Genomic DNA, 57,671 nt, shown 5'->3' with positions numbered 1-57,671 from the left:
GAGTGTCGCCAAAGACCCAATAGCCGAACTCGAACGCCTGCGTAGCCTGGGTTCGGTTGGTCGGGTTGATTATATGTTAGCCAGTACCACTGTAAGTGAACCTACAAGCACAACAGTACAAGAAGTTACAGCTAAAACTGAAGAAACATTACGCTCAGCAGAACAAAATACCAGTCGCTCCCGTCGTCGCCGTAACCGCCGCAGCGAGAATACCGAAACAGTTACCAACACTCCCAGTCAAATTGAAGAACTACGGCCGCGTTGGGAACCTGTAAACACAAACGACAGTACTCCAGAGTATAGCAATACTGGTGACGAAGAAAACAATCAAGCCGTACCAGTTATTTATAGCTTCTCAGTAGAAAAACCACAAACTAGCTCAGAACTTGGCAAAGAAAAAACCGTAGAATCCAGTTTTGCTGGTAATAAAGAAAACAATCTCCCTCAGCAAGTCGAACGAGTTGCAAATAACTACCTGCCAGAAGAAGCACAGATACTTCAAGAAACACAACCACAGTATCTAGTTGTCGGTTCGTTTGCAAGTGCAACCCTCGTAACTCCGCTCGTTATGCCCCAAATCAACAATAACGGTCGTTCCCAAGAGCAGACAAATACATTACGGTTTGTCGCCCAGTTGAACGAGCCGCTTTACAGCAATACTGGCGAAATAGCCATTCCAGCAGGAACACAGGTAACTATCGCTATGATTTCGGTTGATAGCACATCAGGCGTGCGTGCCGAAGTCACGGCTATTCTCAAAGATGGAACTGAATACCCCATATCACCCGGAACGATATCAGTCCTGGGAAAGGCAGGTTCCCCCCTAGCCGCCAGGCCCTACGACGACAAGGGATCTGAAATTGCCAAGTATGATGCCACTTTGGGGACAATAGCTGGTATTGCCAAGGTAGGGGAAATTATCAACCAGGCGGATGAAGAAGTCACAGAAGATTTGCCTTTAGGTGGGACAAGAACCCGCAGCCGCAATAACAACCGCAACTTGGGAGCTGCCTTCCTTGAAGGTGCCTTTGGCAAACTTGGCGAAACAGTCAGCAAGCGGACAGAACGTGCCACCGACGAAATCAACCGCCGTCCCAATGTCTGGTATGTGCCTAAAGACACCAAAATCACAATCAAAGTCGATAGGTCAATCAAGCTGTGAAACTCAGATATATAGCCGACTTTAGTTTAATTATCCCCTGCGCGATCGCCTTTAGCGGGTGCTTCACCATCACCTCCGTGTTTGCACCAAACCAACTTGTACTAGCAAATACTATCCGTCAAGTTGCAGCGTCCCAGGTGTCAGGGGAAAATGCCCAATTGCAGACAGTTAAGGTCTGGCCTGGACATGGGGTATCAATATCGTTCTACAACACCAGAGAAGTCATCAAGAAAATCTGGCTGGATGACCCATCTAGGTTTGTTTTTGATGTAGACGGATGTCTTGAAGGCTTGGGTAAGTGTTCTAGTAATAGTACGGGTGCTGGACTAATTCATATTCGCCGCATCGAGACAGTCAAAATCCCCGGTTTACCACAAGCTTCTTACGGGGCGCACATGACGGTGATTACTGAATCTGGGTCAACAAGGAAAAGCTATCATTTTCGGATTGTAGCGGGCAGTGGCACACCAGAGTACAGCCAAATTGAAATTATTGGCGATACTCCCAGCAAACCTGAAGAAGTAAAACCAAAGGTCAGTTACACGGCATTATCTGATAGCAGACATATCGCTAAAGGAATGCAAGTTGCCTTAAAAAACCAGTGGGTTACTACAGATAGCAAGCTTTGGAAGCGTCTGAACCAACTTGTGGAGTTGCGATCGCAAGGAGAGGAACTTGTTGTCGCCGCCAGCACCACCGGAGTATCAATGCAGTTGGTTGAAAAACTCATGCTGCTAGGTGGAAAGCGCTTCTTAGAAATACCGCCACAGCGCAATAACCCTCTAATAACACCAAATACAGGTAAAACAAACTTTCTCTTGAATCAATAATTTTTAAATAACCACTGATGTATAACGAAAATTTGACCTCCAACAACCAAATTTTAGATATCACAACCGAGGTAACTGCGATCGTACCAGTGAGAGCTGCAAGTCAGGAAACTACTCACAACAAAACCAACCGAGCGCTTGAGTATCGGATGGAAAAATTTAATAATTTACGCTACCTGATGGTAGCAGGACTTATTGCAGGACTTGCCCTACACGGGTTAATCCGGTTTGGAGGTAGCTACAATATCGGCAGTCTCCTATTCGGTGAGAAAGCAGTAGCTCAAACAGTTCCATCGAAGTATTCAAATTTGAACACTTCGATAGATAAAACAAAACAAACCAAACAGCCACAACCCGTCGCAACTAAATACGTCAACGGCGCACCTACTCCTGACTGGAGTAGTATCACGTTCAAAAATATGAAATTTGGTGGTGCTGGCAGCGTCGAATTTCCTAATATCAAAAACCCTGGTATGAAGGAGACACGCACCTGGAGTACCGGACAAAGCCTTGCTGAAGTCATGGAATTAGGTGATTTTGAAGCAACTGAGTTCAATATTGAAGATTTTACGCTTGAAGATATCGCCAACATCACGGGAATTAACCTCAAAAATCTCAAACTGTCAGATTTTGAAACACTCGATTGGCAAACACTTGAAGACCTCGCCGAAGCAATTCCTAATTTAGAAGATTCAGAAGTCGGAGCCATCCCACCAATTCAAGAACTAGTGACCAAAGTTACAGGCAGCACCGCAAGCTACCAAACTGTTGGTGAGGTGCTGGACAATTATCCCAAACTGGGAGAAGTGGAACTTGGTGAGTATGTCAAACTCGATAAGTATAAACTAACCAGCATCCCCGGTATTCAGGATGCAGAGCTAAAGGACTTTACTAACTGGCAAAACACAACAATTAGTAAGGTTCCGGGATTAGCAGATGTACCGTTTGATCAGTTCCCCAGTGTTCCCATCCCCGATGTTAGCTTTATCGGCAAAGTAGACTTACCCCTCGGTTCGCTTGAAAGCGGACGCTGGAAGTCAATAAGCGGTAGCTATCAAGCTGGGTTTAATGTCCCGTGCGAGAAAAAGTGTGGTCATATCGAAGTTTCAGGCAGTGAGACTATCGTTGGCGCACAATGGATGTCCGGCAAAGACCAAAACGTTAAAGGCGGATTCGGCATCTTGGGCAGCCTCAACGGTGGGAAAGAACCCACAGGTCGTCATCCCTTTGGGAAATCATTTAAACAAGTCATCTGGGACATTAACGAAGCCGACGGCAGTATCACCACCGCGATGTTCTTCCGTATCTGCAAGCGGGGTTGGGTTGATTTGGGCTGCTCGCCCTACTTCATTGGCCCTGTTCCCTTCTTCACCTACCGCGAAATAGACCCAATTATTCTTGGTACACCTCTCACTGTACCGAAGAAGTAAAAAGGCAATCATAGAAGAATTTATCCCCTTGCTTTTAACTTTTGACTTGGAAAATACACCCCACACAACTAATGGAGAAATATGCAACTTCACTTCATCGCATATTTCTTCGATTTCCTCATGCCAAATTAACACAGATTAATATGAATAATTATCTGTTTGCAACTGCTAAAACTAAAACTGTTAGAGAAGTAAAAGCTGCTCATAAAAATAGCAATACTGACTTTAGTAAATATACAGATAAGCTCATGTCACCTCAAGGTTTACTACTTGCAGGGGGAATTGGCTTATTGTTGCTTTTACAGCTTTTTAGTAATGGCAAAAAAGGCAAGCTTGCTACTAGCTATTGGGGTGGAGCAAAGGAAACTGCCCAAGCTAAGAAAAAAGCCTTGAAGCAAATCTTAGCTCCTAAGTGTGATAGTGCAAGTCTGTATATCGGAGTACATAGATATAAGGGTCAAAAATCACCCAAGGGGAGCGGGGGAGTACCAGTTTATGTACCCGATGTCCAACGCGGAACTGCTGTAATTGGCGCACCTGGTAGCGGTAAATCATTCTCGGCTATCAACCCGATGATTTACTCAGCAATTGACCAAGGCTTTGGTATAGTACTATACGATTTTAAGTATGCCAGTCAAGCCAAAATCGCCAGTTATGCCAAATCAAAAGGGTATGACGTACACGTATTTGCACCGGGATTCCCCGAATCGGAGGTATGTAACCCAATCGATTTTTTACGCGACAGTAGCGATGCTGAGACTGCACGGCAGTTAGCTACGGTTATTAACAAGAACTTCCGCCTGTTGGGTAATGCGTCTGAGGATGCATTCTTTGGCCCTGCGGGCGACCAGTTGACGCAGGCTATTTTAATGCTAACTAAAGAGTTTGGCGATCGCGCTGATATTATGACGGCTGCGGCAATACTTTCCAGCGAGAAGATGGTCGAACGCTTGATGGCAGCAGCACTAAACCCCTGGATTAAGATAGCTTTTGGTCAATTATTTAGTTCGGCTGGCTCTGAAAAAACCGTGGCGGGTATCGCTGGTAGCGCTTCATTGATGTTCACCCGGTTCATGGCAAGGGGTACATTGGGATGCTTTGTCGGTAAAACAACCCTCCCCCTGGAGGTAAAACGCAAACAGATGATTATCTTCGGGTTAGACCGCGAACGCCGCGATGCTGTCAGCCCCCTGATGACCAGCATTCTCCACATGGTAGTTTCCCGCAGCATCGCCAAAAAACGCAAGGAAGATGGCCCATTAATAGTATGTCTTGACGAGTTGCCAAGTATCTTCCTTCCAGATTTATTTAAATGGCTTAACGAATCTCGTTCCGAAGGATTCTGCGGTATCCTGGGTTGGCAAAATATGGGTCAGCTTGAAAAGATTTATGGTAGGGAAATCTCTAAAGCCATCCTCGGTGCGTGCGGCACAAAATTTGTTTTTAATCCTGGTGAAGAAGAATCTGCCAGATTATTTTCTGCATATTTAGGTGAAGAGGAAATTAAATATAAACAAAAATCTCGCTCAACTGGAGGGGGTAGGGCTAGCACATCTATCAGCGAACAAGAACGGACTCGGAAGCTATTCGAGCCTGCCCAATTCCTCAAATTACCACCTGGTAAATGTCTACTTATTAACCCTGCTTATAGTAATAAAAATGAGGGTTCAGTACCAATATTAAAAAATATCAAAATCCCGAAATATATTATCGGACTCGAACAAGAAAACGATACTAACTGGGATAAAGTCATTAAGGAGCTTGCTAGGAAAAGTACCCAGAAAAAACCCACACAAGAAGATTTAGATTTGCGAGTCAAGGAAGTAGATCGGAAGTTTCCTATCCCACAAGCACCCGTACAAGCAGGCAATGCACCGTTACCTGTTGATGCGTACAAGAGCTTTTTCTAAAAATGATACAATGTAGCGTCAAAGACGAAAATATCACTCAGACAAAAATAATTAAGCTAATAAATAATTATCACCAACAAGGTCAATTAATTAGTTCACATCAAGTAAATAGCAAGAATGCACATTCAATTATTAGCTCTTTTGAGGAACAGTTTATCCTCCGACCAAGAGTGAAAATTCATGGGCTACATAGACAGATTGTCATCGATAAAATTGAGATAGAAATAAATGCTAACAACTATGGTGAATTAATCAAACATCATGTAAATTTAATTGGTTTTGAACAACAACAATATGTTGCATATCTACTTCCTTATCAAAGAGTAAACATACATATTATTTTCAACCGTGCCACAGGAAGCCAAGGAAACTTAATTGACATTAGTTTCCCTCAATATAGTATGTGGAATTCAGAATATAAAGTTAAACTCTCTTACGAGGCAATTATCAATGAATATTACAGAGCAGAAAAACAACAACTTGAGTATAGAAGAGATATTGAACGGAAAGTTAGACGACTTATTGAATATTCTGAAAAAGTCACAAACTACGACATACAACTCGACAACGCTATTAATAGAATTAACCAAATTCTTAGAAAAATGGCATAAAACTTGTGAGGATATTAATGTACAGCACCAACAAATCAATCAAGAAATATTTATAGCAAAAGAAAAACTAACATCAATGGAAGTTAAAATATCCAGACTAGATGACAAGCTAGAAGCAATGTTAAAAATTATTGCTAACCAAAGCGAACAACTAAGCGAAATAAATCAAAATTTCAAAAATAGCCAAATAGAACTAAGTCAAAACAAACATCAAAATGGAAATTCAACCTCTCTATCACTTGAAGAGTTTAAAAATTTTATTTAATAAAACTACCTCACATTCAGTCAGATTCCATAAAAAATTACCCATTTCAAAGTAAGATATGTTTGACCCCAGACAAACTCAAATTAATGAATCATATTTAAATACATCTGATACTGCAATTAAAACAAGTCGGGAATTAAGTAAAACCCTCATCAATGCACTGACTAAGATAACTAAAGTAATTCTCGAAAAACTCAAAGAAGCTCAAGAAGCAAGTAAAATTGCAGTTGAAGTTGGCAAAGACATTTACAATCTTGTATCTGATGAATCTACCCCTGGTGCATATAAATGGGAAAAGGTAGATTTAACCAGCCAAAGTATAAAAAGCAATCAAGAAACTAATATTGTGTTCATGCCAGATGTATTAATAGAAGGTCAATACACAATAGAAACTGAACCTTTTACAGACTATCAAGCACAAAGAATTGCTGCCAGATTAGTAGAAGATGTACCCAATTTAAATAGTGATTATCAGCAAACAAGTGAGATCGCTCTGAAAATTACAGCTTATCTGGAGTCAGAGGGTTCAGAAAAACAAATCGTTATCTATGAACAAGATAGCGAAGGTAAATGTACAACTAATCTCGTCACTGAAATACTTACCCCAGATGAAATAATAGATGTAGCAAGTGAACCACTGATTAAGCTACTACCTCCATCTGCTGAAATTATTGAAAATTCTGAAAATACAAAAGAGTTATTATCTGATAATGAAAATTTCACTGCTATAGAAGTAAGTCCACTGTTAGATGAGAGTCAGCTGACTATAAATAAGTTACTACAAGATGAAAACAGCGAAAACAGTTCGCCCATAACTCAAGAAATAAACTCATCTGTTGAAATAGAAGCAGATGAGAGTTTTGAAGATGATGTGGTAAATAATCTTCAAGAAGAAATCGCACAGTCCAAAGAAACTCTTAAAATCAGAGAGATAGTTGTTAGTAACTACCAATCTCAAGATAAAACTGAAGGAGAGGTAAACGAAAATGCAACTCGCAATCAGTTTTTTGGACAAGAGCCAGAGGAGCTAGAAACTAATAATCGAAACAAATATGCACCTGAATTTAGCTATCAAGAAGTAGCTAACTCCCAAGGTGTAGAGTCAGCAGCGCAGCAGTGGGCGCGTCAAGTTGAAGTACCTATCTATCAAATTAATAATAAACAAGCGCGGGAGGAACGCTACAACGGGGAAAATAAAGACATTGCTGAAACCGCGATCGCAATGTTAAAAAAATACGGCACTCTTGAACAAGATGGGTCACGTATTTACCGTAGCGATACATTTGTGATTCGCCAAGAGGGAGACACTGTTAGCATTCACCGCCGCAGTGATGAACTATTTGGGTGGGAAAACTCTTTGATGGATTTTAAACTCAACAAAAAAGAGGAACCCAAAATAACGAAAAAACCTACAGAGATGTTACCTATTGAACGTCAGGAGTTTCTCATTGTGGCAGAATACTTAGGCGACAATGGCAAGCTCCCTGACCTCAACAATGCCGATATCCGTGATGTAGCAAATAGCTTGGGAAGTCTTGCACCCGCTGGCACGATTAAAACCTTGGAAGTATTTAAACAAAACGAGATATTGCACACCCTTAATAATGTCCTCATCCAGGCTGATAAGGAAGAACTTACGGTAGGTGAATTTACCATCAAGCGATCGCGCGACCCCGAAAATAATCGAGCCAGCCTGCAATTATTTAAAACTACTGAAGAGAAAGGTACTCAGGAACTTGTCCGGTTTGACCTAACTAAAATCGAAGCTGGGATTACTAAAGAAGTTAGTAAGATGAATATCTCTGACTACGACATCAACCAAGTCAAGTTTATTGCCCAGAACGCCAGCAAACTCAACTTGGAACAAATCTTTGGTAACGAACAATCTACCCCCGCAACCGCAGGCGCACACAAAGAACGAGTCATACAAGCAGCTGGCGATCTGCCTGTCAAAGTTCACCCCTATATCGCTGAGGAATGGGCGAACATGGTCAAGCATGGTAGCCCTGACTGGGGAAAGGCAATGAACCAGGGTAATGAAGAGATTCTTCAACGGATAAATGAGAATGACGGCAAGTTACCAATTGCCGACCAGAGGGAGATGTACTTCAAGATTTTAAACCATAAGACAAATGAAGCTGAAAAGAAAGGAGAAACAGTCGTCGATTTTGTTCCCCTCAAAGACATTATGAGCGACTTACAACAATGGCGAGGGGAAGAAATTCGGCAGAAATATACCCCAACTGAACACATACCCTCCCCTCAACGGCAAACTGTTGCGGCTGCATCTAAAACCAAGTCGGGAGAAGTTGAGTTGTAAACTAGGTATTACCAAGTTGTCTAATACAAAGTTTGCAAAGTCGCATTGAAAATATAAAAACTTGAATTGAGAATTTATCCAAATTTGTACGAGTTATGAAATTTAAAAAGCTTACTTCATAAACTTTTCACTGATTTTGAATGATTAGTCTCTTTACTTAAATCAGTAACGCGATTAAAACAAAAATTACTACGTAAAGCTCACGCAGATACTCAATGTAGTATCTCAAACAAAAAACTAAAAAGTGAGCTTAACATCCGAATTAAAAAATAGAAACTCACCTATCAGGAGATGGTTTGACTCTAGACTCAACAAGACAGTCATCAAGATGATTACTAACCATAACCAGCTATTAGAAAATCAAGAAATTATCAGACCGATTGATGGGGTAGATTTTCCCTTAGTAGGAAGTGCGATCGCCAAAGCACTTGCCAAGTATTTAGGAAGCATCTATGAAGACCAAACATGGTTTACCAATTGTCTTGCTCAGGTTGGAGCAAAAGCCCTCAAAATAGAATATGCCTTCGATTATTCCATTACAAATTCAAATTCACTTGAAGAAGAAGCTCTAAAGTGTATGCTCTTGGGTGCATTAGAAAATTATGCTCGTAGCCGTAATATTCATGAGATTATTCAACCTTTTCTACAAGGAGAAAAATCTCTTCAGCTTGAAGCAGAATACTTCAAAAAATGGCTTCCTAGTATCCAAGATACATCTCAAATCATCGGTATTGTACCCCGTACCTGGCAAACAGTAGCTAATCAAGTAAGTGGGAATATTACCTGCAATGCTTCATACCCTTTAAGTGAATATCTTGGAGGTGCTGATTGCCAGATAATTGCTGGAAATACTCTCATCGATGTACGAACAACTGCCAAAAAGCGTCCCTTCTCTCTAGAAAACTTTTACCAACAAATTAGTTACGTCCTGCTTGATAGCAATGATACCTATAGTATCAATCAACTGGTCTGGTTTTACAGCCGCCAACAGTCGGTATTCTTCTATCCCACTGACAAAATATTCCGCGACTTGCAAGCAACAAGAGAAGAATTTAAGAAAATGATTCTTGATAACTATCACACAAATAGGCTAGCAGAACAAAACAAGTGTTTATATCTTCCCCAGTAAGGATAAAAATATGATTCAAGACTTTCAACTCAATCCTAGCTTCAATATCCACTTCGATGGTATGAAGTATCACGCCAAGATTCACTTTGATGATGCTTTTGAAACTGAAGCAGAAGAAATTGCAGCAAGTGCTATTAGCACTCTTGCTACAAAAGTATCTAACCGTTGGCGGCAGTATCTTCTAAATATTGCAAATAAATACAGACAGTAATCTACTAGTTAGCCCTTTCCAAGCAGAGGGTTAACTTAACGAATGTAAATCAACTTTTGCTCGTTTAAATACTATGAAATTAGGTTTCTATCCAGTATTGGGTAAGAGCGATTTTGTTAGAAGCAAGGGTAAAAAAATCCCAATCTGGCAGTTGCTTGAGTATCAGCCGGTAGGCTGGCTATACTCACTCGCGATCAAAGCAGAAATTGTTCCAGATAGTCCCATTGTTCATGACTGTGGATCATTTAACTACCGTGACCAAGATATCCCCACTCTAAACGGTAAATATGTTGATGCTTACTGGTCTATTCATAGATATAGAGAACGCTCAAAGGTCGGCGATATTATTGTTTGTCCCGACCATTTACTTGTTGGAGAAAATATCAGGGAACGGCAAGAATACAACCTTAAACAAGCAGAAACATTTATCCAGCTTGCTAAAAGTTATCTTCCCAACAGAATACCCCTAGCAGTCATCCACGGGCAGTCTCTCAGTGAACGCCTCGAAGTAGCAAAATATCTTTTGGGACTGGGATACCACCATCTCGGCATCGGTGGGCTTGTTTCCCAGGCGAGAGAGCATTCAACTAACTTACACATTATCAAAACAATCACTGACGTTGTGCGATCGCCGAAGGCGGGCGTTTCGCCATCGCTAATTGACTCGGAACGAGTATTGCCGAAAGCGGATGCGATGGCTACGCCCGCCGCAGCCATCGCACCATTGCACGAGCCAAATGCTCACCTGCACGTTTTTGGATTATGCTCGCCCCAGTATGCCAAAGCTTTTATTCAGATGGGACTATCCTTTGATGGTTCAACTTTTATCCGGGAAGGACTAGGGGGTGGGATGTTCGTCAGCCACGAGGAAAAATTAATTCGGATGCCAACCTACTGTGCGCCAAAATGCAACTGTCATGTTTGCAGGGTTCTCAACCGACATAGGATTGACCCTCGGCTGACAAACAAAGGACGGACGCATACTATGGGAAGAATCGCCCACAACCTCAATCTGGTGATCAGCACCTACAGAAAGTTCACTCCCAAGGAAAAAATCTACCTGGTTGCAGGATGTGGCAAGCAGCTTACCTACCCTGCTGCCGCCAAAGACTTATATTATTCGCAGCACTTTCAAGCGTGCCGTCGCTACGTAGAAGAGCAAGAGTCAAGATGGTATATCCTCTCACCTTTACATCAAGTTATTAACCCAGAAGCAATCATCAAACCCTACGACAAATCCCCCTATTCCTTATCTCATCAGGAACGCATACTATGGGCGCAACAAGTAGCAGAAAGCCTCATACAAGTTGCGTCCCCGGAAATAGAGTTTGTATTCTTGACGGGCAAGCTTTACAGACAGGAGGTAACATCCATTTTACAAGCAAACGGATACGCGACAAAAGTACCAATGCAGCACCTAGCCATTGGACAGCAACTTGCCTGGATAAAGAAGGAACTGGAGCAAGAAAAACAGCTTGTTTTAGATATATAACCCAGCAGTAATAGCACCCAAATGATTTATGGAGACTACAAAACGAGTAATTAATATAAGTGAAAAATTCGGTAGCTGGATTGTACTAAATAAACAAGGAAAGCAAGTATTATGCCAGTGTGATTGTGGAACCCAAAAACTTGTCTACAGTCACACCCTCACCAATGGTCGATCAACTAATTGTGGTTGTAAAAAAAGAAAAGAATCCATCCCAGTTGGGGCAAACTTTGGGAGACTAAAAGTTATATCCGATGTAGAAGTTAAGGGGAAAAGGGGTGAATTACTACTCCTTACTTTATGCAGCTGCGGAACCCAAAAGTATGTCAGTAAAAATAGCTTAAAAAGAGGGCTTACACAAAGTTGCGGGTGCTTGCAGCGCGAAACCCTCAAGAGCGATAAAACTGTCCACGGCCACTGTAAAAGCCACGAGTATAACTCCTGGTTACACATCAAGCGCATCTGCTATAACAAGAACCACCATCAGTACAAGTATCATGGCGGGTGCGGAATTGAAGTTGATGCATCCTGGCGCGATAACTTTACCCAGTTCTTAAAAGATATGGGAGTAGCACCCGAAGGAACAGTCATAGCACGTATTGATCTAGAGAGTGACTTTGCTCCCGGAAATTGTCAATGGATACCCAGAAAAGAGCATTACTGTCAAATACATTTCTTAAAAAGAAAAGAATTCTTCATTTCTCAAACTTTACCCAAACCAGTTGTTACAAATTGTGAGATTAATGTTTCACCAAATATTATTCGCGCAATTGTCAAAGCTCATGCAAATGGTGAAGCCAATATGAATAAACTTGCTACACAATATCAAATTAGCACTCAAGACGCAATAAATATTATCCTTCACCACGCTTAATCATAATTTTTTTTAATAAAAGTGCGTCATCTGATTATAATAGCGCACTTTTTATTTTCAATAATTTATTTAATATTTTAAATAAAAATTAATCTGTTCATAGATTAATCACCACAGTTATTACACACCTTGTAAAGGTAGTTATTAGGAGTAATTCAGCAATCAATAAAATCCAAAATATTTTACCTGAGCATGAAGTTGACTGCACATGGCTAATAATGGCGAGTTTTAACTAAGTGTTCATACAAATACGAAATTATTCTCTAGCTAGAAAAATTAGCTAGATTTTCTCCCATAGACGAAATTATCAACTAGCTAGGCAAGCAAAACCTCAAGTCAAAATCATAAAAATTGTACATGATAATACACAACGGCTCTTACATCTGGTTTCACGCAGGACAAACTGCAAGATGGGGAACTATAAATGCGATTAAAGCATTGCCATACCTAATGATTGCATACCAAATCGACGGACAGTGGTACAGTGACCCCGATTTTTTACCACCCAAAAATCTAGAAGTAAAACCAACAATCCCTATAAGTTCAGCAATTATTCACATACCAAAAACAACAGTTGAGCTACAACCAATTGTTCAATTATGTGCGGGATTTAGAAACAGAAAAGTTCACAGTCTTTGGGTAGTTAATGCTCCAGAGCAAGTATTGAAACATATCTTAGAGTGCAAGCAATGGGACAGTATATCACCCAAGCAACTATTAGAAACTCTGTATGAATTAATTCTTTATGGCTACGAAGTCAAAATACTTCCCGCCAAAAAGGAAACCATATCCCCAATCGAATGGATGGAATAGTAATGACTAATAGCAATCAACAACTCACACTTTACTATCCTTGTGTAGTTCAAATTTTAGATCGATTTGTACAAACAATATCAGTTGAGTTTTGGATACAGAATCCAATAAACGACAAATGGAATTTGGTAGTCTTGAAAGATGGTGATAGCAGCAGCATATCGGGTTATACATATGCGACGGCACCACGTAAAATGGCATACCTCAATGAAGAATATCTATCAATAGAAGCCTTTTTGCAAGCCAAAAAAGAAGAAGGTGTAGACTATCCCATTCGACATAAAAGAACTTATCTGACAGTTAAGGGTGCTGCATCTCACAAACTATTCTGGACATGGACAAATCCTCAGACCAATAAAATTGAACGCATCCATTGGCATCCTTTAGCTATAAAAGCAAAGGCAAGTGAAGATGACCGAACTGATTACTCAAATATAACTCCAGTCAAGATTGTAAATGGCAAATTAATTACACTTGAAAAGGAGAATTTACCATCAAATAGAGCAGCTTTTTCGGAGTTTCTTGCAGACAGGGAAGAAAACCTCCGCCTTGCACTCGAAGCCCTAAAATCACCCAATCCTGATGCCGCACTCGAACTGCTAGCCATCATGGAAGAAATATCCAAAGACTGCTTCTATGCCAGTTGGATTATGGGCAATGGATACAATTTAGAATCAATTCTTAAATCATGGGATGGCACTAGCAACGTCAGCTACGGCGGTGGGGAAATCACACAGCAACAGTTAGCACTAATGCGCGTTCTTTCTGAACTATCCCAAGGTTGGTGGTTTTGGGATGAAAATCAGGACACTGGGGTAATTTTCCAAAGTTAAACTTACAGGGGAATCGCCTGATTATTTGGGCTGGGAGTATTGCGATCGCTGTACAAGATCGGGAATGCGCTACTGTTAATCGTAAGCGCATTTTTTACACCCAGTATATCGAAGGTTAATTTTGAGTATGGGAAAGATGGCGATATTTGAGAAAAGCCTCTAAGACACTTACTTCGAGCTAAGAGTAAGTGTCTAACCCTGTGTAGCAACTGGTTAATCTCTATTTTCAGTCGTTTTAGAAAATAACGATCTCATATCCACTACAGATTATTATTTAGTAGTGGGTTATACTTACAACTCCATATCGCAATTCCGAGTTGGAGAAAATTGATATTGTTTTTGTCTTGCAGCCGCTATTTCAAAAGAGGTATCAAATTCGGTAGCCTTTGTTCCAAGTTTTAATTCCTCGTATAAAGGCACACCATCGCCGTCATTATCACTCTTGAGAATCTTAGTCATGATATGAGCCGGGGCAACTTGCGCGAGGCGATTTACTACATTAGCAACAAACTCGTTAGATGCGTCGCAGCCATCAAGGTATTTAATCAAAGCATCAGCAGTAGCCTCAGTCATCTTGGATGGGTTTTTTACCCCCGCTTCCAGAATAAAGTCATCGTAAATAGCTTTCTCGCTATCAGTAAAATTTTCCTTGCAAGCTTGTTGGATAATTAATTCAGCCTGCTGTTGTTGATTTAAAATTGTCATAGTGGTTTTTAAATATTGTTAAAGGAGTAACAGATATGACACATTATGTTTGCGATTTGTATGGCAATACAAACTGGAAGATTCCAGTAGAAGAAGTCGCCGCTAGAACATTCAATACAGAACAAGAAGCACAACAATGGTTCCAAGAGAAGTGTTCTGATAACAGTATTGAATTTAGTGGCTTCCATGACACTGAACGCTATGTCACTAACTGGGTTTCCTGCAACGGTCAAGAAGTTGGTGAAATCACCAAACGCCCTACCTAATTCCAACAAATCCTATTAGAAATTCAGAAAATTGTTTGTACCAGACAATTTTCTTCATCAAATTTAACGCCATATTAAATGACGCTCATAGACGGACAGTTAATACGAGAACACGTAAAGCAAGAATGTCAAAAATACAAATCCATATTTCAAGCATCTCAAAAAGAAGTAGCAATCATCAGATTTGAGTCTTCAGAAAATGCCAGCAATGAATTAAGAGCTAGATATGAAGCAGCCAGAATCTCAGCAGAACAAAAAGTAGCTATTTTCAACGCTATTGGCATTACTCCCAATTATATTGTGCTATCACCTAATATCGCAGTAGAGCAATTTGACGGCATTGTTCAATCCATTAACGAAAACACCCAAGTCACTGCTGCTATTGTTCAATATCCAATTCCAGCTAAGTTTACAAGCTCAATTGGGCTATTAGAGCCACAAAAAGATATAGATATCGTCCGCAGACAAAGCAACAATTTCTTTGAAAGTTGTGCTACTGCTGAAGGAATCGCCAGAATTGTTGAATCCTACGCACAAAGAGATTCCAATGTTGCAGTTGTCGGCGGAGGTGGCTTTGTGGGCAATGGTGTCATCAAATATTTAGAAGCAAGTAGAATCAGCTGTTTCTGTTTGGAAGACGGCGATGACCTGACTAGAACTCAAGAAGCTGACATTGTAGTATCAGTCACCGGAAGACGAGGAATTTTCACGGACTATGTACTCCCCTCTCATCGCTTGGTTGTCGATGGTGGCTTTACACCTACTGCTTCTGGTGCTGCTGGCGATGTAGACCGCAGTGCTTACAGCATCCCCCAGAACATTACGCCCGTCCCTGGAGGTATTGGCCCAATAGAAATGGCAATTTTAGCAGAACGTTTGGTAAAAATGGATTTGGGCATAGAACTTGGGAAATGGGACTATCAGCAATTACAGCAAGAACAGATGCAACGCGCTACTATAATTGCCCCCATAGCTAGAGTGTTCTTCGCACAGCAAGCAACTGCCTATCCTCAATCCATTCGCACAGAAAAAGAAAACCTATTTGTCTTGGAAGGCAGTAACTACCAGATCAGCTTCAATAGCACCACGCAAAGTTTAACTGTTGCCAGAACCAATGAAAAGCTAACGCTGATTCGGCTAACTCTTGCAAGTAATCAAATTGAAACCGCCAGGGGTATAACAAACGAGGACGTAGCAAGATGGCAGCAAATTCAAACTGCGATCGATTCAACAATAACGCAATCAACTGATAGAGGTATAGAGTTTTGAAACTATCAATCATCACTGCAACCTACAATAGACCTATGCAGCTTGCATCTACTGCACTGCCAAGCATTCAAAGTCAAACTAACCGCAATTTCGAGTGGATCGTCATCAATGATGGCGCTAATCCTGATACCAAAGATATCATCTCTAGCATTAAGGCAAGAGCTGATTTTCCCATCAGTTACATTGAAATGGAACACCCTGAACCGAGCAGTGGCTTTGGCTTGTGCTACGCTCGAAACCTGGGACTAGATGCAGCTGGTGGTGACATTGTTTCATACCTGGACGATGACAACAGCATAGCTCCTGAATTTGTTGCCTCAATGCGGCAGTACTTTGAACAACATCCCAATGTCCGATACAGCATGGCAAGACAGCAGCGCCGCCGCGATGTCATCCGCAATGGTAGTGTTATTCGCCAAGGAAAACCGTTTGTTTCGCCTAGCAATTGCTGCTCCTTACAGCAGCTTCTATGGCAACAAGAGATATTCGACAGCAATGGTTTCGTCCACTACCGAAGCAATGCTCCTAGATGGAACCCCCAGTTTAAAGTATTCGCAGACTATGAGTATTTGCTGCAATGTGCTTGCATCTGGGGTGAAGGTGGCTTTGGTCTCAATAACAGCATTCTTGTTAACTATATTCAGTCTTCTATTGGTATTATTGGTAGTTCCAACTATGAGCAATGGGCAACTGAGCTATCGCTGATTGTCAGTAACCAAGCAAACTATTTCATCCTTCAGGACAATGCTGTTGAACCCTTAGAGCAGCTTGTAAACACTTATATTACTAAAGGAAAAATCTCATTAATGCCAAAAGCTTTTGCCCTTCTTTAAATCTAAAGAAGCTTGTCAACAGCGCTGAATCTAGCCTGAAGTAGAGAGTCAGGAGGCATCTTTATTCTGGCTTCTGACTCCTCAAAACTTTAAAAGTGAAACTTAAATGGCTATTGGCTTAATAACTAGTTATTGAACAAATCCAAATCTGTCACAGCACCAACACTGCTAGAAGATACCAATTTGGCATATTTCGCCAACACGCCTTTAGTGTAACGTGGTGCAGGAGGTTGCCAATTAGCACGACGATGAGCTAATTCTTCTTCAGATATATTCAACTGCAAGAGTCGTGCAGGTGCATCAATAGTAATACTATCGCCTTCTTCTACAAGCGCGATCGCCCCACCAACGGCTGCTTCTGGTGCCACATGACCAACTACCATGCCGTAAGTACCGCCAGAAAAGCGTCCGTCGGTAATTAATCCCACAGCATCACCCAAACCAGCACCGATAATTGCTGAGGTGGGAGCCAACATTTCGCGCATCCCAGGACCGCCCTTAGGCCCTTCGTAGCGGATGACTAGAATATCACCAGCTTGAATCTTCCCCGCCAAAATTGCATCTAAAGAGGCTTCTTCTGATTCAAATACCCGTGCTGGTCCGGTAATTACTGGTTTTTTCACGCCGGTAATTTTGGCGACAGATCCTTCTGTTGCCAGATTACCTCTGAGGATGGCTAAATGTCCTTGGGGATACATCGGGTTATTCCAAGTCCGAATCACATCTTGATTCGTGGATGGTTCTTCTGGTATGTCTGCTAATATCTCTGCAATTGTTTGGCCGCTGATGGTGAGGCTATCGGCGTGTAATAAATTATGCACAAGTAGCATCTTCATTACTTGCGGAATGCCACCAGCTTTGTGCAAATCTGTAGCAACATATTTACCACTTGGTTTTAAATCACACAAAACGGGAACACGGGCGCGGATAGTTTCAAAGTCATCCAGCGTTAACTCTACATCAGCAGCGCGGGCGATCGCTAAAAAGTGCAGTACTGCATTGGTCGAACCACCGACTGCCATAATCACAGATATGGCATTCTCTATAGATTTGCGGGTGATAATTTGACGAGGCAAGATTTGTTTACGAATGGCTTCGACTAACACATAAGCCGATTTTTCCGCACTATCTGCTTTTTCGGCATCTTCGGCTGCCATTGTGGAAGAATAGGGTAAACTCATCCCCATCGCTTCAAATGCTGAAGACATGGTGTTAGCCGTAAACATTCCCCCACAGGAACCAGCACCAGGACAAGCCCGACCTTCAACTTCTAATAATTCTTTTTCGTCAATTTTTCCAGCGCTGTATTGACCAACAGCTTCAAAAGAACTGACAACAGTTAAATCGCGTCCGTTGTAGTGACCAGGTTTAATTGTACCGCCATAAACAAAGATAGCCGGGATATTGATCCGGGCGATCGCTAACATTGCCCCTGGCATATTTTTATCACAACCGCCAATGGCTAGCACACCATCCATACTTTGTCCAGTACAGGCGGTTTCAATGGAATCGGCAATGACTTCGCGCGACACTAGGGAATATTTCATCCCTTCGGTTCCCATCGAAATCCCATCGCTGATGGTAATTGTGCCGAACATTTGCGGCATCGCCCCGGCGGTTTTAATCCCAGCCTCTGCTATGAGTGCTAGTTGATTTATCCCCATATTACAGGGAGTGATCGTGCTGTAACCGTTGGCTATACCGACAATGGCTTTATTAAAATCTTCATCTTTAAAACCAACTGCCCGCAGCATAGCTCGATTTGGCGATCGCTGTACCCCTTGCGTTACAACTTGGCTTCTTAAGTTCTCCGACATAGTTACATCATCCTCTGACTTCCATGTATGAGTATCATAGATAGCAATTTTTGATATGTCCAATATATATTTATAAGTATTTGAGACTTATAAAATATCAAAACTATGGAACTGCGACACCTGCGCTACTTCATTGCTGTAGCTGAAGAACTGCACTTTAGTAAAGCCGCAGAGCGACTTCACATCGCTCAACCGCCCTTAAGCCAGCAAATTCAGCAGCTAGAAGCAGAATTAGGGGTAGAACTTTTTCAACGCAAAACTAAACGACAGGTGCAGCTAACGGAAGCTGGACAAGTATTTTTGCAAGAAGCTTATCAATTGTTCGCTCAACTGTCCAAGGCAATTGATCTGACTCAACGGACAGGTAGGGGTGAGAAAGGACAACTACGAATAGGTTTCACCACCTTGGTAACTTACGATTTGCTGCCTGTAATTTTGCGGCGGTTTCGAGAACAGTTTCTAGAGGTGGAGTTAGTATTGCAGGAATTAACGACAACTCAGCAAGAACAAGCGCTATTCAATCGCCGCATCCATGTAGGTTTTGCCCATCCACCTTTAGAAGACAACACTCTCAATCAAGAATGCATTCAGCAAGAAGGACTAATTGTAGCTTTGCTAGAAACTCATTTCTTAGCTAGACAAGAAAATATTTCAGTGCGCGAGCTAAAAGACGAAAATTTTATTATGTTCCCCCGCCATTTCGGCCCCGGACTTTACGATCAAATCCTGAGTCTTTGCCAGCAAGGAAATTTTAGCCCAAAAGTGACTCAAGAAGCAATCCAAATGCAAACAATTATTGGGCTAGTGTCAGCAGGAATGGGGATTGCGATCGTACCGTCTTCTTTGCAAAATCTTCAAAGGGCTGGTGTAGTTTATCGCACTTTAGAAGAAAAAACACCATTAGTAGAAACGGCTGTAGTGTGGCGACAAGAGGATATGACACCTGTTTTACGGGAGTTTCTACAAATTGTCAGAAGTATCTGTGGTTAATTAGTCAGTTATGGCAATAACAAAAACCACTACTTTTGACTAACGCCTACTTGCTAAAACAGCAAGTAGGTAACTTTTTATGACCCAGCTTGAATGGTTACAAGCAAATAAACAGGTTTATTCTAAAGAACATGGTGTTATCCATATCGCTGCTATCATCGAGAAAAATCTTTACTTCAAAAAGGGAAGTGTAAATCAAATTATTTTTGACTGGGAGCATGAGGTAAATTGCGGTAATTTATTACCTCTTAACCAAGCACCAACAGGTAAAAGTATTCTCTACCAAGAGATAGCAGCTATCCTTGATGGGTCAGGAAAACTACAAAATTGTGATGTAATTCCTGCTCAAGAAGCTAAACTTTGTCCCATACCAGATGATATTCACCCTCTAGTTAAACTTGCCTTAAATAAGTCAGGAATTACACAACTATATTCTCATCAAGTCGAAGCATGGGAGGCTTACAAAAAAGGGGAAGATATCATTCTCCAAACTCCTACCAGTAGTGGTAAAAGTATCTCCTTTTTAATTCCAATCGTTCACGAGTGCCTAAAAGGTAAATCAGCTTTAGTATTCTTTAACTTAAAAGCACTTGCATTTGACCAGGTAGAGAAAATCCGCTCGTTTGTTAGTCACCTAGATGAAGAAATTCGCCCTAAAATTCTCAATATAAATGGTGATATTCCTCCCCAGGAGCGCAAACAACTTTACAGCCATCAACCCTCAATTTTATGCGTTACACCTGATGTATGGAACCACGAACTAAACAACTATCAGTTTGACTCAAACTGGGGATTTAAAGAAACAATCAGAAAAATTTCAATCATAGTCTGTGATGAAGCACATTTCTATCAAGGCATATTCGGTTCACACTTTGCCCTACTTAATCGACGAACTCAATTAATGATAGAATCTGCTGGCAATAATAGTTCTAAATTACAGTACATATTCGCTTCTGCAACAATTAGTAACAGCAGTGAAATTGCCCAGAAGATATCCAATCGAGTAGAACAAAGCAACCTTGCTATTATCGACCAAAGTGGGGCAAAACGCTCAGAGATTACTTTCCTTAGCCTCAAAGCACGAAACAATACTCTTTACCAAACTGCCCAAGTTGCAGCGATGCTCGTAAGTAAAGGAATAGTCGGGATTTGTTTCTGCGATAGTAGAGAACTGGTAAAGGTTTTAACTAATGCCATTCGTAAAGCTTTAGTGGGGATGCAACTGCCTCACTTGGGAGAAAGCATCTCAGCATTTTATGGCAGCATGAAGGCAAATCAGCGTAACAAAATTATTGCAGATATACAGGGCGGGAAGGTCAAGTTCATTATATCCACGAGTGCTTTAGAAGCGGGTCTGGATATCGGGTCTATTGATGCAACTATCGTACATAGTTACCCAGGCTCAATTCTTGCCTTTCGCCAAAGGGCGGGGCGTGCAGGCAGACAGGAAGCAGGGCTATTGGTATTTATCCCGTCGAAAAGGTCGATTATGGACTCTTACTACGCCAATCACCCGGAACGCCTCTTATCTGACCCTCCAGAAATTATCAACTTTAACCACAATTATGAAATAACTTTGGAGCAGCACATTCTCGCCTGTTGCAAAGAAAGTAAACCGACACAAGCTCAAATTGCGCGGCATTTTGGTAGTTCTGGCGATACGATCGCACGACAGCTAATCGGTAATAATCAACTGATTTTCAGTTATAACCAAAGACTGACAACTAATCGAAACCTTGGTTATGTCCACTCAAAAATTAAATTCAGAGGCAACACTGACCAAAACATCAGTTATATCAATCAAGATAGTGCAGAAGAGTTTGAGGAAAGTTCGGCATCATCTGCACTACGAGAAGTTTACCCTGGTGCCATATATCTTGCTCAAGACTTTGACGGCAACCCCGTACAGTATAAATCACAAGAGCTAAATTTAACCGAAGGGAAAGCAATTCTCAAGCCAATTGAGGCAACCAACCTATTTAGTCGTCCCGAAGGAAACCTAAATTTCGAGGAAATCAAAATTGCAGGGGAAGCCAAAATTATCAATCTTTCCCAAGGGGCAGCTAGATTTACACCTGTTTCAGCCAAAATCAAAGAAGAAATTTACGGGTACAACTTGTACAGCCTGGAACAAAAATGGACTTGCACTAATAACAGATGTCGCAACTTCAATTTAAATTTACCCGGACACATACAAACTTGTCCTGCTTGCAATACCCAACTTATTGAACGAGAATTTGTCGAACTATTGGAGGAAAATAAATACAAGGAAGCATTTGCTCTTAACTACAATACATTCTGCGTTAGGGTTGAAATTAATGCTAATGCAAGAAAATATTTTTCAGCCATCGTCAAAAATCTCCGAAAAGAGATACTCAACAAACAGAAATATATTTCCAATGAAGAGAAACAACTATTTGAAAGCAATGAAACTCAGATTTGCGTTCATACTCTCGCACACCAACTCATGCTCAGTTTACCACTTGTCGAACATGGGGCAAACAGTCGAGATATCGATTTCATGTTAATCGAAGTACCATCAAATCATAACATAGTAGGCTATTTCTTCGATACATGCGAACACGGTACAGGTATGTGCGATACTCTCATCAAGTATTTAGAAACCGCTTTTCTTAAGGCAAAGTTTCTAGGAGATAATTGCCCTTGCAAATACGGCTGCTCATCTTGTACAACAATTCAACGCTGCCCTGATGATAACAAAGCACTGTTTAAATCAGTTGGGCTATCTCTACTGGAGGAAATAATCAATCCGACACAAACAAGAACCATTAATCAATAATTAAGATAGTCCTACCCAAGATGGGTAGGATTATTTTTTCAGTAATTAAACCACATACATCGCTTACGCACAAGATTTATGAAAGTTTGTCAGAATAAGCAATGTACATCGAACTATTAGCGGATTCTAGTCAAAATCCTAAACGGTTTAAAATTCTCCATGCACCAACATATCTCCTCCTAGAAACAGATTTTAAGTTAGGAGATTTTGTTGAGTCTAATAGCATCGATTTTATTATCAATCATGCTGTCAATCTAGGATATGAAGTAAAAATCTCCCATCCCAAAGAGCAAGAAAATGATAAATATCCTCTTCCCAAAATCAGTGAAGAGCTTGCTGATTTGATGATTAATTATCCATCAGACTTAAAATTACGAACTAATGGGATGGTTTTTGAACAAAGGGCATATTTAATGTCTAAAGTTTACGATGAAGTATGCCAAAATCTAGAATCAAAAGCTCTCTTAAAAGAAGCAGAGTATTGGCTAATAAATTACGCACGAGAGGTAATTGCCAAACAATGCCATTACTTACCAGATATCCTGATGAAATTAGATAACCCGGTTGTTAGAGCAATGGCAATAGATACACTCATGCTCTGGCAGCCAGACTGGAAAAAAGCTATCTCCCAATATACAGGAAGCAGATTTGAAGCTGGTAATAATGAGTTTGAGGTTATCAGCTACTACCACAATCAAGAAAAGAAGGGTAGGGAAGGGATAATGGTACTATGCAAAGTAACAAAAACTATGAATAATTATCTTGAATTTCCTACGTTTCCCTTCAATATAAACTGTACTCTTGGGACTTATCAAGTCGAAAATGCACTTAACCAAAGGTTGGCTTAAAACATAATCACCATCTGAAATATTAATCTCATAAAAAATCAATTACTACCAGTAAGTTACTGGTAGTAATAAAAAAGCAATTTATATACTAATGCTACGCATATCCCTTTAATCATATTTAACAATTAAAGTCAATGCAAGCAAAAATTAAAAACTGGTTTTCAAATTTTGAGTTGCTAGCAGAACCTATCACAGCCGATGGTATCAAATACTGGTCAGTTGAAAATTTTTTCCAAGCCCAAAAGACAACCAACCCAGAAGAACAAAAATATATTGCATCCCTTAATCCAGCTCAAGCAAAACTTGCTGGCAAAAAGATATCTCTGCGTTGCGGCTGGGAACATATCAAAATTGCCGTCATGCTCAAAGGACTAGTCATAAAATTTCATCCTTCTGGCACATGGTATAAGGAACTAATGCTAACATACGGTGAATCACTTGTTGAGTGGAATTCCTGGGGAGATTTATTCTGGGGTGCTCCGGCTGTCGTTACCAAAGATGGTAAAGCTATTCCCACAGGAGACACTGGAGAAAACTATTTAGGCAGGCTGTTAATGTTCGTTCGCAACTACTACAAAATGGCTGAAACATTAGTCTCACCAATCAACGAGCTAGTCAGCCCAGAATTCCTTGCTAATCTTCAGAAGTGGCTGCTATCATCCCATCACTTTCCTGCTAACTATAAAGCAAAAACTTACCTGGAGAAATACAAAAACCGAGTTATCAATAACCAAACTCTTCCGTCACAACGTATCCAAATTTATATATTCGGTGACAGAGATACATCCATTACTAAACTTCCAACAGATGCGATCGCACGCCTTAACACTATTATTAATCTGGGGGCAGAAATCCACATCAGCGATGCCAGAGGTATAGACAGATTAGTGCAAGAATATCTCAAACAACAGTGCTATGAGCGCGTAACAGTTTGGCACATAAACACGGCAAAAATTCAGAATAATTTGGGGTTTAGAACCAAATCGTTTAAAGGCTCTTACATTGACATGGATAAAGAACTTTGCGATATGTGCCATTACGGACTGGCAATTGGGGGTAATTTCTACGTCAAGAGAAATATAAAACAAATGATGGGTAGAGTTCGCATCATTCAAGTAGAACCAGAGCCAACAGAAATGAAAACCACTACATAAACTAACGCAATAAGGATGCAGGAGTCATTTAATAAAAAGCTTTATGAACTCATGCACGCCCAAATCCGTCATTTGGTATCTTCGCTTGACAACTTACCCGAAGAGTGGCGAATCGTCCCTACCTTTGGTAAACGTCCTCTAGGGAAAGAATGGGAAAAAAATACTTACTCTCCCAGAGAACTACAAGCCGAACTCGTCCGCCGCCGCCTAAAAGTTTGGACAAATAACAGATTTATCACCCCCACTGGCGTAGCTTTGGTATGCGGTTCCAATCATCCTCAAGGGTACTTAGTAGCTATTGACTGCGACGGGGAAACCTCTTGGCGACAAATTATCCAAATTAACGAACATACAGAACCAGAAGAACTCAACCAGATAATACCCGCCGAAGCAACCGATGTTCCTATGGAGTCGTTACACGATCGCGCTCAAAAATACCTTCCTCCCACAATTGCATTTACTTCTGGAAGGAAATATCGGAGCCAGCGCTTATACCTCATCCCAAATTCAAAAGCTTGGGAAGTAAAATCTCGCAAAATCAAAACTGGGAAGGATGAACACTTGGAGTTTCGAGGCAAAAATCTAGCCTCAATCCTTCCCCCCTCCTTTCACCCAGAGGGCAGAAATTACAGATGGCTTCCTGGCTGTAGTCCATCTGAGCGCCAAATAGAAATAGCCCCCGACTGGGTAATTGCTCAGATGCTTGCCAAACAGGAAAAAACAAGGAAGTTTAACCTACCCCAAGAAAAATATAACCGCAGATATGGGGTAGACAGATACGCTCATTTAATTCCCTCAATCGAGACAAATATCCAGACTGCACTTGTACTACTCGAAGTTATCCACCCTCGATTTGCAGATGATTACCACTCGTGGATTCAAGTTGGGATGGCACTTCATAGTGTTAGTCCCATTTTATTTAAAGTATGGGACATCTGGAGCCAACTTTCTCCTAAGTACAAATCAGGCGAATGCGCCTACAAATGGCAGTCTTTTAACAAGACAGGTATTACTATCCGCACCTTATTTAGATTAGCCAATCTCTCTTAATCATGAGCAGTCAAATATCACCTGACGAGAATGTAACTAACCTTGAAGACAGTTATAGCAGTAGAGATTTTAATCCTGATATTCAGGAGAATAGCGATTTAGAAGAAACATTAGATGAATTAGTAAACACTGAAGTTATAAACCAAGATTCATCTACCGAGATAGATTTAGGCAATTCTGACACAAAAACCACCCTAATAACTATTCAAATAATACCAAATTCTGAAACAGTAATTGTCTCAATTGGAATCAAAGGCGCACCTCCAATTATCAAGATAATGAACCTTGCTGAGATAACATCTCATCCTGTCATCAATAACCTGCTACAGGATTTAGAAAAATCTCTCCCAGAGATGTTAGATATCTGCAAGCAAAGGATGGAAAAGCAGACTATACATCAGAATAGACAGGAACAATCAAGACAAGTACAAAAGCGTAAACTGTCTGAAGATAAAGAGAAAACACCTACGCCTAACAACCAACTGTCACTATTTTAATTACCATGAAGTACATTGCGATTATCGAAGGACAAGAAATTTCTCTTGATGAGGCGATCGCCCAAGATGACAATACCCTCAAAACAGCCATTAGCGTCTACTTTCCAGAATATGCTAATGCCGAAATTGAACGACAAACAACTGATGATACGGTTTCAATTCGTTTAGTAAAAAAAGCAGGTACTAAGGGGAGTCAATTCAGAGAATTTAAAAATAGTTCTGAAGAAATAAATCCTGCACTAAAGTTAGGGTGGCAGATAAAGCTTCTGGAGATAAAAAATCAAATTAGTCTCGAAAATTTAATTACCCTACAACCTGAGATAGAAAAAGCTATCAAGCTCGGTCAAAATTGGGAAACCTACATCGAAAAAGTAACTCTAAGCCTTAAGCATCAACCTGCTGCCACGAGTAAATATCCCGTACTGTAATAACAAATTTATAGCCGCTATGAGTTATGGCGGCTGATTAATTATGCTTGCAAACATACAATCATTCAAAATACCCATTACTTGTTTAACAGCAATTATCTATCTAGAAAATCTCTCCGAACGAGTAAATCTCTTAAGCCTGTATCAAAAAATATTCCCAGAACAATGGCTAGAATCAACCATTCATATTGATAAACAATCACATCCAGCAAGCGCCTATATGGATAGAGAAATTGAATTTATTCAACTGGTGAATGATCATCTCTTCCCGATAGAATATATCGATGAGATTGAGTTTAGTCCTGAACATAATAGTATTCCTGTATCACCACAAAAAGTTGAATGGTGGCATGAAGATTTCGAGGAACTAGAATACTCAGAAAAGTTCCTACTGTCGTTGATGGGGCAAGGGTACAATATAAGCCAATGGGAACTAAATTTTGGTTTTACTCCTGATTACATTGCTCTAGCAGAAGAAATTTACTTCAATAAACTTGTCAATTTATGCCGTCGTTACAAAAGTCATCTTCAATATTTAGATATAGCCATACGAATTATAGATTACTCGACTGAAAATATCTGGCTAGATGTTACGTGTGAAACAAGCGATTGGCTGGAATGGACTTATAAAAATATCATGTTTCTCAGTCAAAAGTGGAAAGAAGCCGTCTCGATGATGGAAAAATCAAATAAGCTTACTCACTTGCTAGAAACATCTCTCGCTGCTCGGAAAGCAGCAGTCAAAATTTGGAATCAAGCATCAAAAGCATGAATGTAGATACAAATATATTACCAATAATTAACTTAGAAAGTATATCGCAAATTTTGCTTGGAAATATTCCCCAAGATGATTTACTAGCGCAGTTAGTTATCCTCAAAGGACAGTTTATTTTAGTCGAACACGAAGGCAAAAAATCTAAGTACAAATTTCTTTCCCCTGAAGCAGTAGAGAAAGCCTTCACAAGTAAAACTGCTACATCTGGATGGCTTTCTAGCAACACGATTTGGTGGGGTAAAAATCCAGAGGGAGAGGCAATTATTCAGTTTTACTCTCCCCAAAAATATCAAATTCAAATTATGGGACAGGAAACAAAAGTAATTACTGTCCCCATGCCTGCATTCCTCTTTGCTGGATGCAGTAGTAAATATTACCTCTGGGCAGTTAAAGGGAGGGTATTTAAACCAGACGCGCAACTGTACAAGCCACCTCTACCTAACGTTTGGGACGACTCTGGTATTTGCTTTGGGGGAAATTCTCCCGGTATGTGCAGTGCTGCAACTATAAGCCAAACTTGGGATCTATTCTGGAAATCACCCTTTAACAAAGACTTGTCCCAAGGCAAGTCAAAAACTCATCCCGACAATATCTGCAACCAGCTAATCAAATTGCACGAGTCTAAACCCAAATCCTACCCTTCAAGTGACCTTGTTTCCGTTCATAGCTGGAAAGTCACAACCCCAGAAGACATTATCAATCATTTGTTCAATTAGCCATGAATGCCTTTATCAGTTACCACTTCGCTACAAGTAATAATTTTCCTCCCTACAGCCAAAAACTTCAGGAATACTGGCTGGCAGCAAATGGGCTTTTCTTGCGATCGCACCGCCGTGAGTTAGAGGTTTGCTTGCAAGTGACTCAAACTCAAGTTGCTGGACTCCAACCCCTTGAACCCTACTTTCGTCTGAAAGTCCCAAAAGTCCCAAGCCTTGTAATCACCGATATTATCAATACTGCCAGTATCAACCCCCAACAGGAAATCCTATTCTACTTGGGAGTGACAAACTACCAATGGTGGTGTCACACGCCACTGCAAACTGCGTCCTCTACTCACGTCCTATCTTTAGAAAGCGCACTCCATAAAAGCTATACAGATGGGCTATTGGAAATACACAGTCATGGAACTCTAGCTGCTTACCCTTCAAGTGCGGACAATCTAGAAGAAAAAGGTAAATTTCGAGTGTTCGCGATCATCGGCACACTGAATACCATTCCCACAATATACACCCGCATCGGGATATACAATCACTTTTTCGACATCAACCCCAATCACATATTTGAACTTCCGCCACAGGTAAAATGCTCGAATTAACTACTTACCAACAAGCTTTACCCGTCTTACCTCGCAATCATACCCGTATTAACTTCGTCTTAGTAGGAGTAGGAGGAACAGGCGGGTTTCTTGCAGAAGATTTATGTCGAATTATTCTGCAACTCCAGCGCACGAGGAAAGAAATTAATTTTACGATCATTGATGGCGATACTGTCGAACTTAAGAATATCAGCCGCCAAAATTATCAACAAGCTGAAATTGGACTACCAAAGGTACAAACACTGGCTGCAAGATGCAGCGCCAAGTATGGAATTGAGATTACAGCCATTTGCGACTGGTTTGAAGAAGATATGATTCGCACCACCAATTCATGGAACACCCTAACAGTAATTATTGGTTGTGTGGATAACAGCGCCGCCAGGAGCAAAGTTCACTCAGTTCTCGAACTGAACAGTGCAAATGAGCCAGCATCGCTATTTTGGCTGGATTGTGGAAACAGCGACCACTCTGGCCAAGTAGTAGTTGGAACGCACTCTAATTTTGATATAGTTCAAGCTGCCAATAACCCAGACAAACCTAAATTCTGGTTGCATCTTCCCTCCCCGGCGCTAGTTCACCCGGAATTGTTAGTTCCTCAACTGGAAGAACTCACCGACAATAACCTCTCATGTGCGGAAATTCAAGCACGAAATTATCAGTCGCTATTTGTCAATAAAATGACGAGTGCGATCGCAGCCCAGTACTTACTAGAATTAACCCTTACGGGGGGGTTGAAAAAGTTCGCCAGTTATTTTGACCTCAAAGCAATGTCAACTCGAAGTTTATACGCAAGTATCGACAATCTGAAAAAATACTATATACCGTAGAAAAATCACCACAAATAGCTCACGCATATTTATCCCAAAAAACCAATTTGGGATAGATTTTTATGAATCGATTCAATCACAAAACACTTGAGTTAGCCGAACATCATCCAGAGTGTTTATCGACAAAAAATTATTCTAATCTCACTCTAAAAAGTGAATCCGAAGTTGCTGGAGGTCAGTTTCATCTCGTCATGCAACAAATTGGGTTAGGGCTACCAGTCGAACCTTTCTTAAAGGAATACCCCCAAATTAATAACTGGGTCGATAAGGTAAAACCTTTTCTAAACATCCCTGGAAACAAACAATGGAGCGCCCAAATTCAATATTTATATCACGATATCCTTCTCTATAGCGAGTGCGACCTTATTATCTATGGTGAAAATCAAGTAGTTGGGTTTGACTGGACAATTCAAAAACCTCCTAAATTTGAAATTCTTGAGAGCAAGTGGCAAACCCAATTGAGATTATTTCTCCTTCACGAAAGGACTGGAATGCCATTAGAACAAATTAGCCTAGTTTACTTGTTCATAAATACTGATAGTATCTACCAGTTTACTTACTCTGAAAATAAACATTTTGCTTTCAAAGAACGGCTAGAAGAAACAATCGCTCCTTTTATAGGAGACAACAATGAAAAGAAACATTTAGCCGATAAAATAACTCCTCAAGAAGCACATGATAAATGGCTGGCAAGAGAAATATCAACTACGGAATATTTAGCAGCAATTCCTGAAGTGGAATTATGAATCCAACAGAATTAAATATCACTAAAATCGAACTCACTTCTAACGGTGGTTGGACGCTCAATATTCTCTCACGTCGGGTAGCAACTATTACTGATCCCTTGGGAAACCGAAAAACCAGCTATTTCGGGTTCGATACCAAAGAACAAGCCGAAAAGTTTAGAGATTGGCTTGTAAGAAAAAACAAATGTAGTAGTGCAGTGATCCGTCACTCAGAAAGATTAGCTACTGAATGGGAGGTAAAAACTTGGAATGTGCCAACCTCCCTAATTCTTAAATGCGCCGTTAAAGATTTAAAGGAATCTAGCAATGCAACTATCTCTACTGAATCTGTCCTGCAATGAGGATAACTCATCACTAGATATTTTCAATATTCCTAACTTAGACAAAGCAGAAGCTCTCCGCAATCTAGCCGCTTCCATGCAGCCAACTATTGACCAAAAGAAAAATCCTGCTATTGGGAGTCAAAGGGCAACAAAGCGCCGTAAAACCATAGCTCAAGGGATAATCCAAGAAGGAATTGAGCTTGAGATTATTCAGTCTTGGCTATTTGCGATCGCACAAATGTGGGAAGTAGGAAATATCCCACCAATACTACGCGGTATATCTCGTAAATCACAGGTGGAAGTGCTATTTAGGATTTCTCAAAGTGGAGAAATTAGCCAGAAAGTCCAAGAAATACTAGAAGGCGAATATTACCAAGACTGGGTAAAATCTCTCAGTCGCGCGGGGTTAAATACATCAGGCGAAATCATATCAGCAATAACAGAAATTCAACAGGTAGTAAAACCTGAAGCAATTGATACTACCAAGCAACAACTTAATAAGCTTGAGTTAGAAATCATTGGCATGAAATCTGGAGATTTCTTTCCTACTCCCAAACCAGTCTGTCAACGACTTGTTCAACTGGCAGATATTGAACCAAATTGGCGAATTTTAGAGCCTAGCGCTGGTAGCGGAAATATTGCTGAGTATATCACTCAAACTTACCCAAATGTTCAATTAGAGGTAGTTGAAGTGAATTACAATCTAAGACAAATTCTAGAACTCAAAAGATTTAATCTCGTAGGGAAAAACTTTCTGGAGTTTAACCCCAGTCATTTATACAATGCCTGTATCATGAATCCTCCATTTTGCGAACTTGTCGAGCATATCTATCAAGCTTGGAAGTTAATTAGATCAGGTGGTGTATTAGTTTCAGTCGTACCTGAGTCGGTTTTCTTCAACCGGAAGTATCAAAGTTTAAAAGAGTGGCTACAGAGCAATAAGAGCTATGTCGAGTTGGTAGATAAAGATGCCTTTTTGAGTTCAAACAACCCTACAAATGTAGCTACTAGAATCGTCAAAATAATTAAACCATAGTGTACTACAAGCGCATGGCGTACTGCCAAATTGATGAAGCAATGTAGCATATATCGCGGTTCCCAACCTAGTGAGATACGTTTTCAAAGCTACTAACCTTGGTAAACAAGATTTGGGTGTACCTCAGTAGACTAGAAAACGCCATAACACTTAAATTCACATAACTAATTATTCGCGATCACCTTTTGGGGAAAATTTTTGATTTACTGACCCTAGTAGGTGATCAAAATTTTCGTGCAGATTTAAGCTCAAGGTAAATACTATGTTTTGAAGCATATCATGGTTCTTGTCAGATTTTGGTGATGATGAAAGGTTACGCGCTTTAAGGCAGAAGGCAGGAGGCAGAGGGCAGAAGGGTTTAAAACGTTTTCTTATCCAGGCGTGGGATTTGTGACTTCACTCTTGCGATCGCTTACGGCTTTCAAGTGATGCAGATGTTCTATAATCCTTGCTATGCTTCAATTGTGGGAATTTTTCCTTCCTCTTCCTTCTGCCGTCTGCCGTCTGCCTTCTGCCTTCCCCCAACCAAGATCACCAAAAGTTGCCAAGAACCCATATCATGAACTAAAATTTAATTTTTTAGTACAAGTCACACTAATCTAAATTTTCTTCGTCTGTCTCAACACTTTTATGACTACGAATTTCATCTGAAGTGCGGGAAGACCAGGCAAGGACGAGCAGCAGTATCCCTAAAGCTAGTAAGAAGATACCGAACGCAATGATTTTACCCGTGGTAAATTCGACCAAACCTCGAACAATAACTTCTCGTAAGATCGAAACAATTGCTACCTCTACTGCCACTCCAACAGAAATCTGATGCTCTTGAAAATAAATTACTAAAAGCCGGAATAATTCCACCAAAATCAATAAAACTAAAGTGTCAGATGTAACCTGTTGGGGATTGTGAGCGCGTATCAAGGCAAGAAACATATCTCCCAACTGAACTACCATTGCACCAAAAAGGGCAACGCACAAAGATAGAACAATCAAGTCTTGAAAAAAAACGAGATTGTGAACAATACGAGTGCGCTTAAACCACCTCAACCTATACTTACGCATTCTAATCTTCTCTGATGTGGCTTTCCAACTTAAGGTTTTGGATAATTCATTTTTTGGAACACTCTAAAAACAGCACAACACTGGAAAACTCCTGTAAATCTAAAGCTTCAAAATTGATAGTCAAATTTTTAGCAATTGCCAGAGGTGACTTCCTTCAAGGATGAGTGTGACAGCCCATACAAAGATACTGATGCCAGCCGCCGCCGCTGCAATATCCTTAATCACGCCAATTCGGTTATCCTCTCGTTCCTCCACAAAATCACATAAGATTTCGATCGCACTGTTAAATAATTCGGCAACCAGCATCATCCCCGTTGCCAGTAAAATCAGAGTGACATCGACCCATTGCCGAAAGATAAATGAGAAGGCGAGAACTGGAACTGATAAAACAACTTTGTAAGCAACGCTAAAGTCAGAGATCACGGCGACATAAAGACCTGCCAGAACAATCTTGAGCTTTTGGATGGGATGATAACTCAATATATGGTCTCTTTTATATTTTTTGCGATCGCTCGCAGCTTTGTGACGGGAAAACATATAGTTTACCTTCAAACTCTTGTGTTAGAAATCAGACATTGACGGTCAAATGGACTCCTTGGTGTGGTGATACTTGCCAAATAACCGTTTTATAAGAATCTGTCGTAAAAATTATTATTTTTACCTAGTGTTTATGAAAATTGGACGTTCCTAAATCATGGGATGATTTAGTCCAATATAGATTGCAGTTTAGATAGTTACAGCTACCAATTCATCCCTCAAAGGAAGCAACGTCTAAAATTGTTTTCTCGTACATCACAAATTAGTCAAATGCCCGTCCTATATTACCTTTTTTTCGCCGCCAAATTTTCAGTCCTTCAAACCACAAAATACTGAAAATCCCAGAGGTGAGACTAACTACTAAATCATCAAAATGCAGAAAAGAAAAACGGAATAAATGCCGCAATACAGGAACATAAAGCACGAGTCCCATAAAAACTACTGCACCACCCAGCACCCACCACAGTGCTTTATTCGGAGTGCGTAACATCTCTGGAATGGTACGCGACCAAGAACGATTGCTCAGAATCATACTCAAATTCGATACAATTAGGGTGGTAAAAGCAAGAGCGCGGGCATCAAATTCTCCATGTCCAGAATAATAAGACACAGCAAATACAGCCACTAACACTACTAATACACTCAATCCTTGCAGCAATGCTAATTTCAAAGTGCGACGGCTAAATAATGGCTCCTTTGGGTTGCGGGGTGGACGCTTCATCACATTACTTTCTTCTGGCTCTGCCTCAAACACCACCGTACAAGCTGGGTCAATAATTAGGTGTAGGAAGGCAATGTGGATAGGTAATAACACTAAAGGCCAGTGAAAGATTACAGGAATCAACGACATCCCAGCAATGGGGATATGAACCGCTAAGGTATAAGCCATACCTTTTTTCAGGTTGTCAAATACTCGTCGCCCCAGCCTGACGGACTGGACAATGGAAGAAAAATCATCATCTAGCAATACCAAGTCCGCAGATTCCCGCGCCACATCTGTACCCCGTTCGCCCATCGCAATGCCAATATGCGCCGCTTTTAAGGCTGGGGCATCGTTTACCCCATCTCCAGTCATCGCAACAATTTCGCCTGACCGTTTCAGGGCATTAACAATCAATAATTTTTGCTCCGGGACAACCCGCGCAAAGATATTCACAGTTTGAATCCGAGAAAGCAACTCGCCTTCTGGCATCTTTTCTAATTCTGTTCCTGTGATCACTTCTGTAGCGGGTATGAGTCCGATTTGACGGGCAATATTTTGGGCTGTTGCTGGATAATCACCTGTAATCATCACAACCCGAATCCCGGCAGAATAACACTCAGTAATAGCTGGCGCTACAGTCGGGCGCACTGGGTCAGCCATACCTACTAGTCCCAAAAATGCAAATACAAAGTCATGTTGTTTTTCAGGAAGAGTGTTTGGTTTATTCTCCGTTTGATGTCGCCCGATCGCTTTTGCTATACCCAAAACCCGCAAACCATCAGCAGCCATTGTATTGATCTGCTGCTCTAAGTCTCGCATTTGTTGGGCATTAAAGTGACACAAATCAGCGATCGCTTCTGGCGCACCTTTAGTAGCAATTACCAGTCTATTTTCTGGCGATTTCCAAACACAAGACATCGCCAACAATTCACCAGACAGGGGATATTCACGCAATATCTCCCAATCTTGATGTAAATGTTCAGTTCTGGCTAAATAGTCATCACCCACTTGTTGGAGGGCTTTTTCCATCGGATCGAAGGGGTCTTTGCGACTGGCTAAAATCCCAAATTCGATTAACTCATGGTAAGTTTCTGGGAGTGCTTCTCGTTCGTGCAGAGCAACATCATAAAAATTGGGAGATACGAATAATTGCTGAACTGACATCCGGTTAAAAGTCAGTGTCCCAGTTTTATCGACACAAAGAACGGTAGTAGAACCCAGTGTTTCCACCACAGGGACACGACGAGTCAACACCCTAGCGAGAGAAAATCTCCAAGCACCCAACGCCAAGAAAATCGCCAATACCACAGGAATTTCATTAGGCAAAATTGCCATCGCCAGCGCCAACCCTGCGAGAACTCCTTGTAGCCAATTGCCAGTAGATGCACCGTAAATCACGACCACAGCAACGCAGATAGCGATCGCCACAAAGGTCAACTTACTCACAATCCGCCGAGTTTCCCTTTCCAGAACCGTCTCTTCCGGTTCCACAGTCTGCAAGGCTTTACCAATCTTGCCCATTTCTGTCTGCATACCAGTGGCATACACTTGAGCAATACCCTGACCTTGGACTATCAGCGTTCCCGAATAGACAAAGGGGAAATCGTCACCACCAGGACGGTGCTGGGTTGCAGTTCTTATGGTGTTTTCTAAATCTCTACTGTCCTTGACTGATTGCTTGCGTACAGGCAAAGATTCACCAGTTAACAGAGATTCATCAACACTCAAATTAGTAGACCACACCACCACAGCATCCGCAGGAACTCTATCACCCTCTGACAAAACAATCACATCTTCACGCACCACCTCCCGTCCCGCAATCCTTTGGCGTTCTCCATTACGGATAACTAATGCACGAGGACTGGAGAGGTCACGTAGTGCTTCCAGTGATTTTTCAGTCTTCTGTTCTTGGTATAAATTAATGGCAACAATAAAGAAAATAAACCCTAATAGGATTAACGCTTCCTGAACATCACCCAGAAACAAGTAAATGACACCACAACCTAACAAAAGTAGGAAAATAGGCTCTTTGAAGATTTCCAGAGCAATTCCCCAGATGTTGCGATGTTGGGTAGATGGTAGCTCATTGTATCCTTCTTGTTTCAGGCGATCGCCTACGGCTGATGCAGATAATCCCGTGATAGATTCGAGTTCAATTTTATGAGCCATTTTTCCTCTGCGACTCTGCGTAAATTTTTCATGCTGTCAATCAGCAACGCTGTTTTTTTGAATTACGAATTACACAACTTTTGTTTTTACCAACACATTCCCACCTTCCAACTTAGCTGTGTAAGTTTGTAATGCTTCCGTTGCGGGGCCTCCTAGTACCTTACCGTCTGGTGCAAATTTCGAGTCGTGACAAGGACAAACAAAAGATTTCTGGTCTTGTTCCCAATTCACGGTACAACCTGCATGGGTACAGTTAGGATTGACAGCTATCAGACTATTTTTGTCTGTGGGATTACGTATGATAATTACATTCTGATTGAGAATATGACCTTTTTGCTCTAACTCTGCTACAGTCCCTATAGCTTTAAAACCATCAGGACGTGATGGAGCATTAGTTAACTTAGAAGGTGTAGATTGAGAAGAACAGGCGGCCATGGCCACAGGTAAGGAAGTTGCGATCGCGCCCAAACCCACCCATCCGAAAAATTCACGTCGATTCATATCTATATATCTGCTACCAAATCGCCAATTTCAACTAAGTAAATAAACAGATTTAATTTTCGTAAATTTAGTAAAAATTATACCTGCATTAACTCAATATCTTGAAAAATCAAACATCTAAAACCTAATTAAATTGATTTCTCAAAAGGCTGGGAGCAATTTTTGCTATTTGCCTCAAGTGTTGTATAACCAGAGACAGGGCAGACATATAAAGGACGATTAGCCTGTTTCCAAGAAGCGAGATTATTCTTAGCTGTGGTGTAGAGTTTGGCGTGTCCCGTTTCTGCTTCTAAAGCGTAGTTAAAAGTTTGTACAGCAGCTTGATTACCAGACTGTTTCGCCTCTTTAATAAAGTCGGGATACATAGTATCGCGTTCGTAGGACTCACCTTTAATAGCCTGTGTCAAATTTTCAGCAGTAGAGTTGACTATAGGTGTAGCAATATTATTTTTAGGTGTGCCGCCCATTGCCTGAATCACCTTAGCATGATTATCGCGGTGAATCGCTTCTGCTCGTGCGGCGGCGCGGAAGAGACTACCAACTTCCTTGTAACCTTCCCCATCAGCTTTTTGTGCAAAAGCCAAATACATTATATTGGCGTTAGATTCGCCATTGTAAGCAGAGATGAGATTTTTGACTGTGGTAGACTCCGGCTTAGTATTAACTTGGGTAGCCACCGTAGGCACAGATGGTTCAACGATCGCAACTGGAGTTTGTGGAATGCAACCATTTAAACCTAGAATAGTGAGGGACGTTGCTCCAAATACAGCAACAGTTTTGAGATTAAAAAATGGTACTTTCTTGGTAAAATCCATAATATAACTCTCCTAAATATATGCAAAAGTAAAATTAGGTGTGTAGAGGTATTTATTTAGGCGATGCTTGCGATCGCCATAACTAACAACAGAGTTAGATATACTGAGTTATTAGGGAAAATCGATTTACCTCTCCACAACTCACAGAGTAAAACAAAGAAAGTAAGGAACTAGTAAAGAAATTACGGTTATTACTCAACTATCGGTAAATTCACCCGAAAACAGCTACCCACACCGACTTTACTCGTCACAGAAATCTCACCACCATGACTATGAGTAATAGCTTGGACAATAGCTAAACCTAAACCCGAACCACCTTGACGACGAGAACGGGCTTTTTCGGCTCGCCAAAAGCGATTAAAAACTAAGGATAAATGTTCAGGTGCAATCCCAATACCAGTATCCGTTACTTCAATCACTACAAAATCATCCCTTTTAACGATTTTTACCCTAATTAAACCGCCATTAGACGTATATTGCAGGGCATTTTCTAGCAAATTCCCAAAGAGTCGTTGTAATTGATGTGCATCCCCCTTTACCCATATTGCATCAATCAAATCAGCCTCTAAAGTAACTTCTTTAGATTCTGCCTCCGACTGTAAAGTATCAATTAAATCAAATAAAATTTCATCTACAGGTATGAGAATCGCAGTTGTAGGCAAACTTACAGGCGTAGAATCGCTTCTGGCTAACAACAGTAAATCCTCCACCAAGTGAGTCATCTGCTGTGTTGCTCCCTCTATTATCGTGATTTTTTTGACATCACTGGGATGGATACGTTCTGGATGACTTTGCAGCACATCTACAGTTGTTTTAATCGCTGTTAAAGGACTGCGTAATTCATGAGATGCATCCGCCGTAAACTGTTGTAATTGCTGGAAACTCTGCTCAATCGGTTGCAAGGCTTTACTCGTTAACCACCAACCTGTACCACTAATTAAAACCATCCCCAAAACACCACCAATACCTAAACCCATCAACAGTCTTTCCAGTTCTTTTTGTACTTCCACTGTTGATGCACTTACACGCACATAACCTAAAAGTTGTTGATTTTTTCCCGAAGAATAAACCGGAATAGTTAATGTCCTGATGCCATTTTGCTGCCACGACTGAAAATTAGTAAGAAATGGTATTTCGGGAAATTGTTTTCCTGCTTTTCCTAATAATTGCTTCCCCGCATCAAACCATTCCACACTCTGACGATATAAACGTAAATCTTGCCAAGGAATATCTAAATCTCCATCATTATCTAAAATTCGCGGCATCTTGCGATTTACAGCTGTTTTATCCACATGAATAGCCGATAAATTATGAGCGGCTGCATCTGCCAACGTCAACAACTGCCTATCTAATTGCTGACTGAGACTATAAGCAAAAAAGTGATACACTACCACCGATGACAGTCCCATAACTACCATCATTGCCATTAAATAAGATAAGAGTAGTCGCCAACCGGTAGCACGAAACTGGGGGTTAGTTAAGATATCTACCCGCCGCCAGGGTACGATAAATTTTCTATCTGCAAACCTACTTTTGTTACTATAAGTTTTGTTTAAGCCGATACCCAAGCCCGTAAACAGTTTCGATAAAATCATTTTTGGCTCCTGCGGCTTTGAGTTTTTGACGTATTCCTCGAATATGTACCTTGACTGTATCTTGTCCAGGTTGGTCAATAGATGACCATAGGTGATCAAGAATTTGATGACGACTAAGAACGTGTCCATTATTACGGAGAAATAGTTCTAGTAATTGGTATTCTTTAGGTGTCATCGACAATAATTGATCTTTGTAAGTAACAGTACAATTAGCTGGGTCAAGCAGCAGTCCACCCCACTCCAAAAAAGTGGATAATGTCGTATTTCCACGTCGCAGCAAAGCCCGAATCCGCGCTAGTAATTCTTTTAAATCAAAAGGTTTGATGACGTAATCATCTGCACCTGCATCCAAACCTAATACTTTATCAGTACTGCTATCTCTCGCAGTCAACATCAGCACTGGCAGCCCATAACCACGCTGACGTAATCTTTGACACAATTCTATACCATTCAATTTCGGTAGCATCACATCCAGAAGGATTAAATCATAAGTGAATGCCGTTATGAAGTCCCATCCTTCCTCGCCGTCACCAGCTACATCAATCGCGTAATTATTGTCAGTTAAGGCTTCTGTAAGAGATGCAGCAATCCGTTCGTCATCTTCAACTAATAAAAACTTCATTGCATAATCACTATTATAGTATTTCTTATTAATTGTTTCTAAACATTATACAGGTAATCAAGTCAAACCTAAAATCAGACATGAATGAAGTATATGAGGATTTTCACCTTGGTGGTACATCTTTCCAAGTTCTTTACTTTTGCTGTCTTATGCTCAAAGTTAGTTTGAGGTTAAGTAACACATTTATAATAGATCGGATAAGTATTGTTAAACCTCTAACCTCAGCAACGTTGTATTCATTCAAGAGGTTCTAATGGTTAAGATCAATCAGTCTCGTGAATTTCGTAAGCTCCATCGTAACATTGCACCAATTTTATTCATTCCTCTACTGCTGAGTGCCTTAACTGGTATTGCTTATCGTCTGGGAAGAAGTTGGTTTGGGATGCCTAAAGACATTGGCGAGATTTTCCTTGCAATTCACCAGGGTACTTTTTTGGGTAAACCACTAGAACCAGTTTATGTATCCTTGGTAGGGCTGGGACTAGTGGGATTGGTGATTACCGGATTTGGTATGATTCGTAAATCCCAGCAATCTCGCTCAAATAAAGCACAATCTAAACTGACTGTCCGAACCATTCACAGTATTGTTGCACCTATTATTTTTCTCCCCTTGTTAGCTAGTGCTATTACGGGTATTGCTTACCGAGTGGGCGAAAGCTGGCTGGGATTACCAGAAGAACAAATTGAATTATTAATGACAATTCATCAAGGTAGCTATTTCGGGAGTTTTGGCAAACCTATTTATGTTTTTCTTGTTGGTTTAGGACTGATTGCTATGCTATTTACAGGCATCAGTATGACAGGAATTTTTCGCAAGCGTCGTTCTCCAGTTCCAGAAAGTGAATAAATAAATGATTAAGAATTTACAACTTTCTGATTTTTAAGTTATTTAAGTGAATATATTTGCCGATACTAGAAGTATATTCACTTCGGTTGAAGATAATAAATATCTACAAATGTTAAGAGTAAAAAAACCGGAGATGTTTTTAAGTCTGAAGATTGATGCCGTGAAAGTATTACTGTGTCAAGTTTATGATTTGGAAGAAACAAAGTTTAAATGATGAAAAACTTGTCTAAATAAAAAACATCAAACAATCTTTCAAGTCGTCTTTATAACAGACGACTTTTATTTTTTACAACGGCTTTTTGCTTGACGCATTAAAGATTGATTTCAATTAATTAAAATTATGGCAAGAAATCAAACAAAGCCTACTACTGAAGAAAGCACAGTCTCAGAGCCTGAAATCCCTCAACAAAACGTTCAGAATGGGGCAAACATACAAAAGCGTAAATCAGCTATTTCTAAATTTGCCAATCCTGAGTACAATGCGCCGATTAGCAATATCTGCATCTGCCAAGTCATCAACCACATGGAAGCAGAAAAAGTTGGGTTGTTTATAAAAGATAAGTATTTAGCAGCAATTAACTGGCAAGGACAAGAACCAACACACAAGCACACCTTCTCCAGTGGCACGCCAGAAATGGGAGTGTTGTTGCAATCGCCCAGAATGCACATTCTTGATGTTTCTCCCAGATATATTGAACAGCGCGATGACGGCAAAATTGTCGGGGTGTACGAATCACCTGATGGGTACGAAATGTACCAAGCACTCGGCAAAGATGCCGCAGTATTGAGACGATTCTACTTGTTGCAACTTGTTGATGAAAATAATAACAACCTGCACTCAGTACCAATTGTCTTGTCAATCAAAGGCGTTGCATCATCAAAATTTGGCGAGGCTTACAAGCAATTCCAACGCGAACTAGAGGTTGCATTTGCCCGATTTACTGATACAACTGTCGCTGAAAAACGTGCAGAGTTTCATCGCCTTGCTGCATTTCAACCCACCTTCACACCATCCCTTGAACCGAAAGAAGCAGTTAACCAAAGAGATAAATCCTGGGTAGCAGTTGTCACTTCCTACAAATCACCAAACCCCGATGGCAGCGATTTTCTCGAATTCTTCTCAGAGGGCAAAGAAATCGATATCCAAACAACGATGCAGGCAAATCCCGAATTCTCTCACCGCATCGGTAAAACATCAACCGTTGTAGCAGAACATAACCGCTTGATAGGTGCAGGCGATATGCCAATAGCAGCACTTCCTCCTAGTACAGCAGGTCATGACTATACAGCATACAGTACTGAGATGGAAAAACTGCCTTACTAAAACAAACTACCTCATCTAAGCGAAAAGGGTGCTAGAAATAGCGCCCGTTAAGAAATTATCCACTAAAAACCAAGTAACAAATGAAACTAACCATTGAACAATCTAAACTCGCAGAAATTCTAGAAACTGCTTACCTCGCAATCAGTCCTAAACCCACTGACCCAATTTTAGGAAATATCTTACTGATTGCAGATGAAGACGGGATAGTATCAGCAACAGGCACAAACCTTAACCTCACAATTCATACTACAACCACCGCTAACGTCGAAACTTCAGGTCAGGTAGCACTTCCTGCCAAACTACTAACCGATACTGTTAGTAATGTTAAAGGCGAAATTACTCTAGAAGTAGAAAACCAAGCCTGCATAATTACTCACAATAGCGGTAAGTGCCGACTAATTGGCGGAAAATCTGACGAGTTCCCAACACTTCCCAAGGGGGAAAATCCGACAGAGATAAATTTAAGTGCCAAGAAACTCCAAGCCGCACTTGAAGGGACACTCTATTGCGCCAGCAGCGACGAGACAAAGTTGGTTTTAACTGGTGTCAACTTCAAAATTGATACCAACAAGTGGCAAGCTGCTAGTACAAATAGTCACAAATTAGCGCTAGTAACAGGAACACTCGATAGCGAATATTCTGACCCAATCAACTTCACTGTTCCAGGTAAGTCACTTGGCGAGTTAAACAAAATTCTCTCTCAAAGCGCCGATACGAGCGTGTGCAATATTCTTCTATCAGATAGAACTATCGAGTTTAGCCTTCCCAATACAAAGCTCATTTCCCGGCTTCTGGAGGGAGAATATCCCAAAATCAATAGCTTGATTCCCCGGTCGTTTGAGTATGAATTTACATTAGAGCGCAAGGGATTTGAGAGCGCACTCAAGCGGGTAAGTTATCTAGCCGAACGCAAGCAAAAGGTTGTCAAAATCCTCTGGGAATTGGAAGCTACACAGGCAACACTATACACTGAAGCTACTGATATTGGGGATGCAGTTGACTCGGTACTGATGAAATCAGTAACTAGTAATTCAGAAAACATCAGTATTGGATTAAACATCGACTACCTTATCGAAGGATTAAAGCATATCAGTACCGATGAAATCGTGGTGCGGTGCAACAAACCCACGCAACCAGTCATTGTCTGCCCGATGGGAGGGCTGCTCAATCAGTTGTATCTGGTAATGCCTGTAGAAATCAAGCAGGGGTTTGGAAAGGTAAATAGCCAAAGTACAAAGGCAAAAGTCAGCACTCAAAGTGAGCCTAGTACTCAAGAAGTAACAGAAGTTAGCACTCAAACTGAGTGTAGTACTGAAGAAGTAGCAAATGTGGCACAGGCAACAGACGATAGTGAAACTCCTCAAATAGAAACGCCATCCGTGGTAGCGAAAGATACTACCAAAGGTAAGTTAACCTCACGATCGCCACGAACGAAAAAAGAAGCGGCGACTGCCTAAAAAATCAAACTTCCTACCAACCACACTGGTAGGGAGTAAATAAAACACCCGTTTATCATCAAAATTATGTACCAACCACTACATCTCAAATACCGTCCCCAGACCCTTAATGAAGTAATCGGGCAGGAACATATCGTCCGTACTCTCATAAATGCGATACTCCCAGGGGGGAGTCACTCCGCGATCGCGCAACGCCCGCCTTCTCCTAAAGGAGACGCGCAAGGGACGGCGATCGCACTCCAGAAGATTGCACCCGCCTATCTATTCAACGGCCCCAAAGGCACGGGCAAAACCAGTACCGCCCGCATCATCGCCAAATCCCTCAACTGTCAGTCAACCCAAGAGCCGACAACCAAGCCCTGCGGAGAATGCAATTCATGTAAGGGAATTACAGCCTCTTCTTCCCTGGATGTAACTGAGTTAGATGCTGCCAGCAATAGCGGGGTAGAAACAATCCGCGAGTTAATTTCCACTACCCAGTTTGCACCAGTTGAGGGAAGGTACAAAATTTTCATTATTGATGAATGTCATGCCCTGACCAGTCAATCGTGGCAGGCGCTTCTCAAGACAATTGAAAATCCACCCCGTCATGTAGTTTTCATCTTCTGCACAACTGAAATACACAAGGTTCCTGAAACTATCATCTCGCGCTGTCAAAAGTTTGATTTTAGAAGAGTAGGGCTAGAAACACTTGTTCAGTATTTATCAAAAGTTGCCCAGAATGAAAACATCAACATTAACGCACCTGGTATTTGGGCGATCGTCAAGTCTTGTGGAGGTTTTATTCGCAACTGTCTTGTATTGCTTGATCAATTGAGCAATCTGGGAGTAGATGAAATCACACCAAACTGGGTTTGGGAATTATCAGGTGTCGTTCCCGAACACGACCTACTTACCCTAACCGAAAACCTTGCTAAAGGAGACGTAACAGCTAACTTACAAATCCTCCAAGACTTAATCGAGTATGGCAAAAACCCATTCGTCATATACTCAAGTTTAACTGGCTTTATCAAAGACCTACTAGTGGCTAAAACTGCTCCTGATAATAGACAAATTACTCAACTGGAGGAAGAAACTTGGCAGGAACTCGTTACTATTTCTCAGATGTGGGAACTAACCCAGATTCAGGCAAGTATTGCCCTCTTAATGTCAAGACAACAGTTAATGCGTGACTCGGAGGCAGCTAAACTTTGGTTGGAAGCGACACTCATTGAGTTAACCAATATCAAAGAAGAAAAACAACCTTGGACTAATTGGAAAACAATCCAAGATGCTATCAATTGGGGTAAGGAACAACTCCCACATTTATCTCAATCTGAACTCGAAAGGCATTGGAACAATCTTACTCCCATTAAAGGTAAAAAAGCACCTGCATGGGTACAACTGGTACAAGAGCTTCAGATGAAGTCTCAATTACAAACTGCCTAATTCAGATGTTCGTCACTTTGTAAAAACACTTACTTTCCCCAATAAAAACTTTGGGGAAAGATTTTTTCAGGCTTATTCAAAAATTACATTAAATATAATACACTTGCATCTACAGCAATATCTACCTTGTGCAGTAACCCTTAATATTAATAAAGACTGCCCTGACTGGGAAGCAAAAAATTAAGATATCAAGTAATACCACAACAAAATTTAACAACTGGCATTCTGGAAGTATCTGATTCAAATTATGCCAGTTGCAGCAATTAGCCTTCGTACAGGACTTGAATTACCAGCAGCGATCGCAGATTTTGATACGTATATTGACGAATTACCGCGATGCTCCAAATGTTTTGGCGAATTATGCCTTGCCAAAGGTGAAAAAATGCCACCTTACTGGAGGCATTTTCCAGGCGTAGGAAATGAATGTCCCGATAAATCAGAAATTAGCGGAGTTATATATTCCCATCCTAAAACCTTAGATCGGAAACAAACCCTTGCACTATTTAAAAAACGTTTTCTCGAAATTTTAGATATAGCCATTAATGGCACACTTACTATCGATGGACTATTCGCCACCAGACAGCTATCAGAACAGATCAAGGGAAGTTCAGTTCAATGCAGTAATGGAATAGCGCATTTTAACGACTGCCTGCTAGAGATTGACAGACTTAGAAAAAACCTTGACTGTATTTTAGCGGTTGCCTCTAGCTGTGCCAAAAATTTATACAGCAATGACTCAATTAACGAATGGAAAGTACCAGAAGCAGAAAAAATCCAAATGCTAGAAATAACAATTGCTTACAAACAAACTCATGAGCGATGTGTAGATGAAGCGTGCAAATATATATACAGCAATGGTAGGCAAGACCTTCTCAAAGAATTAGTAGCATTTGCATGGCTGGAATACAATTCAAAGCTTAAAAACACTTACAACCAATTAAAAGTACGCGAATTTCCAGTATGGCTGCTTACAGCAACAACATCAATATTAGCAGCAGTACCCTGGTACAGAATTATGACCGCACTATTAGAAGAAAAAGAACCACATACGCAGCCGCTTTCAATATTCGCACTTCCTAATAATCTAGACATAATTTTGGAGGTATTTTTATCGCCCAAAAAACCACCAACTAAACCACAAGGATTCATGCCAAAAAAGAGTAATTAATTTTGGATATTATGAATTATAACCACCGAGATTTTATTACCAAATCTGGTAATAAAATTATCGTTGATGAGGAAAGACTCAACATATTCTGGTCAGATACTACCCCAATACCTGAGTGGCATCCCACAGTAAGTATTCCGACCTACAGAACGCTCAAAACTCTGGTAGTCGATATTGAGACGGCAGGGATAAACCCAAGAGAAAATCGTATCTATGCAATTGGCTGTATGAGGGAGATAGGAGAGATTGCCATCTTTATGGATCAAGCCGAAAGCAAAATCCTCCTGGAGTTTTTCAAACACCTAGAAGCAAGCAAACCAGAAGTAATTTACACCTACAATGGAACAGAATTTGACCTACCGTTTCTCATCACCCGCTGCGAGTTACATGGCATTTCTCATCCATTTGGAATTGCATCTAAGAAGCGCACTATCCGAACTGCCCAAGTACGCGGCGAACCACTGGAAATTCGAGAGGTATTCATCCGCAACTGCCTGCACGTAGATATCTTTATCTGCGTTCTCAGGTGGGATTTTGTCGCCAAGGAACTTACTAACGGGCGATCGCTTAAACAGGTGGTACTAGAAATGGGATTGCGTAAGCAAGCGCGACTGGTTCTCCCCTATGAAGAAATTCTCGCCTGCTGGAAAGCCGGTTCTGGTAGTAGGGGATGGCAGAAAATCAAGGATTACCTTATTTACGACTTGGAAGATACGCAACTCATAGCTAACAGACTTGTACCCTCATACCACTATGAAGCACTGGTTGTACCGGGAATGAACCTCCAGCAATTAGCCCTCGCTGGTAACGGCACCAAGTGGAAGCAAATATTCTCGCATCACTACCCAGGATACAAACCCAAACCCGACCGTAAGTATAAATTTCAAGGGGGGATAGCCTACTCTATTCCAGGACTATATAAAAAGGTTGGATACATCGATATCAGTTCCATGTACCCCAAAACCATATTGTCGAAAGGGATTGTCTCTCGTAAAGATACAAAGCGAATCGGCTTGAGCATCTTGCAATATTTGGTAAATGAGAAATCAAGGTTGGAACAAGTTGCCAGCACCGGAGACATTGTTGCCAAGGAAAAAAGAGAATCCACCAAAGTTTTAGCTAATTCTCAGTTTGGGTTCTTCGGAACATCGGAACTCGCCTTCAACGATATGGAAGCAGCCGCCTTGGTAACAGCTTACGGTCGGCGCATCCTACAATTCATGATTGAGATAATCAATCATGCTGGCGCAACCCCTGTAGAAGTTGATACTGACGGTGTGTTCTTTACTCACCCCAACCCAGAAAAAGTGTATGCCACACTTCAGTCTGAATTACCCAAAGGAATAACCGTCAAATTAGAGTTTATTGCCAATGCAATGTTTATTCCGCAAAGGGGAACTAAGAACTATTTGTTATGGCTGAAAGATAACTGGATTATCCGCAAAGGTAGTTGGAGAAACCGTTCTCGCTCAAGGCTAGAGAAAGAATTCCCTGTTGAATATCTAACCTACTTAATCCAAAACCAATCTACGGCAGAGGAATATTTCAGAGAAGTAAAATCGCAGATTTTATCAGGAAAATACCCGATAGAAAAACTCTGTATTACTCGCAAAATTCGTGTTGGGGAAAAAGAACTTCTTAAATTAGGAAAGCCTGGTGATGTAGTAATTTACTATTACGGAATCAGAGGTATTACTAATACCAGCACAAATGAGAGCTATTCACGTCAATACTATCTTGACATTATAGAAAAAAGACGAGAAGAAATCCTCAAAATAGCCGCTCCTGAAATACTAGAAGGTAATAAACGTCAGTTATCTCTTTTCTAGATGAATAAACTTGATATTTAACCTAAGCACTGAAAATAATAAATATCAAGTCCTTTTTCAATTCATGAATTCTCAATTGCTTGTAAATTATGAAAAGTATTTACAAATAAATCAGGCTTTATAGAAAGTGATTTTGATGCGCTCACATAAACCAAAAAGATGCCGTAAAAATTCAGATTAGCAAACCGAATATCAGTCCTAAATTCATTGATAAACTGATTATTTAATTTAATTGATGGATTGATGGATTGATGGAGATATCATTCTTCAATTATAAAGGGAACTAAATGAAAAGTAAATCCTCATATCGTAAGCCCAGGCTTAATAAAAAGCAAAGGGCTTGGGTGAACTCATTCCTTTTATCTCATCCTAATGCCAGAGTTAGAACTATCTACGAATTAGATGGCGATCGCGTTGTTGAAATTGAGTGGTGGGAAAATACAAACCGAATAATATTAGACCCAAAAACCTACATTCAAGGAATTATCAGCTACAAAATGCGGGTAAAACTAAGGAAATTTGGCGATACGAGAAAAACAGCCGAGTTCTCGTACCGAATCACCCCGCCAGAAAAACGAAGTGCATCATGGCACTTAACAGGTCAACTCTCTCTAGAACTTCCCCAGTGTTACGAAGTTGCAGAACCAAACAACCCAGTTATCATTAAACCAAAAAGGAGGAATACTAAAACCAAGAAAGTTAAAAAATTTATTCAGCATACTCTTCCTCTATCAGGAATTAGTGCCCAGCTTCATACTATGAATATCGAAGATGGTGGTGTTCCTTTATCAGAACAAGAACTATTACTAGAAAGCGTATCGCACCTAAATCTAGATACTGGTAAAGAGAATAAACTTCCAGGAGCTATAGTCAAAATTCTTTCCAAGAAAAAAGCTAGCTTAAAAGAGTGGGAAACAGCTATTGCGCTATATGAGGTAACTGGTTCTAGTGGAGTAATAGAGTATCTCCAACAATTGGATTCTTGGCGTAAATATTTGGGTACTCAACCAGTAGAAAACACTGCTGAGAAAGTCTCAAATCATAAGTCAGTACAGTCAGCACAAAATTAAGTATTTACTGAGTGCTATATTTTGCTAGCGACTATATAACAAATACTAAGGATATGGAAAGAGTTAATACTAACTCTTATTTTTTTAAACCACCGCTTACGACTAACGCCTGATAAATAAATGTTTATCTAATCTATCATGACTGTATATCTATACTACGGCGAAGATAGCTACTCACTCAATCAAAAAATTGATTATTTAGTGAATCAAAATGTTCATGCGGAATGGAAAGCTTTCAATTACGTCAAGCTATCTGGAAATGAGAGAAATATTGCTGCCAAGGTCTTTACCGAGGTTATGACTTTGCCCTTTGGAGAAGGTAACAAAATTATTCATACAGACAGCGACTCTCTAATTGGAAGTTTATCAAATGAAGATAATAACCAAGAACTTGAAAATCACCTTTCCCGAATACCTTCAAGCAACATTCTACTAATTACTGGTAACAAAAAGCCAGATTCGCGCAGAACAGTAGTAAAAACTATCCTAAAATATGCCCAACAAGAAGAGTTTCCCCTCGTCCCTAGTTGGGATAAAAAAGGGATAGTTAACTTGATAGGAAAATATGCAGCCATCCATCAAGTTAAACTCACGCCAGATGTTACAGATTACCTAGCTGAAGCAATTGGCAATAACACTGCGCGAGCCGATAGCGAATTCGCTAAACTTGCTGTTTATGCAATTGGAAAAATAATCTCTATTGAGGAAGTAAAATATCTCGTTGGCAATCAGAATACTGACTACCTAAAGCTTACTATTGCTATGCTAAGAAACCATTCAATTTTAGCAATAGTGCAGGTATCTAAACTACTAGATAATAATGAACACCCGCTCAAAATAGTAGCAACACTTACCTCTATTTTCCGCACTTGGTTAATAACCAAAGCTGGGATAGAAACTAATTTATCTGATACTAAGATTGCAGAAATAGCCGAACTGAAAAACCCCAAAAGATTGTATTACCTCAAAGAGGAAGTCAAGTTTGTAGGCGTTCAAAAGCTTAAACACAGCCTTATTTTACTTGTACAACTCGAAGCCGAACTCAAAAGCGGAGTTGACAACCTAACCAGTCGAATTGCTGAAATTTCTACGATATGAAAAACAACCCATTTACAGAAATCACCGGACAGCATACCGCCAAACTTCTGCTGACTGAAGCAATCGAACAGAATAAAATTGCTCCTGCATACCTATTTAGCAGTCAAGTTGAGGGAGTAGGTAAAGGAAAAACTGCTCTGGCGATCGCAAATGCGATACTCGCAAGAGGGGGTCGCTCCGCGATCGCAGGAGAAAATAACTATCTAGACATCTTACAAATCAAACCAACCCATTCCGAAAACACCCCCCAGCAGAAAGGTATACCTGCTATTCGAGTAGAACAGGTGCGCGAGGTAATCGAATTTCTTTCAACTAGTGCAGTCAAGGCCAAGCAAAAGGTGGTGATTATCCACGAAGCAGATATGCTCAACCCTACCGCCGCCAACAAACTTCTCAAGACGCTGGAAGAACCGAAAACTGGAACATTTATCCTGATCTCGTCCTATCCTCAAAAGCTATTACCCACTATCAAGAGTAGGTGTCAAATCATACCTTTCCAAAGGTTAACTGATGAGGAGGTTATCTCTGTCCTCAAAGACCAACAAATCGAGGTAACAGAAAAAATACTAGCTATCAGTTCAGGCAGTCCTGGTCAAGCGATCGCCAACATCACAATGTTAGCTTCCATCTCAAAAGAAATCACAAGTCAACTGGAAGTGCCTCCTGACGATATTCTCAACGCACTCAGTTTGAGTAACTCCATCTCAAGCTGGAATCACGAGACACAATTATGGCTGCTTACCTACCTGCAACACAACTGGTGGCAGAAATTAAAAAGCACTCAATTGCTAGCTAAATTCACTCAAGCAAGGAAGCAATTGCTGCATCACGTTACTCCTAGAAGCGTTTGGGATAACCTACTTCTGCCATAGCAAAACCCATCCATTATCAAAAAGCACTGCCAGTTAGAAGCATTTCTAGCTGGCAGTATTTATTTACACATAAGGAATATGAACCAGCAGCAAAGCTTATTCGATGTCGAAGAAACCATCCGTAACAGCAAAAGCCAAAAAGCTAGCGAAATTCTTACTCCTAGCACTAGAAAGATACTTCAGTTACTAACCAGCCAAGGAATTAACAAAGTTGTAACAGCCAGTCTACTCGATCTAGCAGGAGCAAGTCATGAAATTGTTCAATACATCGTCGGGCCAATTGGAATGGCACTAAGAAAAGCTATAAACCTTGCTGCATAAGCATTACAAATATTAATGCGTTAATAGCAGTGGGCGCTTGGCTGCGATCGCTATTTTTTGTAGAGACTGTGGAATGGAAGCGATAACGGTGGAGGGTTGCCCAAAAAGTTTTTGAAGGTAGAAAAAGCTTACTCGTCTGTGAAATACTTTTTTTGAGACGAGCAAGCGAATACGATAATTACTACTGTGACACTACGAGTACAAATCCTCAAGGATAAATTTAATCAAAGTTTAGGTTTACCTTTTAAAGAACTATTGCCGGAATCTGCAATAAAACTTGCACTCTCTGAAGTGAAAATTAAATATAAAAAGCGATTATTTGACCCATTTATTACTTTGTGGGCATTTTTGTCGCAAGTTTTGGATAGTGATAAGACTTGTCATAATGCTGTGAGTAAAATAATTGCTCATTTAGCAGGTTCAGATGTAGAAATCCCTTCATCTGATACGAGTGCTTACTGTCAAGCTAGGGCAAGATTGCCAGAAAAATTATTAGAGAAGCTTTTCAATTATTCAGCACAAAAACTGGAAGAAAAAGTAACCCAAGAGCATTTATGGTGTGGTCGAAATATTTTAGTGATAGACGGCTCGACGGTATCTATGCCAGACACTGTAGAAAACCAAAAAGAATACCCGCTAACCGTGCACTCAAAAAGATGGATGTGGCTTTCCAATAGCCAAAATTGGTGTGATATTCAGTTTAGTTACGGGGGCTGCTGTTGCTTTGTGCATCGATGTATTGAACACTCATGATATTAAATTAGCAAGGAGGCTCTATGGTTTTCTCAAACCCAATGATGTACTTTTAGGGGATAGAGCTTTTTGCGCTTATGCCGATATGGTTACGATTACTAAACTCGGTTGTGATGTTATATTTCGGAAGCATCAATCTCGCACAACAACCATGCGAAAAGGCAAAATTGTTGGAAATTGCGACAAATCAGTTACTTGGTCTAAGCCTAAAAGTTGTCCAAAAGGATTGAATAAAGATGAATTTGATGCTCTACCTCCTTCCATAACTGTACGGGAAGTTTACTATTACATTGTTATTCCTGGTTTTCGCACTCAACAAGTCAGCTTAATTACTACTCTTTTAGATAAATCTTCTTATTCTACTCTTGAAATTGTTGGGCTTTACGGTAAACGTTGGGATGTTGAGCTAGATTTAAGACATATAAAAACTACCTTGGGTATGGATGTTCTCCGATGTAAAACGCCCCCAATGATACGCAAAGAAATTCATGTTTTTTTGGTAGCTTATAATTTACTTCGTAGTTTAATGTGGTCGGCTGGAACTACTTGTAGTACTCCTCCAAATCGCCTATCACTCCAAGGTACTCGCCACCATTTAATTAACTTTATTCCCAAATTATTAGACGCAACTTCAACAAAACGTCTCCAAATTTATCGCACTTTACTTAAAATTATTGCTCAGAAGGCTGTTCCAGAACGCCCAGGTCGTAGTGAACCACGAGTCCGTAAACGTCGCCCAAAAGCTTACCCCTTGATGACGAAACCCCGGCATGAATTACGAAAACAATTGCAAAGTGCTTAACCCGCAAGTGTTTCGGCTTTTCTTAGTGCCATTCGGGCCAATTGTAACTCAGCAAAACGGCTGGCAACAGTCAATTCCATCCTGGGTAGGAAAAGCGATCGCAGTCGATAGATTAGATGCAGCGCTAGAAGAGATAGACAAGGGAGAAGTAGGTAAACTCGCCTCTAGCAGCGAAGTTGTTGCACTTATGATGCCAATTGCTTTTGAAGTGCCGCTTTCATCTGAATGGACAGATGTTTACCTCTGGGCAAGTTATGATGCCCTCATCAGGCACAGACCTTTTGAGAATTTCAAATACGATAAACTGTGGGAGAAGATTGGTACAACCCCAGTTCAGTATGAAAAAATCCGCTCTGATTATGAAACCCTAGCTGCTGATATCCGCTCTCGTGTAGTCAAACACGCGGCGAAAGAAGGGTGGGGTAACAGGTCGTCAAATAAGAACAAACACCCTGTTAAAGCAACTACAACTGAAAATAATATTCAGATGGAGCAATTATCACTGTTCTCATAACTAATTTTCAGTATTTTTTTCAACACTCTTTTCAAAGTCCTTCCTCTCCTTTTCTGTGAGAGGAGGTAGTTCTTCTTTATAGTAAAAATTACCTAATTTCTGACACTGATTGACATAAATTCGTCTGGCTGAATCACTCGCCCTCAAGTCCTGACGTAAAAGTAATTTAAACGATTTTTCACGCTCTTTCAATTCCTTTACTGCCACAAGCATTTCTTGCGATATGGCAGGATTTTCATAAGTAGAAGAAAGTTCGTCACTTGATGAATAAACCTTTAGTTTATTTCCAGCAGGTTGAGTTAGAAGTCGCTGAGTGTTATACGAACGCCACAGACCCAACTTCTCGCGTCGTAGTGACTCAATTTCAACCTCACCAACTCGGTCTGGAGTACTGCGCCGCACGTAGACAAAACAAGCTTTATCAGCCGCTACAGTCAAACTCACTTTCACACCATTACCATCAAAATAGAACGAGTCAATTAAATCGTTTTCTGCACTAACTTCTCCAAGCTTCTCTTTATTTGATAAATCAGGCAACGCTTCTGGATTTAGCGACGGCGTAGCATTATTAACATTAGCTGAGGAGAATGATGGCGTAGGTGAAGAATTTGATTCGACAGCCGAGACTTTATCTTCTTTTTCTGGAGATGAACATCCAACGAGTAAGAGTAACAATCCTATAAATAAGTATTTTTTCATAAATATAAATTTGTATTTGTAAACTAACAATAAAATATTAATTATTGCTTCCCACTCAACCGACCTGTTTGATAAAAATCACACAGGCTAGGGAAAGCTTTTTCTAAAAGCCAGTTCCGCCCAACTTCTGATTCAGGAATATTTGAAGCAGCCATATAATAACCACTTCTGTAAGTAGCTACACCCAAACAAGCTTGCAGACTAAATATTGACCGCGAAGAAGCGGGAATAGCCATCAAATCTTCCAAATGACTGGGATGATAATTTTGCCCTACTAGCAAAAAATAAACCAAAGTATGAACCAACCGTGATAAAACAACTGTTCGGTCTTGCCAACGTTCTAAATGAGACTCGATACAGAAGTAATCAGGTAAATCAGCCACCTGAGATTTATTATCAAGGAATAAATCGCTCTGGCTTTCGATAAAACTGGAATCCAGACCTATAAACTGTTTGAGAAAAACAAGCGTTTTCCCCCAACGTTCGTGTCCCTCAGTTTCAGCAGAAAACGCACCTTCTGAATACTGCGAACCATACTTCTGTTGCAGTTGGGCAACAGCCTCTTGATTGATATCACCCTGCCAATCAGATTCAGTAAAAAACTCTTTTAAAATCTCTTGTAAATAGATGGGTGAAAACTCACTAATCTCTGGAGATTGATCATCAAAATCGTCTTCATAAGTATCAACAATAAATTTCTCTAGCTCGATTTCTAGCTCTTGCTTTCTATTAGCTGGTAGTAACGACTTAGCATCTTCTAACGATAGAGGAAAATCTAAATAAGGATGACCTTTGGCTAAGTAAGAATCACCTAAATATGCTAAACTTTCAAGCGCGATAGTCCGGGCAAAATACTCATCTTGTGGATGCACGCATACTCGGTCTAGTTCCTTATCTACTAGCATCATGGTAATTGCCAGTAGAGCAAACCATGACGCATCGTGCAAACAAGTCGGTAAATCAGCAATTAAATCTACTAACTTTAGTTCTAGGATTTCTCCCCAAATGCCTATCCTAGTTGTATTGGAAACATCACAAAAATGCTCTACATCTTCTCCAACAGATGTTTCTCCTAACCAGGTAAGATTTTCTACCCACAAAGAAGATGAGTAGTCAGAAGTCAGCTGGTTTTGGCTATCCTCATCCGACTGTATCCACATCAAAGCCAAAAGCATCAGCTTACAAATACTTACTCGCTTCAGGAGAAGATATTCAAGCATAAGTCATTATTTATAATTTTTAGATGCATACCACGCTAATTGCGATACCACCATAGCACAGAGTAACTTGTCGTTCCCTAGTAAAAACCACAACTTTACGAGAAACAAGGACAAAAAATAACTCATGAGTATGAATAAAAAAGAATGTGGTTTAAATAAAAAAACTCGTCAAAATAATAAATCCTGAAAGAACTAATGCTGACGCAGCAATAAGAGAAATATATAAATCCTCGCGTTATGAACTATATCAACAAAGTCATGCTGGTTGGCAGATGCGGACAAGAACCAGAACTCAAATATTTCGAGTCTGGCGCAGTTAAGGCTTCAATCTCTATTGCAGTCAGACCACCCTACAGAAGTGAACAAGCCCTTTGGTTTGATTTAGTCGCCTGGGGAAATCAAGCAGAAGTGATTGGAAATTACGTTCGTAAAGGAACCCAAATTGCAATTACTGGCGAGTTTGGATTTGATCGTTGGGCAGATAAAAATTCTGGCACTATGCGGCAAAAACCCGTAATTACAATCAACGCTATTGAATTGTTAGGTTCACCCCGTAAGGAAGAATCTACATCCACTTCTGCACCAAATGAAACACAGACTGTAGCTAACGCAAATTTCTAGGAAATTACAAATCGCCTATGCACTATAAATCGTAGGCGATAAACCATCTAATCAATCTACAAATAAAACGAACATGATTCATAATACTGCAACTATCAATCTTAAGTCAGTGAACACTACCCACGACAAAGAAGGTTCCTTGATTGCCTTTGGGATCGCCGAATTCTACTACCGTTCCAAGGAGGGAGTAGTTGCTGACGAGATGCCATTCCGTTCCAAGGGCGCACCCGCCGTCGTTATTAACGAACAAGGGGAAGGCGTACACGGCACAGCAGAAGGATATCTCGATTTGCTAGTTGATAACAGGGGTGATTACAAAGAAAAGATTGCCACATTCGTAATCAGAAACTTTATGTCAGCACAACCCATCAACGAACTCACCCAGGTTAGTAAAACCCCTCACTCGCCTGAAACTCCCGATTTTGCCAAAGAACTACTCGAAGATAACGTTACTTCGACAGATGAAGACCTAGATCAAGAACCTCCGTTCTAGACCCAATTAACTAAATAATGCTAGTACATACAGGGTTACTTGTTAGTACTGGCATTATTTTTTTATAGAAATCCAGAATAAAAATCTACTGTTTGGTAAAATCGCTGACATCAACTCATCTTATATAGTACATAAATACTGAAATACTTACACAAGAGCTAAATTTAAAGCTTTTTTAACATAATTACCCCACGAGTTGGGAATTACCGTTGCCAACTTCATCTGACGGTTATAATTCAAAATCGAGAATGAATGTTTCGCCATCAGGCTCTTCTAGTTTTTGGTCTGTAGATGGCTGGGGAATTGGCTGCTGGAGTCTGTTTTCGTTAGTAGTAAGCGGCGTGAAAGCTACTTGTTGTGTGGCTAATCCAGCCTTTATGAAAACAAAATAGCAATCAATAATAAAATAAAGCGTCTCCAGATAACTTTTACCTAGTTGTTGGGATTCTGCAAATATGCGTTCTCGGTAGTTTTCTTTGAGCCGAATTTTTACCGGAGCTAAGTCTTGTTTATTTGTCATTGTTTGTTATAACTTCACTTTCCAGATGTGTTTGGTTAATTCTTGCTCGTAATGGTTTTTGCCATTTCTAGAAGCCCAAAGACGTTAGCTTCTACCGGGTTGTCCAGTATTTTGAACCCGTTTTTCTCTAATAGTTTCTTGAATCCAGGTAAGAGGCAGCCTCCACCTATCGCCCAGATTTCATCCCCTTGGTGCTTGGCATCAAGTGTTAGATTCACCACTTTTTTTAAGTATTTTTCATACCAATCTTTCAAACAAGTGCTGTATATATCTTTGATATCGATGTCACGGCTGTACTTGGTATGTCCCATTTCCAGACAAAATCGAATCTTGGATGCATCCCCGATTTTTCCCCCATTTAGATGTTTCATTTTTTGGGAAATATCATCAATGAGAACTTCTACACCAATGGGGTAGGCGGTGTGAACTTCTCGTTTTCCCTGGTTGTAACGAGAATACAGAGTCGTGCCATTGCCAAAATCTAAAATGGTTAATTTTTTGGGTAGTTGATGCCCAAACAATGCACCCATCCCCTCTAGTACTATTTTCAGCACTTCTACTTTCACCTCTGATTGTTTACCAGCAAGTATTGGCTGATATTCTCCACTGAGTACTTTTTGCAATTCGTCAGCCAGACCAACATCATGTAAGCTGACGACTAATTTTAAGTGCCAAGCCTTACGGTGTGGCAGATGTGCCAATGCACCGAATAATGTCAGCAATGCATTATTGACTTTGTTTTCATTGTTATCCGTGTTCCGGTCAAAATAATTTCCTGTACGGAAAGCTGATTCCCCGACAGTGTAAGCAGTACCGTTAAAAACTACTCGTCCGGGTACATCTTCCATGTCGGCTGTGGAAATATAGCTTGGTACACGAACTACTTCAAAACCATCGACTAAAAGTTTTAGGCTTCCATAACCGTTATCAAAGCCAGCAGGAAAAATTTTTGGTTCTTCAGTACATAGTATGCTTAACTAATAGTTAAAATGCCAATTCAATAAGCATCTAACTCGGAAATTGTCAAAGTTTCTAAATCCATAACCGGAACGTTTAATCAACTTGATCTTGTTATTAA

Annotated in this window: 58 protein-coding genes (1 of these 58 running past the window's edge); 44 read left to right on the top strand and 14 right to left on the bottom strand. The window is 40.5% G+C overall.

Going from position 1 to position 57,671, the window contains the following annotated elements:
* From CDG76_RS26505 to CDG76_RS26445, 12 genes are all read left to right on the top strand, one after another.
* Window positions 1-1,162 carry the 3' portion of a TrbI/VirB10 family protein gene (locus CDG76_RS26505; RefSeq protein WP_094351875.1) on the top strand. 683 nt of this gene lie to the left of the window's left edge, so 1,162 of the gene's 1,845 nt are visible here — the last part of the coding sequence; its start codon lies beyond the left edge, outside the window; it ends in the stop codon at window positions 1,160-1,162.
* A complete protein-coding gene (locus CDG76_RS26500; protein ID WP_094351874.1) occupies window positions 1,159-1,992 on the top strand; it encodes a hypothetical protein in 834 nt (277 codons plus the stop codon). The genes CDG76_RS26505 and CDG76_RS26500 overlap by 4 nt, the downstream gene beginning before the upstream one ends.
* A 17-nt stretch (window positions 1,993-2,009) precedes the next feature.
* Window positions 2,010-3,422 carry a hypothetical protein gene (locus tag CDG76_RS26495; RefSeq protein WP_094351873.1) on the top strand — a complete coding sequence of 471 codons (1,413 nt, stop codon included), beginning with the start codon at window positions 2,010-2,012 and terminating at the stop codon, window positions 3,420-3,422.
* Between the two features lie 143 nt (window positions 3,423-3,565).
* Window positions 3,566-5,332, top strand: coding sequence for a type IV secretory system conjugative DNA transfer family protein (locus CDG76_RS26490; protein WP_094352090.1), 1,767 nt, complete (start codon window positions 3,566-3,568; stop codon window positions 5,330-5,332).
* A 450-nt stretch (window positions 5,333-5,782) separates the two neighbouring features.
* The gene (locus CDG76_RS38630; protein WP_143854179.1) at window positions 5,783-6,208 is read left to right on the top strand and encodes a hypothetical protein; all 426 of its coding nucleotides are present in this window, start codon (window positions 5,783-5,785) and stop codon (window positions 6,206-6,208) included.
* A 58-nt stretch (window positions 6,209-6,266) separates the two neighbouring features.
* Window positions 6,267-8,528 carry a hypothetical protein gene (locus CDG76_RS26475; RefSeq protein WP_094351871.1) on the top strand — a complete coding sequence of 754 codons (2,262 nt, stop codon included), beginning with the start codon at window positions 6,267-6,269 and terminating at the stop codon, window positions 8,526-8,528.
* 328 nt (window positions 8,529-8,856) lie between these two features.
* Entirely contained in the window at window positions 8,857-9,657 is an 801-nt protein-coding gene (locus tag CDG76_RS26470; protein ID WP_094351870.1) for a hypothetical protein, read from the top strand.
* A gap of 10 nt (window positions 9,658-9,667) precedes the next feature.
* Complete coding sequence (locus CDG76_RS26465) at window positions 9,668-9,868, top strand: hypothetical protein (RefSeq protein ID WP_094351869.1); 201 nt, start codon at window positions 9,668-9,670, stop codon at window positions 9,866-9,868.
* A 73-nt stretch (window positions 9,869-9,941) separates the two neighbouring features.
* Complete coding sequence (locus tag CDG76_RS26460; protein ID WP_094351868.1) at window positions 9,942-11,360, top strand: DUF6884 domain-containing protein; 1,419 nt, start codon at window positions 9,942-9,944, stop codon at window positions 11,358-11,360.
* 28 nt (window positions 11,361-11,388) lie between these two features.
* Window positions 11,389-12,231, top strand: coding sequence for a hypothetical protein (locus CDG76_RS26455; protein WP_094351867.1), 843 nt, complete (start codon window positions 11,389-11,391; stop codon window positions 12,229-12,231).
* A 357-nt stretch (window positions 12,232-12,588) separates the two neighbouring features.
* A complete protein-coding gene (locus tag CDG76_RS26450) occupies window positions 12,589-13,044 on the top strand; it encodes a hypothetical protein (protein ID WP_094351866.1) in 456 nt (151 codons plus the stop codon).
* Window positions 13,045-13,046: 2 nt separating this feature from the next.
* Window positions 13,047-13,877: a hypothetical protein gene (locus CDG76_RS26445; RefSeq protein ID WP_223265400.1), complete on the top strand. Its 831-nt coding sequence runs from the start codon at window positions 13,047-13,049 to the stop codon at window positions 13,875-13,877.
* Window positions 13,878-14,168: 291 nt separating this feature from the next.
* Here the strand turns inward: CDG76_RS26445 and CDG76_RS26440 are convergent, their stop codons facing one another.
* Window positions 14,169-14,582, bottom strand: a complete 414-nt coding sequence (locus CDG76_RS26440; protein ID WP_094351864.1) for a hypothetical protein — start codon at window positions 14,580-14,582, stop codon at window positions 14,169-14,171.
* A 35-nt stretch (window positions 14,583-14,617) separates the two neighbouring features.
* Between CDG76_RS26440 and CDG76_RS26435 the strand changes: the two genes are divergently transcribed.
* The 3 genes from CDG76_RS26435 to CDG76_RS26425 all read left to right on the top strand — a co-directional run bounded on the left by CDG76_RS26435 (window position 14,618) and on the right by CDG76_RS26425 (window position 16,950).
* On the top strand, window positions 14,618-14,848 hold the full coding sequence (locus CDG76_RS26435) for a hypothetical protein (RefSeq protein WP_069072316.1): 231 nt from the start codon (window positions 14,618-14,620) through the stop codon (window positions 14,846-14,848).
* A gap of 78 nt (window positions 14,849-14,926) precedes the next feature.
* A complete protein-coding gene (locus CDG76_RS26430) occupies window positions 14,927-16,117 on the top strand; it encodes a bifunctional 5,10-methylenetetrahydrofolate dehydrogenase/5,10-methenyltetrahydrofolate cyclohydrolase (RefSeq protein ID WP_094351863.1) in 1,191 nt (396 codons plus the stop codon).
* The gene (locus tag CDG76_RS26425) at window positions 16,114-16,950 is read left to right on the top strand and encodes a glycosyltransferase family 2 protein (RefSeq protein ID WP_223265399.1); all 837 of its coding nucleotides are present in this window, start codon (window positions 16,114-16,116) and stop codon (window positions 16,948-16,950) included. Before CDG76_RS26430 ends, CDG76_RS26425 begins: the two co-directional genes overlap by 4 nt.
* Window positions 16,951-17,075: 125 nt before the next feature.
* Here CDG76_RS26425 and ilvD read toward each other — a convergent pair whose 3' ends face one another.
* A complete protein-coding gene (gene ilvD, locus CDG76_RS26420; protein WP_094351861.1) occupies window positions 17,076-18,767 on the bottom strand; it encodes a dihydroxy-acid dehydratase in 1,692 nt (563 codons plus the stop codon).
* Between the two features lie 105 nt (window positions 18,768-18,872).
* On the opposite strand from ilvD, the gene CDG76_RS26415 reads away from it, so the two are divergent.
* The 14 genes from CDG76_RS26415 to CDG76_RS26350 all read left to right on the top strand — a co-directional run bounded on the left by CDG76_RS26415 (window position 18,873) and on the right by CDG76_RS26350 (window position 31,556).
* On the top strand, window positions 18,873-19,757 hold the full coding sequence (locus CDG76_RS26415; protein WP_094351860.1) for a LysR family transcriptional regulator: 885 nt from the start codon (window positions 18,873-18,875) through the stop codon (window positions 19,755-19,757).
* Between the two features lie 79 nt (window positions 19,758-19,836).
* Window positions 19,837-22,557, top strand: coding sequence for a DEAD/DEAH box helicase (locus tag CDG76_RS26410; RefSeq protein WP_094351859.1), 2,721 nt, complete (start codon window positions 19,837-19,839; stop codon window positions 22,555-22,557).
* Window positions 22,558-22,658: 101 nt separating this feature from the next.
* Window positions 22,659-23,405, top strand: coding sequence for a hypothetical protein (locus CDG76_RS26405; protein WP_094351858.1), 747 nt, complete (start codon window positions 22,659-22,661; stop codon window positions 23,403-23,405).
* A gap of 134 nt (window positions 23,406-23,539) precedes the next feature.
* Window positions 23,540-24,559 carry an NADAR family protein gene (locus CDG76_RS26400; RefSeq protein WP_094351857.1) on the top strand — a complete coding sequence of 340 codons (1,020 nt, stop codon included), beginning with the start codon at window positions 23,540-23,542 and terminating at the stop codon, window positions 24,557-24,559.
* A 51-nt stretch (window positions 24,560-24,610) separates the two neighbouring features.
* Window positions 24,611-25,609 (top strand): bifunctional DNA primase/polymerase, encoded by a 999-nt coding sequence (locus CDG76_RS26395; protein WP_094352089.1) that lies wholly within the window; start codon window positions 24,611-24,613, stop codon window positions 25,607-25,609.
* A 2-nt stretch (window positions 25,610-25,611) separates the two neighbouring features.
* Complete coding sequence (locus CDG76_RS26390) at window positions 25,612-26,106, top strand: hypothetical protein (protein WP_094351856.1); 495 nt, start codon at window positions 25,612-25,614, stop codon at window positions 26,104-26,106.
* A 5-nt stretch (window positions 26,107-26,111) separates the two neighbouring features.
* A complete protein-coding gene (locus tag CDG76_RS26385; protein ID WP_094351855.1) occupies window positions 26,112-26,534 on the top strand; it encodes a hypothetical protein in 423 nt (140 codons plus the stop codon).
* Window positions 26,535-26,577: 43 nt separating this feature from the next.
* Entirely contained in the window at window positions 26,578-27,306 is a 729-nt protein-coding gene (locus CDG76_RS26380) for a hypothetical protein (protein ID WP_094351854.1), read from the top strand.
* The gene (locus tag CDG76_RS26375; RefSeq protein ID WP_094351853.1) at window positions 27,303-28,025 is read left to right on the top strand and encodes a prokaryotic E2 ligase family D protein; all 723 of its coding nucleotides are present in this window, start codon (window positions 27,303-27,305) and stop codon (window positions 28,023-28,025) included. Before CDG76_RS26380 ends, CDG76_RS26375 begins: the two co-directional genes overlap by 4 nt.
* A gap of 2 nt (window positions 28,026-28,027) precedes the next feature.
* On the top strand, window positions 28,028-28,624 hold the full coding sequence (locus tag CDG76_RS26370) for a Mov34/MPN/PAD-1 family protein (protein ID WP_094351852.1): 597 nt from the start codon (window positions 28,028-28,030) through the stop codon (window positions 28,622-28,624).
* Window positions 28,612-29,451: a ThiF family adenylyltransferase gene (locus CDG76_RS26365; RefSeq protein ID WP_094351851.1), complete on the top strand. Its 840-nt coding sequence runs from the start codon at window positions 28,612-28,614 to the stop codon at window positions 29,449-29,451. Before CDG76_RS26370 ends, CDG76_RS26365 begins: the two co-directional genes overlap by 13 nt.
* A 62-nt stretch (window positions 29,452-29,513) precedes the next feature.
* Entirely contained in the window at window positions 29,514-30,197 is a 684-nt protein-coding gene (locus tag CDG76_RS26360) for a hypothetical protein (RefSeq protein ID WP_094351850.1), read from the top strand.
* Window positions 30,194-30,538 carry a hypothetical protein gene (locus CDG76_RS26355; protein WP_094351849.1) on the top strand — a complete coding sequence of 115 codons (345 nt, stop codon included), beginning with the start codon at window positions 30,194-30,196 and terminating at the stop codon, window positions 30,536-30,538. Before CDG76_RS26360 ends, CDG76_RS26355 begins: the two co-directional genes overlap by 4 nt.
* The gene (locus tag CDG76_RS26350) at window positions 30,504-31,556 is read left to right on the top strand and encodes an SAM-dependent DNA methyltransferase (RefSeq protein WP_223265398.1); all 1,053 of its coding nucleotides are present in this window, start codon (window positions 30,504-30,506) and stop codon (window positions 31,554-31,556) included. The genes CDG76_RS26355 and CDG76_RS26350 overlap by 35 nt, the downstream gene beginning before the upstream one ends.
* Before the next feature lie 594 nt (window positions 31,557-32,150).
* Here CDG76_RS26350 and CDG76_RS26345 read toward each other — a convergent pair.
* The 7 genes from CDG76_RS26345 to CDG76_RS26315 all read right to left on the bottom strand — a co-directional run bounded on the left by CDG76_RS26345 (window position 32,151) and on the right by CDG76_RS26315 (window position 39,557).
* Window positions 32,151-32,615, bottom strand: coding sequence for a phosphate-starvation-inducible PsiE family protein (locus CDG76_RS26345; RefSeq protein WP_094351847.1), 465 nt, complete (start codon window positions 32,613-32,615; stop codon window positions 32,151-32,153).
* Window positions 32,616-32,735: 120 nt separating this feature from the next.
* Window positions 32,736-33,152 carry a diacylglycerol kinase gene (locus CDG76_RS26340; protein WP_094351846.1) on the bottom strand — a complete coding sequence of 139 codons (417 nt, stop codon included), beginning with the start codon at window positions 33,150-33,152 and terminating at the stop codon, window positions 32,736-32,738.
* Window positions 33,153-33,414: 262 nt separating this feature from the next.
* Window positions 33,415-36,024 carry a cation-translocating P-type ATPase gene (locus tag CDG76_RS26335; protein ID WP_094351845.1) on the bottom strand — a complete coding sequence of 870 codons (2,610 nt, stop codon included), beginning with the start codon at window positions 36,022-36,024 and terminating at the stop codon, window positions 33,415-33,417.
* Window positions 36,025-36,093: 69 nt separating this feature from the next.
* Window positions 36,094-36,525, bottom strand: coding sequence for a QcrA and Rieske domain-containing protein (locus CDG76_RS26330; RefSeq protein ID WP_094351844.1), 432 nt, complete (start codon window positions 36,523-36,525; stop codon window positions 36,094-36,096).
* Between the two features lie 128 nt (window positions 36,526-36,653).
* Window positions 36,654-37,340: a rubrerythrin family protein gene (locus CDG76_RS26325; RefSeq protein ID WP_094351843.1), complete on the bottom strand. Its 687-nt coding sequence runs from the start codon at window positions 37,338-37,340 to the stop codon at window positions 36,654-36,656.
* A gap of 191 nt (window positions 37,341-37,531) precedes the next feature.
* Window positions 37,532-38,935: a sensor histidine kinase gene (locus tag CDG76_RS26320; protein WP_143854178.1), complete on the bottom strand. Its 1,404-nt coding sequence runs from the start codon at window positions 38,933-38,935 to the stop codon at window positions 37,532-37,534.
* Window positions 38,880-39,557: a response regulator transcription factor gene (locus CDG76_RS26315; protein WP_094351842.1), complete on the bottom strand. Its 678-nt coding sequence runs from the start codon at window positions 39,555-39,557 to the stop codon at window positions 38,880-38,882. The genes CDG76_RS26320 and CDG76_RS26315 overlap by 56 nt, the downstream gene beginning before the upstream one ends.
* Window positions 39,558-39,810: 253 nt before the next feature.
* Here CDG76_RS26315 and CDG76_RS26310 point away from each other — a divergent pair, with 253 nt between their 5' ends.
* From CDG76_RS26310 to CDG76_RS26255, 13 genes are all read left to right on the top strand, one after another.
* Window positions 39,811-40,404: a PepSY-associated TM helix domain-containing protein gene (locus tag CDG76_RS26310; protein WP_094351841.1), complete on the top strand. Its 594-nt coding sequence runs from the start codon at window positions 39,811-39,813 to the stop codon at window positions 40,402-40,404.
* Window positions 40,405-40,744: 340 nt separating this feature from the next.
* Window positions 40,745-41,728, top strand: coding sequence for a DUF5895 domain-containing protein (locus tag CDG76_RS26305; RefSeq protein WP_094351840.1), 984 nt, complete (start codon window positions 40,745-40,747; stop codon window positions 41,726-41,728).
* Between the two features lie 80 nt (window positions 41,729-41,808).
* Window positions 41,809-43,185: a DNA polymerase III subunit beta gene (gene dnaN / locus CDG76_RS26300; RefSeq protein ID WP_094351839.1), complete on the top strand. Its 1,377-nt coding sequence runs from the start codon at window positions 41,809-41,811 to the stop codon at window positions 43,183-43,185.
* Window positions 43,186-43,251: 66 nt separating this feature from the next.
* Complete coding sequence (gene dnaX, locus CDG76_RS26295) at window positions 43,252-44,613, top strand: DNA polymerase III subunit gamma/tau (protein ID WP_094351838.1); 1,362 nt, start codon at window positions 43,252-43,254, stop codon at window positions 44,611-44,613.
* A 247-nt stretch (window positions 44,614-44,860) separates the two neighbouring features.
* Window positions 44,861-45,781 (top strand): hypothetical protein, encoded by a 921-nt coding sequence (locus tag CDG76_RS26290; RefSeq protein ID WP_094351837.1) that lies wholly within the window; start codon window positions 44,861-44,863, stop codon window positions 45,779-45,781.
* 11 nt (window positions 45,782-45,792) lie between these two features.
* Window positions 45,793-47,610 carry a 3'-5' exonuclease gene (locus tag CDG76_RS26285; RefSeq protein WP_094351836.1) on the top strand — a complete coding sequence of 606 codons (1,818 nt, stop codon included), beginning with the start codon at window positions 45,793-45,795 and terminating at the stop codon, window positions 47,608-47,610.
* A gap of 344 nt (window positions 47,611-47,954) precedes the next feature.
* On the top strand, window positions 47,955-48,680 hold the full coding sequence (locus CDG76_RS26280) for a hypothetical protein (protein ID WP_223265397.1): 726 nt from the start codon (window positions 47,955-47,957) through the stop codon (window positions 48,678-48,680).
* Window positions 48,681-48,818: 138 nt separating this feature from the next.
* A complete protein-coding gene (holA, locus tag CDG76_RS26275; protein WP_094351834.1) occupies window positions 48,819-49,778 on the top strand; it encodes a DNA polymerase III subunit delta in 960 nt (319 codons plus the stop codon).
* Window positions 49,775-50,650 (top strand): AAA family ATPase, encoded by an 876-nt coding sequence (locus CDG76_RS26270; protein ID WP_094351833.1) that lies wholly within the window; start codon window positions 49,775-49,777, stop codon window positions 50,648-50,650. The genes holA and CDG76_RS26270 overlap by 4 nt, the downstream gene beginning before the upstream one ends.
* A gap of 78 nt (window positions 50,651-50,728) precedes the next feature.
* Window positions 50,729-50,971 carry a hypothetical protein gene (locus CDG76_RS26265; protein WP_223265396.1) on the top strand — a complete coding sequence of 81 codons (243 nt, stop codon included), beginning with the start codon at window positions 50,729-50,731 and terminating at the stop codon, window positions 50,969-50,971.
* A gap of 186 nt (window positions 50,972-51,157) precedes the next feature.
* On the top strand, window positions 51,158-51,724 hold the full coding sequence (locus CDG76_RS38625; protein WP_223265395.1) for a transposase domain-containing protein: 567 nt from the start codon (window positions 51,158-51,160) through the stop codon (window positions 51,722-51,724).
* A complete protein-coding gene (locus CDG76_RS38620; protein ID WP_262984365.1) occupies window positions 51,660-52,526 on the top strand; it encodes a transposase in 867 nt (288 codons plus the stop codon). Before CDG76_RS38625 ends, CDG76_RS38620 begins: the two co-directional genes overlap by 65 nt.
* Window positions 52,495-53,040 carry a hypothetical protein gene (locus CDG76_RS26255; RefSeq protein ID WP_223265394.1) on the top strand — a complete coding sequence of 182 codons (546 nt, stop codon included), beginning with the start codon at window positions 52,495-52,497 and terminating at the stop codon, window positions 53,038-53,040. The genes CDG76_RS38620 and CDG76_RS26255 overlap by 32 nt, the downstream gene beginning before the upstream one ends.
* On the opposite strand, the gene CDG76_RS26250 is transcribed toward CDG76_RS26255, so the two are convergent.
* Window positions 53,041-53,739, bottom strand: coding sequence for a hypothetical protein (locus tag CDG76_RS26250; RefSeq protein WP_094351832.1), 699 nt, complete (start codon window positions 53,737-53,739; stop codon window positions 53,041-53,043). It lies immediately after the preceding gene.
* 41 nt (window positions 53,740-53,780) lie between these two features.
* The gene (locus tag CDG76_RS26245) at window positions 53,781-54,959 is read right to left on the bottom strand and encodes a hypothetical protein (protein ID WP_094351831.1); all 1,179 of its coding nucleotides are present in this window, start codon (window positions 54,957-54,959) and stop codon (window positions 53,781-53,783) included.
* Between the two features lie 237 nt (window positions 54,960-55,196).
* On the opposite strand from CDG76_RS26245, the gene ssb reads away from it, so the two are divergent.
* Window positions 55,197-55,580 (top strand): single-stranded DNA-binding protein, encoded by a 384-nt coding sequence (gene ssb / locus CDG76_RS26240; RefSeq protein ID WP_029631537.1) that lies wholly within the window; start codon window positions 55,197-55,199, stop codon window positions 55,578-55,580.
* A 73-nt stretch (window positions 55,581-55,653) separates the two neighbouring features.
* Window positions 55,654-56,073, top strand: a complete 420-nt coding sequence (locus tag CDG76_RS26235) for a hypothetical protein (RefSeq protein ID WP_029631539.1) — start codon at window positions 55,654-55,656, stop codon at window positions 56,071-56,073.
* Window positions 56,074-56,302: 229 nt separating this feature from the next.
* Here the strand turns inward: CDG76_RS26235 and CDG76_RS26230 are convergent, their stop codons facing one another.
* The 3 genes from CDG76_RS26230 to CDG76_RS26220 form a co-directional block, all read right to left on the bottom strand.
* Window positions 56,303-56,593, bottom strand: a complete 291-nt coding sequence (locus tag CDG76_RS26230; protein WP_094351830.1) for a hypothetical protein — start codon at window positions 56,591-56,593, stop codon at window positions 56,303-56,305.
* A 35-nt stretch (window positions 56,594-56,628) separates the two neighbouring features.
* Window positions 56,629-57,564 (bottom strand): ParM/StbA family protein, encoded by a 936-nt coding sequence (locus CDG76_RS26225; RefSeq protein ID WP_094351829.1) that lies wholly within the window; start codon window positions 57,562-57,564, stop codon window positions 56,629-56,631.
* A gap of 6 nt (window positions 57,565-57,570) precedes the next feature.
* A partial coding sequence (locus CDG76_RS26220; RefSeq protein WP_143854177.1) for a transposase occupies window positions 57,571-57,671 on the bottom strand: 101 nt, incomplete at its 5' end.

It is taken from the genome of Nostoc sp. 'Peltigera membranacea cyanobiont' 210A (genome assembly GCF_002246015.1).
Taxonomy (GTDB): domain Bacteria; phylum Cyanobacteriota; class Cyanobacteriia; order Cyanobacteriales; family Nostocaceae; genus Nostoc.
This window is presented reverse-complemented; position numbering and strand designations above follow the sequence as displayed.

Bases quoted from the DNA above. Each gene is read 5' to 3' on its own strand.
- CDG76_RS26495 (WP_094351873.1), top strand. From the start codon at position 2,010: ATGTATAACGAAAATTTGACCTCCAACAACCAAATTTTAGATATCACA.
- CDG76_RS26490 (WP_094352090.1), top strand. From the start codon at position 3,566: ATGAATAATTATCTGTTTGCAACTGCTAAAACTAAAACTGTTAGAGAA.
- CDG76_RS38630 (WP_143854179.1), top strand. From the start codon at position 5,783: ATGAATATTACAGAGCAGAAAAACAACAACTTGAGTATAGAAGAGATA.
- CDG76_RS26475 (WP_094351871.1), top strand. From the start codon at position 6,267: ATGTTTGACCCCAGACAAACTCAAATTAATGAATCATATTTAAATACA.
- CDG76_RS26470 (WP_094351870.1), top strand. From the start codon at position 8,857: ATGATTACTAACCATAACCAGCTATTAGAAAATCAAGAAATTATCAGA.
- CDG76_RS26465 (WP_094351869.1), top strand. From the start codon at position 9,668: ATGATTCAAGACTTTCAACTCAATCCTAGCTTCAATATCCACTTCGAT.
- CDG76_RS26460 (WP_094351868.1), top strand. From the start codon at position 9,942: ATGAAATTAGGTTTCTATCCAGTATTGGGTAAGAGCGATTTTGTTAGA.
- CDG76_RS26455 (WP_094351867.1), top strand. From the start codon at position 11,389: ATGGAGACTACAAAACGAGTAATTAATATAAGTGAAAAATTCGGTAGC.
- CDG76_RS26450 (WP_094351866.1), top strand. From the start codon at position 12,589: ATGATAATACACAACGGCTCTTACATCTGGTTTCACGCAGGACAAACT.
- CDG76_RS26445 (WP_223265400.1), top strand. From the start codon at position 13,047: ATGACTAATAGCAATCAACAACTCACACTTTACTATCCTTGTGTAGTT.
- CDG76_RS26440 (WP_094351864.1), bottom strand. From the start codon at position 14,582: ATGACAATTTTAAATCAACAACAGCAGGCTGAATTAATTATCCAACAA.
- CDG76_RS26435 (WP_069072316.1), top strand. From the start codon at position 14,618: ATGACACATTATGTTTGCGATTTGTATGGCAATACAAACTGGAAGATT.
- CDG76_RS26430 (WP_094351863.1), top strand. From the start codon at position 14,927: ATGACGCTCATAGACGGACAGTTAATACGAGAACACGTAAAGCAAGAA.
- ilvD (WP_094351861.1), bottom strand. From the start codon at position 18,767: ATGTCGGAGAACTTAAGAAGCCAAGTTGTAACGCAAGGGGTACAGCGA.
- CDG76_RS26415 (WP_094351860.1), top strand. From the start codon at position 18,873: ATGGAACTGCGACACCTGCGCTACTTCATTGCTGTAGCTGAAGAACTG.
- CDG76_RS26410 (WP_094351859.1), top strand. From the start codon at position 19,837: ATGACCCAGCTTGAATGGTTACAAGCAAATAAACAGGTTTATTCTAAA.
- CDG76_RS26405 (WP_094351858.1), top strand. From the start codon at position 22,659: ATGTACATCGAACTATTAGCGGATTCTAGTCAAAATCCTAAACGGTTT.
- CDG76_RS26400 (WP_094351857.1), top strand. From the start codon at position 23,540: ATGCAAGCAAAAATTAAAAACTGGTTTTCAAATTTTGAGTTGCTAGCA.
- CDG76_RS26395 (WP_094352089.1), top strand. From the start codon at position 24,611: ATGCACGCCCAAATCCGTCATTTGGTATCTTCGCTTGACAACTTACCC.
- CDG76_RS26390 (WP_094351856.1), top strand. From the start codon at position 25,612: ATGAGCAGTCAAATATCACCTGACGAGAATGTAACTAACCTTGAAGAC.
- CDG76_RS26385 (WP_094351855.1), top strand. From the start codon at position 26,112: ATGAAGTACATTGCGATTATCGAAGGACAAGAAATTTCTCTTGATGAG.
- CDG76_RS26380 (WP_094351854.1), top strand. From the start codon at position 26,578: ATGCTTGCAAACATACAATCATTCAAAATACCCATTACTTGTTTAACA.
- CDG76_RS26375 (WP_094351853.1), top strand. From the start codon at position 27,303: ATGAATGTAGATACAAATATATTACCAATAATTAACTTAGAAAGTATA.
- CDG76_RS26370 (WP_094351852.1), top strand. From the start codon at position 28,028: ATGAATGCCTTTATCAGTTACCACTTCGCTACAAGTAATAATTTTCCT.
- CDG76_RS26365 (WP_094351851.1), top strand. From the start codon at position 28,612: ATGCTCGAATTAACTACTTACCAACAAGCTTTACCCGTCTTACCTCGC.
- CDG76_RS26360 (WP_094351850.1), top strand. From the start codon at position 29,514: ATGAATCGATTCAATCACAAAACACTTGAGTTAGCCGAACATCATCCA.
- CDG76_RS26355 (WP_094351849.1), top strand. From the start codon at position 30,194: ATGAATCCAACAGAATTAAATATCACTAAAATCGAACTCACTTCTAAC.
- CDG76_RS26350 (WP_223265398.1), top strand. From the start codon at position 30,504: ATGCAACTATCTCTACTGAATCTGTCCTGCAATGAGGATAACTCATCA.
- CDG76_RS26345 (WP_094351847.1), bottom strand. From the start codon at position 32,615: ATGCGTAAGTATAGGTTGAGGTGGTTTAAGCGCACTCGTATTGTTCAC.
- CDG76_RS26340 (WP_094351846.1), bottom strand. From the start codon at position 33,152: ATGTTTTCCCGTCACAAAGCTGCGAGCGATCGCAAAAAATATAAAAGA.
- CDG76_RS26335 (WP_094351845.1), bottom strand. From the start codon at position 36,024: ATGGCTCATAAAATTGAACTCGAATCTATCACGGGATTATCTGCATCA.
- CDG76_RS26330 (WP_094351844.1), bottom strand. From the start codon at position 36,525: ATGAATCGACGTGAATTTTTCGGATGGGTGGGTTTGGGCGCGATCGCA.
- CDG76_RS26325 (WP_094351843.1), bottom strand. From the start codon at position 37,340: ATGGATTTTACCAAGAAAGTACCATTTTTTAATCTCAAAACTGTTGCT.
- CDG76_RS26320 (WP_143854178.1), bottom strand. From the start codon at position 38,935: ATGATTTTATCGAAACTGTTTACGGGCTTGGGTATCGGCTTAAACAAA.
- CDG76_RS26315 (WP_094351842.1), bottom strand. From the start codon at position 39,557: ATGAAGTTTTTATTAGTTGAAGATGACGAACGGATTGCTGCATCTCTT.
- CDG76_RS26310 (WP_094351841.1), top strand. From the start codon at position 39,811: ATGGTTAAGATCAATCAGTCTCGTGAATTTCGTAAGCTCCATCGTAAC.
- CDG76_RS26305 (WP_094351840.1), top strand. From the start codon at position 40,745: ATGGCAAGAAATCAAACAAAGCCTACTACTGAAGAAAGCACAGTCTCA.
- dnaN (WP_094351839.1), top strand. From the start codon at position 41,809: ATGAAACTAACCATTGAACAATCTAAACTCGCAGAAATTCTAGAAACT.
- dnaX (WP_094351838.1), top strand. From the start codon at position 43,252: ATGTACCAACCACTACATCTCAAATACCGTCCCCAGACCCTTAATGAA.
- CDG76_RS26290 (WP_094351837.1), top strand. From the start codon at position 44,861: ATGCCAGTTGCAGCAATTAGCCTTCGTACAGGACTTGAATTACCAGCA.
- CDG76_RS26285 (WP_094351836.1), top strand. From the start codon at position 45,793: ATGAATTATAACCACCGAGATTTTATTACCAAATCTGGTAATAAAATT.
- holA (WP_094351834.1), top strand. From the start codon at position 48,819: ATGACTGTATATCTATACTACGGCGAAGATAGCTACTCACTCAATCAA.
- CDG76_RS26270 (WP_094351833.1), top strand. From the start codon at position 49,775: ATGAAAAACAACCCATTTACAGAAATCACCGGACAGCATACCGCCAAA.
- CDG76_RS26265 (WP_223265396.1), top strand. From the start codon at position 50,729: ATGAACCAGCAGCAAAGCTTATTCGATGTCGAAGAAACCATCCGTAAC.
- CDG76_RS26255 (WP_223265394.1), top strand. From the start codon at position 52,495: ATGAATTACGAAAACAATTGCAAAGTGCTTAACCCGCAAGTGTTTCGG.
- CDG76_RS26250 (WP_094351832.1), bottom strand. From the start codon at position 53,739: ATGAAAAAATACTTATTTATAGGATTGTTACTCTTACTCGTTGGATGT.
- CDG76_RS26245 (WP_094351831.1), bottom strand. From the start codon at position 54,959: ATGCTTGAATATCTTCTCCTGAAGCGAGTAAGTATTTGTAAGCTGATG.
- ssb (WP_029631537.1), top strand. From the start codon at position 55,197: ATGAACTATATCAACAAAGTCATGCTGGTTGGCAGATGCGGACAAGAA.
- CDG76_RS26235 (WP_029631539.1), top strand. From the start codon at position 55,654: ATGATTCATAATACTGCAACTATCAATCTTAAGTCAGTGAACACTACC.
- CDG76_RS26230 (WP_094351830.1), bottom strand. From the start codon at position 56,593: ATGACAAATAAACAAGACTTAGCTCCGGTAAAAATTCGGCTCAAAGAA.